At 68.7% G+C, this 55,302-nt stretch carries 56 protein-coding genes and 1 tRNA gene (1 of these 57 running past the window's edge); 31 read left to right on the plus strand and 26 right to left on the minus strand.

Annotated elements, in window-relative coordinates; all coding sequences use genetic code 11:
* Window positions 1–33 precede the first annotated feature (33 nt).
* The 7 genes from HF680_RS11960 to HF680_RS11990 all read left to right on the plus strand — a co-directional run bounded on the left by HF680_RS11960 (window position 34) and on the right by HF680_RS11990 (window position 4,453).
* A complete protein-coding gene (locus HF680_RS11960) occupies window positions 34–231 on the plus strand; it encodes a hypothetical protein (RefSeq protein WP_185225226.1) in 198 nt (65 codons plus the stop codon).
* Between the two features lie 263 nt (window positions 232–494).
* Entirely contained in the window at window positions 495–1,547 is a 1,053-nt protein-coding gene (locus tag HF680_RS11965; RefSeq protein ID WP_185225227.1) for an isoaspartyl peptidase/L-asparaginase family protein, read from the plus strand.
* 56 nt (window positions 1,548–1,603) lie between these two features.
* The gene (locus HF680_RS11970; RefSeq protein ID WP_017506239.1) at window positions 1,604–1,870 is read left to right on the plus strand and encodes a hypothetical protein; all 267 of its coding nucleotides are present in this window, start codon (window positions 1,604–1,606) and stop codon (window positions 1,868–1,870) included.
* Between the two features lie 43 nt (window positions 1,871–1,913).
* A complete protein-coding gene (locus HF680_RS11975) occupies window positions 1,914–2,933 on the plus strand; it encodes a fumarylacetoacetate hydrolase family protein (RefSeq protein WP_185225228.1) in 1,020 nt (339 codons plus the stop codon).
* Window positions 2,934–2,996: 63 nt separating this feature from the next.
* Window positions 2,997–3,533: a CcdC protein domain-containing protein gene (locus HF680_RS11980; RefSeq protein ID WP_185225229.1), complete on the plus strand. Its 537-nt coding sequence runs from the start codon at window positions 2,997–2,999 to the stop codon at window positions 3,531–3,533.
* Window positions 3,530–4,315 (plus strand): hypothetical protein, encoded by a 786-nt coding sequence (locus HF680_RS11985; protein ID WP_185225230.1) that lies wholly within the window; start codon window positions 3,530–3,532, stop codon window positions 4,313–4,315. The genes HF680_RS11980 and HF680_RS11985 overlap by 4 nt, the downstream gene beginning before the upstream one ends.
* A 53-nt stretch (window positions 4,316–4,368) precedes the next feature.
* Window positions 4,369–4,453 (plus strand) — tRNA-Leu (locus tag HF680_RS11990).
* A gap of 12 nt (window positions 4,454–4,465) precedes the next feature.
* Here the strand turns inward: HF680_RS11990 and HF680_RS11995 are convergent.
* Both HF680_RS11995 and HF680_RS12000 read right to left on the minus strand, forming a co-directional pair.
* Window positions 4,466–5,317 (minus strand): alpha/beta hydrolase, encoded by an 852-nt coding sequence (locus HF680_RS11995; RefSeq protein WP_045810603.1) that lies wholly within the window; start codon window positions 5,315–5,317, stop codon window positions 4,466–4,468.
* A gap of 61 nt (window positions 5,318–5,378) precedes the next feature.
* On the minus strand, window positions 5,379–7,349 hold the full coding sequence (locus HF680_RS12000) for an AsmA family protein (RefSeq protein WP_235968961.1): 1,971 nt from the start codon (window positions 7,347–7,349) through the stop codon (window positions 5,379–5,381).
* Between the two features lie 242 nt (window positions 7,350–7,591).
* Between HF680_RS12000 and HF680_RS12005 the strand changes: the two genes are divergently transcribed.
* Window positions 7,592–7,897, plus strand: a complete 306-nt coding sequence (locus tag HF680_RS12005) for a hypothetical protein (protein ID WP_185225232.1) — start codon at window positions 7,592–7,594, stop codon at window positions 7,895–7,897.
* Between the two features lie 77 nt (window positions 7,898–7,974).
* Here HF680_RS12005 and HF680_RS12010 read toward each other — a convergent pair whose 3' ends face one another.
* Both HF680_RS12010 and HF680_RS12015 read right to left on the minus strand, forming a co-directional pair.
* Window positions 7,975–10,086, minus strand: coding sequence for a S9 family peptidase (locus HF680_RS12010; protein ID WP_185225233.1), 2,112 nt, complete (start codon window positions 10,084–10,086; stop codon window positions 7,975–7,977).
* A gap of 69 nt (window positions 10,087–10,155) precedes the next feature.
* Window positions 10,156–12,240 carry a S9 family peptidase gene (locus tag HF680_RS12015; RefSeq protein WP_185225234.1) on the minus strand — a complete coding sequence of 695 codons (2,085 nt, stop codon included), beginning with the start codon at window positions 12,238–12,240 and terminating at the stop codon, window positions 10,156–10,158.
* A 115-nt stretch (window positions 12,241–12,355) separates the two neighbouring features.
* Here HF680_RS12015 and HF680_RS12020 point away from each other — a divergent pair, with 115 nt between their 5' ends.
* The 8 genes from HF680_RS12020 to HF680_RS12055 all read left to right on the plus strand — a co-directional run bounded on the left by HF680_RS12020 (window position 12,356) and on the right by HF680_RS12055 (window position 22,707).
* Window positions 12,356–13,210 (plus strand): GNAT family N-acetyltransferase, encoded by an 855-nt coding sequence (locus HF680_RS12020; protein WP_039246026.1) that lies wholly within the window; start codon window positions 12,356–12,358, stop codon window positions 13,208–13,210.
* Window positions 13,207–13,728, plus strand: coding sequence for a tRNA (adenosine(37)-N6)-threonylcarbamoyltransferase complex ATPase subunit type 1 TsaE (gene tsaE, locus HF680_RS12025; RefSeq protein ID WP_039246025.1), 522 nt, complete (start codon window positions 13,207–13,209; stop codon window positions 13,726–13,728). Before HF680_RS12020 ends, tsaE begins: the two co-directional genes overlap by 4 nt.
* A complete protein-coding gene (gene amgK, locus HF680_RS12030) occupies window positions 13,721–14,812 on the plus strand; it encodes an N-acetylmuramate/N-acetylglucosamine kinase AmgK (RefSeq protein ID WP_185225235.1) in 1,092 nt (363 codons plus the stop codon). Before tsaE ends, amgK begins: the two co-directional genes overlap by 8 nt.
* A gap of 29 nt (window positions 14,813–14,841) precedes the next feature.
* Window positions 14,842–15,537, plus strand: a complete 696-nt coding sequence (gene murU, locus HF680_RS12035) for an N-acetylmuramate alpha-1-phosphate uridylyltransferase MurU (RefSeq protein ID WP_185225300.1) — start codon at window positions 14,842–14,844, stop codon at window positions 15,535–15,537.
* Window positions 15,534–18,584, plus strand: coding sequence for a double-strand break repair protein AddB (gene addB, locus HF680_RS12040; RefSeq protein ID WP_185225236.1), 3,051 nt, complete (start codon window positions 15,534–15,536; stop codon window positions 18,582–18,584). The genes murU and addB overlap by 4 nt, the downstream gene beginning before the upstream one ends.
* A complete protein-coding gene (gene addA, locus HF680_RS12045; protein WP_185225237.1) occupies window positions 18,581–22,003 on the plus strand; it encodes a double-strand break repair helicase AddA in 3,423 nt (1,140 codons plus the stop codon). The genes addB and addA overlap by 4 nt, the downstream gene beginning before the upstream one ends.
* Window positions 22,004–22,119: 116 nt before the next feature.
* A complete protein-coding gene (gene trxA, locus HF680_RS12050) occupies window positions 22,120–22,449 on the plus strand; it encodes a thioredoxin (protein ID WP_045810610.1) in 330 nt (109 codons plus the stop codon).
* 72 nt (window positions 22,450–22,521) lie between these two features.
* Window positions 22,522–22,707: a hypothetical protein gene (locus tag HF680_RS12055; protein ID WP_185225238.1), complete on the plus strand. Its 186-nt coding sequence runs from the start codon at window positions 22,522–22,524 to the stop codon at window positions 22,705–22,707.
* On the opposite strand, the gene HF680_RS12060 is transcribed toward HF680_RS12055, so the two are convergent.
* Window positions 22,704–23,990 (minus strand): bifunctional folylpolyglutamate synthase/dihydrofolate synthase, encoded by a 1,287-nt coding sequence (locus HF680_RS12060; protein ID WP_185225239.1) that lies wholly within the window; start codon window positions 23,988–23,990, stop codon window positions 22,704–22,706. The genes HF680_RS12055 and HF680_RS12060 overlap by 4 nt on opposite strands.
* Window positions 23,991–24,026: 36 nt before the next feature.
* On the opposite strand from HF680_RS12060, the gene HF680_RS12065 reads away from it, so the two are divergent.
* Window positions 24,027–24,470 carry a DoxX family protein gene (locus HF680_RS12065; RefSeq protein WP_185225240.1) on the plus strand — a complete coding sequence of 148 codons (444 nt, stop codon included), beginning with the start codon at window positions 24,027–24,029 and terminating at the stop codon, window positions 24,468–24,470.
* On the opposite strand, the gene accD is transcribed toward HF680_RS12065, so the two are convergent.
* From accD to HF680_RS12105, 8 genes are all read right to left on the minus strand, one after another.
* Complete coding sequence (accD, locus tag HF680_RS12070; protein ID WP_185225241.1) at window positions 24,425–25,315, minus strand: acetyl-CoA carboxylase, carboxyltransferase subunit beta; 891 nt, start codon at window positions 25,313–25,315, stop codon at window positions 24,425–24,427. The genes HF680_RS12065 and accD overlap by 46 nt on opposite strands.
* Before the next feature lie 10 nt (window positions 25,316–25,325).
* On the minus strand, window positions 25,326–26,168 hold the full coding sequence (gene trpA / locus HF680_RS12075; protein WP_185225242.1) for a tryptophan synthase subunit alpha: 843 nt from the start codon (window positions 26,166–26,168) through the stop codon (window positions 25,326–25,328).
* Window positions 26,165–26,656, minus strand: coding sequence for a hypothetical protein (locus HF680_RS12080; RefSeq protein WP_185225243.1), 492 nt, complete (start codon window positions 26,654–26,656; stop codon window positions 26,165–26,167). Before HF680_RS12080 ends, trpA begins: the two co-directional genes overlap by 4 nt.
* Window positions 26,653–27,855 carry a tryptophan synthase subunit beta gene (trpB, locus tag HF680_RS12085; RefSeq protein ID WP_168189973.1) on the minus strand — a complete coding sequence of 401 codons (1,203 nt, stop codon included), beginning with the start codon at window positions 27,853–27,855 and terminating at the stop codon, window positions 26,653–26,655. The genes HF680_RS12080 and trpB overlap by 4 nt, the downstream gene beginning before the upstream one ends.
* A 77-nt stretch (window positions 27,856–27,932) precedes the next feature.
* Entirely contained in the window at window positions 27,933–28,574 is a 642-nt protein-coding gene (locus tag HF680_RS12090; RefSeq protein WP_185225244.1) for a phosphoribosylanthranilate isomerase, read from the minus strand.
* 40 nt (window positions 28,575–28,614) lie between these two features.
* Complete coding sequence (locus HF680_RS12095) at window positions 28,615–29,367, minus strand: pseudouridine synthase (RefSeq protein WP_185225245.1); 753 nt, start codon at window positions 29,365–29,367, stop codon at window positions 28,615–28,617.
* Window positions 29,368–29,399: 32 nt separating this feature from the next.
* Window positions 29,400–30,299, minus strand: coding sequence for a class I SAM-dependent methyltransferase (locus HF680_RS12100; RefSeq protein ID WP_185225246.1), 900 nt, complete (start codon window positions 30,297–30,299; stop codon window positions 29,400–29,402).
* Window positions 30,300–30,303: 4 nt separating this feature from the next.
* Window positions 30,304–31,104: an undecaprenyl-diphosphate phosphatase gene (locus HF680_RS12105; RefSeq protein ID WP_045810696.1), complete on the minus strand. Its 801-nt coding sequence runs from the start codon at window positions 31,102–31,104 to the stop codon at window positions 30,304–30,306.
* Window positions 31,105–31,242: 138 nt separating this feature from the next.
* Here HF680_RS12105 and HF680_RS12110 point away from each other — a divergent pair, with 138 nt between their 5' ends.
* The 4 genes from HF680_RS12110 (at window position 31,243) to queG (ending at window position 34,998) form a co-directional block, all read left to right on the plus strand.
* Window positions 31,243–32,235 (plus strand): cation diffusion facilitator family transporter, encoded by a 993-nt coding sequence (locus tag HF680_RS12110; protein WP_045810618.1) that lies wholly within the window; start codon window positions 31,243–31,245, stop codon window positions 32,233–32,235.
* A 61-nt stretch (window positions 32,236–32,296) separates the two neighbouring features.
* Entirely contained in the window at window positions 32,297–32,983 is a 687-nt protein-coding gene (gene fzlA, locus HF680_RS12115; protein ID WP_045810619.1) for an FtsZ-binding protein FzlA, read from the plus strand.
* Window positions 32,984–33,105: 122 nt separating this feature from the next.
* A complete protein-coding gene (locus tag HF680_RS12120; protein WP_045810620.1) occupies window positions 33,106–33,783 on the plus strand; it encodes a DUF6624 domain-containing protein in 678 nt (225 codons plus the stop codon).
* A gap of 105 nt (window positions 33,784–33,888) precedes the next feature.
* The gene (gene queG / locus HF680_RS12125) at window positions 33,889–34,998 is read left to right on the plus strand and encodes a tRNA epoxyqueuosine(34) reductase QueG (protein ID WP_045810621.1); all 1,110 of its coding nucleotides are present in this window, start codon (window positions 33,889–33,891) and stop codon (window positions 34,996–34,998) included.
* Between the two features lie 165 nt (window positions 34,999–35,163).
* Here queG and HF680_RS12130 read toward each other — a convergent pair whose 3' ends face one another.
* Both HF680_RS12130 and HF680_RS12135 read right to left on the minus strand, forming a co-directional pair.
* Complete coding sequence (locus HF680_RS12130) at window positions 35,164–35,679, minus strand: FKBP-type peptidyl-prolyl cis-trans isomerase (protein ID WP_045810622.1); 516 nt, start codon at window positions 35,677–35,679, stop codon at window positions 35,164–35,166.
* Window positions 35,660–36,862, minus strand: a complete 1,203-nt coding sequence (locus tag HF680_RS12135) for a threonine ammonia-lyase (RefSeq protein WP_045810623.1) — start codon at window positions 36,860–36,862, stop codon at window positions 35,660–35,662. The genes HF680_RS12130 and HF680_RS12135 overlap by 20 nt, the downstream gene beginning before the upstream one ends.
* A gap of 174 nt (window positions 36,863–37,036) precedes the next feature.
* Here HF680_RS12135 and HF680_RS12140 point away from each other — a divergent pair, with 174 nt between their 5' ends.
* Both HF680_RS12140 and HF680_RS12145 read left to right on the plus strand, forming a co-directional pair.
* Entirely contained in the window at window positions 37,037–37,552 is a 516-nt protein-coding gene (locus tag HF680_RS12140) for a hypothetical protein (protein WP_045810624.1), read from the plus strand.
* A 115-nt stretch (window positions 37,553–37,667) separates the two neighbouring features.
* A complete protein-coding gene (locus tag HF680_RS12145) occupies window positions 37,668–37,865 on the plus strand; it encodes a hypothetical protein (RefSeq protein ID WP_039244035.1) in 198 nt (65 codons plus the stop codon).
* Window positions 37,866–37,881: 16 nt separating this feature from the next.
* Here the strand turns inward: HF680_RS12145 and HF680_RS12150 are convergent, their stop codons facing one another.
* The 5 genes from HF680_RS12150 to HF680_RS12170 all read right to left on the minus strand — a co-directional run bounded on the left by HF680_RS12150 (window position 37,882) and on the right by HF680_RS12170 (window position 41,143).
* On the minus strand, window positions 37,882–38,415 hold the full coding sequence (locus tag HF680_RS12150; protein WP_045810625.1) for a GNAT family N-acetyltransferase: 534 nt from the start codon (window positions 38,413–38,415) through the stop codon (window positions 37,882–37,884).
* Window positions 38,416–38,582: 167 nt separating this feature from the next.
* Complete coding sequence (gene rpmA / locus HF680_RS12155) at window positions 38,583–38,870, minus strand: 50S ribosomal protein L27 (RefSeq protein ID WP_039244031.1); 288 nt, start codon at window positions 38,868–38,870, stop codon at window positions 38,583–38,585.
* Between the two features lie 96 nt (window positions 38,871–38,966).
* Complete coding sequence (rplU, locus tag HF680_RS12160) at window positions 38,967–39,521, minus strand: 50S ribosomal protein L21 (protein ID WP_045810626.1); 555 nt, start codon at window positions 39,519–39,521, stop codon at window positions 38,967–38,969.
* Window positions 39,522–39,681: 160 nt separating this feature from the next.
* Window positions 39,682–40,215, minus strand: a complete 534-nt coding sequence (locus HF680_RS12165; protein WP_055754434.1) for a phosphoribosyltransferase — start codon at window positions 40,213–40,215, stop codon at window positions 39,682–39,684.
* A complete protein-coding gene (locus HF680_RS12170; protein ID WP_185225247.1) occupies window positions 40,208–41,143 on the minus strand; it encodes an MJ0042-type zinc finger domain-containing protein in 936 nt (311 codons plus the stop codon). The genes HF680_RS12165 and HF680_RS12170 overlap by 8 nt, the downstream gene beginning before the upstream one ends.
* A gap of 71 nt (window positions 41,144–41,214) precedes the next feature.
* Between HF680_RS12170 and HF680_RS12175 the strand changes: the two genes are divergently transcribed.
* Genes HF680_RS12175 through HF680_RS12195 form a run of 5 tightly spaced genes read left to right on the plus strand, consistent with a single transcriptional unit; the run spans window position 41,215 to window position 44,946 of the window.
* Window positions 41,215–41,925: a cell division ATP-binding protein FtsE gene (locus HF680_RS12175; protein ID WP_185225248.1), complete on the plus strand. Its 711-nt coding sequence runs from the start codon at window positions 41,215–41,217 to the stop codon at window positions 41,923–41,925.
* The gene (locus tag HF680_RS12180) at window positions 41,922–42,836 is read left to right on the plus strand and encodes a cell division protein FtsX (protein WP_045810630.1); all 915 of its coding nucleotides are present in this window, start codon (window positions 41,922–41,924) and stop codon (window positions 42,834–42,836) included. Before HF680_RS12175 ends, HF680_RS12180 begins: the two co-directional genes overlap by 4 nt.
* Window positions 42,833–43,477: a YdcF family protein gene (locus HF680_RS12185; protein WP_039244024.1), complete on the plus strand. Its 645-nt coding sequence runs from the start codon at window positions 42,833–42,835 to the stop codon at window positions 43,475–43,477. Before HF680_RS12180 ends, HF680_RS12185 begins: the two co-directional genes overlap by 4 nt.
* Window positions 43,478–44,215 carry a lysophospholipid acyltransferase family protein gene (locus tag HF680_RS12190; RefSeq protein WP_185225249.1) on the plus strand — a complete coding sequence of 246 codons (738 nt, stop codon included), beginning with the start codon at window positions 43,478–43,480 and terminating at the stop codon, window positions 44,213–44,215.
* Window positions 44,216–44,250: 35 nt separating this feature from the next.
* The gene (locus HF680_RS12195) at window positions 44,251–44,946 is read left to right on the plus strand and encodes a MipA/OmpV family protein (protein WP_185225250.1); all 696 of its coding nucleotides are present in this window, start codon (window positions 44,251–44,253) and stop codon (window positions 44,944–44,946) included.
* Window positions 44,947–44,992: 46 nt separating this feature from the next.
* Here HF680_RS12195 and hisC read toward each other — a convergent pair whose 3' ends face one another.
* From hisC to HF680_RS12220, 5 genes are read right to left on the minus strand one after another with little or no spacing between them, the layout of a single operon-like run.
* Window positions 44,993–46,096, minus strand: a complete 1,104-nt coding sequence (gene hisC, locus HF680_RS12200; protein WP_045810633.1) for a histidinol-phosphate transaminase — start codon at window positions 46,094–46,096, stop codon at window positions 44,993–44,995.
* A 14-nt stretch (window positions 46,097–46,110) separates the two neighbouring features.
* Window positions 46,111–46,797, minus strand: a complete 687-nt coding sequence (locus HF680_RS12205) for a hypothetical protein (RefSeq protein ID WP_045810634.1) — start codon at window positions 46,795–46,797, stop codon at window positions 46,111–46,113.
* Window positions 46,797–47,855, minus strand: coding sequence for a DUF2125 domain-containing protein (locus HF680_RS12210; protein WP_185225251.1), 1,059 nt, complete (start codon window positions 47,853–47,855; stop codon window positions 46,797–46,799). The genes HF680_RS12205 and HF680_RS12210 overlap by 1 nt, the downstream gene beginning before the upstream one ends.
* A gap of 32 nt (window positions 47,856–47,887) precedes the next feature.
* On the minus strand, window positions 47,888–48,361 hold the full coding sequence (gene ybaK, locus HF680_RS12215; RefSeq protein ID WP_045810636.1) for a Cys-tRNA(Pro) deacylase: 474 nt from the start codon (window positions 48,359–48,361) through the stop codon (window positions 47,888–47,890).
* Window position 48,362: 1 nt separating this feature from the next.
* Entirely contained in the window at window positions 48,363–51,218 is a 2,856-nt protein-coding gene (locus HF680_RS12220; RefSeq protein WP_185225252.1) for an ATP-dependent DNA helicase, read from the minus strand.
* Window positions 51,219–51,276: 58 nt separating this feature from the next.
* On the opposite strand from HF680_RS12220, the gene HF680_RS12225 reads away from it, so the two are divergent.
* The 3 genes from HF680_RS12225 to HF680_RS12235 all read left to right on the plus strand — a co-directional run bounded on the left by HF680_RS12225 (window position 51,277) and on the right by HF680_RS12235 (window position 55,103).
* A complete protein-coding gene (locus HF680_RS12225; RefSeq protein ID WP_185225253.1) occupies window positions 51,277–53,787 on the plus strand; it encodes a ligase-associated DNA damage response DEXH box helicase in 2,511 nt (836 codons plus the stop codon).
* On the plus strand, window positions 53,784–54,548 hold the full coding sequence (gene pdeM / locus HF680_RS12230) for a ligase-associated DNA damage response endonuclease PdeM (RefSeq protein ID WP_185225254.1): 765 nt from the start codon (window positions 53,784–53,786) through the stop codon (window positions 54,546–54,548). The genes HF680_RS12225 and pdeM overlap by 4 nt, the downstream gene beginning before the upstream one ends.
* Before the next feature lie 93 nt (window positions 54,549–54,641).
* On the plus strand, window positions 54,642–55,103 hold the full coding sequence (locus HF680_RS12235; RefSeq protein WP_055807718.1) for a VanZ family protein: 462 nt from the start codon (window positions 54,642–54,644) through the stop codon (window positions 55,101–55,103).
* Here HF680_RS12235 and HF680_RS12240 read toward each other — a convergent pair.
* Window positions 55,100–55,302 carry the final stretch of an HNH endonuclease gene (locus HF680_RS12240; RefSeq protein ID WP_026108602.1) on the minus strand. Its footprint extends 358 nt past the window's final position, so 203 of the gene's 561 nt are visible here — the last part of the coding sequence; the start codon falls outside the window, past its right edge — the gene reads right to left on this strand; it ends in the stop codon at window positions 55,100–55,102. The two genes, HF680_RS12235 and HF680_RS12240, sit on opposite strands and share 4 nt — an antisense overlap.

Below are 55,302 nucleotides of genomic sequence, written 5' to 3' on the forward strand. Positions count from 1 at the left end.
TCAGACTTCAGGCGCAACCTTGGATAGCTTCAGATGACCCGCGATCCAGTCCTACTTGTCGCCTACGCCACCCTTTCGCTCTGGACGCTGGCGACAATCATCGTGGCCTTGCTCGTCCATTATGGGAATAGCGGCGAACAATATCAGCCTTGGATTTTGCCCATGTGCTTATTGACCTCTAGCGGAGCGATGCTTGTGGACCGCTTGAAAAAGACGCGCAGCCGCCGCTGAGTCCCTCGGCCGATGAGGCCCGAGCGTGGTTGATTAGCGCCTCATCCGTTTGTCCGTAAGCGGCCCTGCGGCACAGCAAGGCTCCGTCCCTCATATGCAAACATCCTATCGCCGCGAACCAACCCTCTGATCTTTCGGCATTTCCGATTTTCTTCGGCCAATCGACCTGACATGACCGAACGCGGCGTTACACTGCGACCGACCGGCGTCTCTGAGGAAAGTGCACCGATTGCACTGCGTTTTCGGCGCGGAGGAGGTTCACGATGCGCATCGCCTGTTCCGGATTGATTGCACTCTTTGCACTGTGTTTTTCCTCGGCCCACGCCCAGGACGTCGGGCCGCAGTGGTCGCTGGCGATCCACGGCGGGGCGGGCGTGATCGAGCGGTCCAGCCTGACGCCCGAGCAGGACGCGGCCTATCGCGCGGCGCTGCAAGGCGCGCTGGACGCCGGTTCCGCCGTGCTGGAAAGCGGCGGCTCGGCGCTGGATGCGGTCCAGGCCGCCGTTCAGCTCATGGAGGACGATCCCCTGTTCAACGCCGGGCGCGGAGCGGTCTTCACCGCAGCCGGTCGTAACGAGCTGGACGCCGCCGTCATGAACGGCTCGGACCTGACCGCCGGGTCGGTCGCCGGCCTGACCACCACGCGTCACCCCGTCGCCGCCGCCCGCGCGGTGATGGAGCGGTCGCCCCACGTCATGCTGATCGGCTCCGGCGCCGACGCCTTCGCCGCCTCGGTCGGGCTGGAGCAGGTCGATCCGGGATTCTTCTTCACCGAGCGCCGCTGGCAGGGTCTGGTCAAGGCCCTGACCGAGGCTGGACAGCCGATCCCCGAGCGTCCCGCTGGCGCGCCTCTACCGGGCGCGCAGGCCGAAGTCGCCCCACCCCTGAACGAGAAGAAGTTCGGCACGGTCGGCGCCGTGGCGCTGGACAACCAAGGGCGCCTCGCCGCCGCCACCTCCACCGGCGGCATGACCGCCAAACGCTGGGGACGGGTCGGGGACGTGCCGATCATCGGCGCCGGCACCTACGCCTCCAACGCCGACGGCTGCGCGGTGTCCGCCACCGGCGACGGCGAATATTTCATTCGCGCCACCGTCGCCCGCGACATCTGCGCGCGGATTGCGGGAGGCGCGGCGACGCAGGCCGCGGGTCAGGCGGAGATCGCCGACGCCGATCGTCTGGGCGGCAAGGGCGGCGTCATCGTCATGGGCCTGGATGGCCGCCCGGCCTTCGCCATGTCCACATCGGGCATGTATCGCGGCGCGGTCTCCTCGACCGACCCCGCCCGCGTCGCCATCTACGCCGACGAACCCTGAGCGCCCGTTCAGACCAATTAGACGAATTAGACTCTCTTTTTCCCAGACCGAGACCCATGCCTGCATCCGATGACGAACTGACCGTGATGGCCAACGAGGAGTTGGACGCCGCCTGCGCCATGCCCTTCGTCGAGGTCAGGAAGATCACCCCCTGGGGCGACAGCTATGAGGGTTTCGCCCCCTCCGGCCGCACGGTCGAGGTCGAGCGCCGCTATCTGTGGGCCGTCGAGCCCGAGGGCGGCGTCATCGTCGAGGTCGAGGTCCGCGACCGCGCCGCCCGCACTGGAGCGGAAGCCCGCGCCCTGCTGACGGCCGCCGACTGATTCCGCCGTTCCCAACATCGCAAATCCGGTCTAGGCCTTGATCATGAAACTCGCCTCGCTCAAGCACGGCCGCGACGGCCGCCTCGTTGTCGTCTCTCAGGACCTGAACTGGTTCACCGACGCCTTCCTGATCGCCCCGACGCTGCAGGCGGCGCTGGATGACTGGGACCGTTGCGGGCCCCGCCTCGAGGCCTTGTCCGAAAGCCTGGAGCATGAGGCCGTGCCGCGCGGGCGCTTCCACGAGCGCGACGCCGCGTCGCCCCTGCCCCGCGCCTATCAGTGGGCGGACGGCTCGGCCTATGTGAACCACGTCGAACTGGTGCGGAAGGCGCGCGGCGCCGAAATGCCCGAGAGCTTCTGGACCGACCCGCTGATGTATCAGGGCGGCTCCGACAGCTTCCTGTCGCCGCGCGATCCGATCCCGCTGGCCGACGAAGCCTGGGGCTGCGACCTGGAGGCCGAGATCGTCGTGGTCGTCGGCGACGTGCCGCAGGGCGCGACGCGCGAACAGGCGCTCGACGCCATTCGCCTGATCGGCCTGGTCAACGACGTGAGCCTGCGCAACCTGATCCCGGCCGAACTGGCCAAGGGGTTCGGTTTCGTCCAGTCCAAGCCCGCCAGCGCCCTGTCGCCCGTTCTGGTCACGCCCGCCGCGCTGGGCGACCGATGGAAGGACGGCAAGCTGCACGGCGCCCTTTCGGTGCAACTGAACGGCCGGGACTTCGGCAAGGCCGACGCCGGCGTCGACATGACCTTCGACTTCGGAACCCTGATCGCCCATCTGGCCAAGACCCGGGCGCTGGGCGCCGGGACCATCATCGGTTCGGGCACGGTGTCGAACAAGGACGCCGACGGCGGCCCCGGCAAGCCGGTCTCGGAAGGCGGCCTGGGCTATTCCTGCATCGCCGAGGTCCGCACCGTCGAGACGATCCTACGCGGCGCCGCCGAGACGCCCTTCCTGAAACACGGCGACACGGTGCGGATCGAAATGCTGGACGACCGTCATCATTCGATCTTCGGCGCCATCGAACAGACGGTCACGCCGCTATCCAGCGCGGATTGACGCCGCTAGGGTGCCGACAGCGGCCTCGGGGGAGGCCGCATCCTGTCTTTGGGGAGAGACGACGTGCCGCCTGAAAAACTGATCCCGCTGCTCACGATCCCGATCATGCTGGTGGTCGTGCTGCTGAAGAACCGCAGGAAGCGCGTGCTGAAGCCGCAGCTGCTATGGGTCATGCCGGCCATCGTCCTGCCGCTGATCAGCCTGGGCATCTGGGGGTCGGCGCAGAACCCGAACATGGCCCATGCGCCGTTCGGCCCCGACGCCTGGGCGGTGCTGGCCATCGGCGGCCTCCTGGGCGGCGTCGCCGGCTGGTATCGCGGCAAGACCGTCACCATCGAAAAAGAGCCGGACGGCTCCCTCATGGCCCAGGCCTCGCCGCTGGGGCTTATCCTGCTGGTCGTGCTGTTCGCCGGTCGGTCGCTGCTGCGCGACCTGATCGAAAGCCACGCCGCCGCCTGGCATCTGAACGCCCTGGCCGTCACCGACGCCTTCCTGGTCTTCGCCATGGGCCTGATCGTCATGCAGCGCGTCGAAATGTTTATCCGCGCCCGCCGCATCCAGTCCGGCGGCACGGACAGCCATATGGAGGTCGTCGCATGAAGAACGCCGTAGTCGCTCTCGCTGTCGCCTTGTCGGCCGGCTCAGCCGTCTCGCAGGATGTGCCGAACACCGGCGAAGACTGGGATCTGGTTAAGGACGCCCGAAAGAAGTCCACGATCGCATACGTCACGACCACACCGGGGCTGTCGATCGCGACCCGCTGCATGGACGGCGCCTATTCGGCGCTGCTGGTCGGATTGCCGGAAGTGACCCGGCGGACAAAAACGCGCCCGATCACGATCATTTTCCGCGACGAAGAGGCCAAGGAATGGCGCTGGAACGTCACGACAGACCGAACGGGCGCCGTCGCCGATTTCCCTGCGCCCTTTGCGCGCGAACTTCGCCAGGGCGGGCGTATTCAGATCATCGTGCCCGATGGCGGCGGGGCGGGCAGAAATCTCCGCTACGACCTGGAGCTGCCGGCGTCCGGTTCGGCGATCGATGAAACCCTGACGGCATGCGGCCGCCCGCTTGTTGACCCTCGCGACCAGGAACTCGACGCCATCTCCGAGGAAGGTCTGCAGGTTGGAATGCGATGGGCGCGCCAGATTCGTCCGCGCTATCCCTCCACCAACTATTCAGAAGGTTTCGCCGTCGCCACATGCGTCGCCCAGCCTGACGGCCGCCTGCGCGACTGCGTCATCGAAACCGAACATCCCGGCGACGGTCGTTTCGGCGAAGCGGTGCTCAAGGCGGCCCGCGACGCTACCGTCGCTTACGACGGCGACCAACCGACCGCGCCCCGCATGATGGCCTTCCGCGTCAACTTCATCATGCAGTGACACAAAGGCTGGACCCGCCTTATCCCTCTGTGGCATGAGGCGGTCCTTCCGCTGCGGGCGTGGTGGAATTGGTAGACGCGCTGGACTCAAAATCCAGTTCCGAAAGGAGTGCCGGTTCGACCCCGGCCGCCCGCACCATTCTTCTTCGGTTCAGCCCAGCTGCCGGTGGAAGAAGTCCGTCACATCGGCCAGCACCGTCGCCTTCTTGCGGAACAGGGGCGAGAAGGTCGCGATCAGGTCGGCGTGGTCCAGACCTGGATAAAGCTTGGCCTCCGAGCGCCCGCCAACCGCGCGCATCCGCTCGTCCAGAATGACCGTGTCCTCGTCGTGGACCACCGTGTCGGCCGTGCCGTGGCCCAGCCAGATCGGCGGGGCGTCACGGCGCACGAAGGTCACGGGCTGGGTCAGGGTCGGATCGGGCGCACGGCCGAAGGCGTTCTGCGACGCCGCCACGTCGAACGGCAGGAAGTCGTAGGGGCCCGCGAGACCCGCGGCCGCCTTGATCAGATCGGGCCGGCCGACGGCGGCCATATAGCGTCGGTCCAGAGCGATCATCATCGCCAGATGCGCGCCCGCCGAATGGCCCAGCACGCCAAGCCGCGCCGGATCGCCGCCATATTGACCGACCACCTCGGCCGCCTTGGCCGTGGCGGCGGCGGCGTCCTCGATGAAGGCCGGGAAGACGACCTGGGGAACGATGCGGTAGTCCGGCAGGGCGACCACGAACCCGCGCGCCGCCAAAGCTTGCGCCGCCCAGCCATACTGGCTGCGCGAGCCCGAATCCCAGCCGCCGCCATAGAAGAAGACCAGGGTCGGATAGGGGCCGGGCGCCGTCGGCGCATAGAGATCCATCTGCTGGCGCGGATCGTCGCCATAGGGGATGTCGCGCGCGACGCGGCGCACCCCGCCATCCCTCGGTCCCAGGGTGTTCAGCAGGCTCAGCGGCGAGCAAGCGGCGGCGAGAAGCCCAAGGGCAGGCGCGAACAGTCCACGGCGTGTCATGCGAAAGGCTCCATCACCCACAATACGCTCGGATCGCCGGATCGGTCGTCGTCATCAACGATCAGCGGGCGTTGGCGATCAGCCGGCCGCAGTCGGCGTCCTCGGCCAGCCCCGGATCGACGAAGGCGAACAGGGCCGTCACCGGCGCCACCACCGCGCCCAGCAGGCCCGCCAGACCGCCCTGCGACACGACCGAACCGACATCGACCCCAACCTTGGGTGCGGTCAGCGGGCCGGACACGGTGATCGGCGCCCACAGGCGCAACAGTCGCGGCTTCTTGGATTCCCCCTCGATCCGCAGGTTCATCGTTTCGGCGCCCAGGTTGATGCTGCCCTTGCCCTGGGCCAGCACCACATCGGTGTCGATGACGAAGGTGCGGGCGGTCGCCGTGCCGCCGCTGACGTTGAAATCGGCGACGGCGCAGCGGATCTGGCTTTCGGCCTGGTCGCCGCTCAACAGCTTCAGCAGGCCCGCGCTGGCGTTGATGCCCAGCAGTTCGGCGAAGGCCGCCCGCATCTTGCCGTTCGGCACCACCAGGCTGAGCGAGCCTTTCGACGCGGCGGCGAAATCATGAATCGAGGCGCCCGGTCCCTCCAGCTTGGCCCGGCCCAGCGCCCTTCCCGTGACGGGCGCCGAGCCGTTGCGGGCCGGGATGATGGACTCCAGCGGATAGCCCGCCAGACGCAGATCGACGGTGCTGTAGGGGGTGTCCTTGGTCGCATCGATCCGCGCCGTGCCGTTCAGCGCGCCGCGATTGAAGTCAAAGCTGATCGGGTCCAGCTTCAGGATGCCGTCCTTCAGGTCGGCGCCCAGGTTCACCTGACGCACGTCGAAGGCGTTCGCCTTCACCGATCCGGCCCGATAGGACAGGGTGCCGTCCATGGTCTGCAGCCGTTCGGTCTGCAGCTTGGCGTCCGGCAGCAGCTTGCCGCCGACCACGACCGGCGCCTCGGTGTCGGTGCCCGCCGCATTGGTCCGGGTCGGCGCGCCCAGGACAGCGGCCAGGTCGTCGATGTCCAGGCGACGCGAGGTTAGGTCGGCGTCCACGCGCAGCCGCTGGCCCGACTGGACCTTCACCTCGCCCGACAGATCGGACGCGCCGACGCGTCCGTCGAAATCCTTGAAGGTCCAGATCCGCCGATCACGATTCAGCGCGCCCGACAGCCGGTACGGCGGCGTATTGGGCAGGGCGACGCCGGTCAGCAGATAGAGGTCTGACATATTGCGGCCCTGGATCGTCATGGTCGCATCAAACCGCCCCAGATCGAACGGTCGAGTAATCGCCCCCTTGGCGACCAGGGACGAGTCCGCGCCGGTCACATCCGCCTCGAACCGATAGGGACGGACGCGCCGGATGTTGATGAAGGGACCGCCCTCGATCCTGACGGTCATGGGCGCGCCGCGGACATCGCCGCGCCCGTCCAGCACGAAACCGGCCTGGCCGCTGGACGCCTCGCGCGCATTGACCGCCGCCTCCAGCGTCAGTCCGCGCCGCTGTTCCTCAAAGGTCAGCTGGCCGTCCTTGATGACCAGTTGCTGGATGACCGGCAGGTTCAGCCCTTCGCCGTCATCGGGCTTGTTGGGATTCAACTGCCAGCTCTTGCGACCGTCCTTGGTGGAGATCAGCACGACCCGGGGCCGGGTGAAGCTCAGCAGGGGCATCTCCACCTGACCGGCCAGCAGCTTTCTCAGCCGAACCGAGGCCTGGACCTCATCGACGTCGGCCGTGTCGCGATCGCGCGCCCAGTCGGGGCCGCCGATTTTCAGCCCCCGCACCACGGCGGACGGCGTCCAGCTGAACAGATTGACGTCCAGATCGCCGGTCAAAGCGATTTCGCGATCGTATTTGACGGAGGCCCAGCGGCCGATGGGTCCGCGCAGCATGTTCCAGTCGAACAGGGCCAGGAAAAGAACCACGGCCGCCACGACGACCAAGACCACGCCCGCCGCCCATTTTTCCGCCGCCCCCGGCCGCCGGGCCGCCGCATAGACAGGATCGTTGTCGCGCACCCAGTCGCGCCAGGTGCGCAAACGCGCCCCGGCCGGCGCCCATGCCCGCTGATTCAGGTCGGCCCGAAAAGTGCGCCAATTCCGTGGGTTCGACAATCGCTCGTCTCCGTCAGCCAGAGGAAACGCACCAGCTTCGGTTTGGCGCCGCAGGGTCAGCTTGTCGTCGATTTGACGCGAAGTTGTCGCATAATCTTTACAAATCTCAGGATTGGCGCATAATTCGTCAGAGTCCTGATCTTAATGCAGGCCGTGGAGGACTGCCGATGACCCGTTTTCTGACCCCCGCCCTGATCGCCGCCGCTCTGGCGGCCGCAACGACGCCGGCGCTGGCGCAAAGTCCGCGCCCCGCCGAGCGCGCAGCCGTGCTGCAAACCGTCAGGGTATGCGGAACCGATGTGGCCTCGCGCACGGCCTACCAGCGCGACCACGGTGCGACGCCGACCTTCGTCACCGCGCAACAGGCCGTCGCCGCCTATCAGTCGGGCCAGCGCTGGGCCGCGCCGCGCTGCATGACCGCGCACCAGTATGACCGCCTGGCCGGGGCGCCGATGCAGCGCGCGGCGTTCTGATCCTGAACAAACGGGCATGAAGAAGGGGCGCGGTCGTCGGACCGCGCCCCTTTTTTTTGTCTCTGGACGGACGCCTGTTACTGCGCCGGCGTCAGATATTTGTTCAGCCAGCCGAACACCTCATTATGCCATTGCAGGCTGTTGGCCGGCTTCAGCACCCAGTGGTTTTCGTTGGGGAAGACGATCAGGCGGCTGTCGATGCCGCGCCGTTGCAGGGCGGTGAAGGTCGACAACCCTTGCGCGGTCGGGATGCGGAAGTCGCGGTCGCCCTGAACCACCAGCATCGGCGTCTTCCAGTTATCGACGTGGTTGGCCGGGTTGAACTTCTGATAGCCCTCAGGCTTGTCCCACGGCGTGCCGCCGTATTCCCACTCGGTGAACCACAGCTCTTCGGTGGAATAGCCCATGCCGAAGGTGTCGAAGACGCCGTCGTGGTTGACCAGGCATTTGAATTCGTTGGACCAGTTGCCGGCGATCCAGTTGATCATATAGCCGCCGTAGGAGGCGCCCAGCGCACAGGCGTTGTCGCCGTCCAGGAAGCTGTATTTCGCTTGAGCCGCCGCCCAGCCCTTCTGCAGGTCTTCCAGCGGGCGGTCGCCCCAGTGCTGGCTGATCGCGTCGGTGAAGGCCTGGCCGTAGCCGGTCGAGCCGTGGAAATCGATCATCACCACCGCATAGCCCGCGCCCGCATAGGTTTCGGGGTTCCAGCGATAGGACCAGCCGTCCCCGAACGAACCTTGCGGCCCGCCGTGGATCAGGAAGGCGACCGGATATTTGCGGCCCTCGACGTAGCCAGCCGGCTTGATGACATAGCCGTGGACCGTCTCGTTGTTCCAGCCGGCGAAGCTGAACTGCTCATACTCGCCGAACTGTTTGGCGGCGAAGGCGGGGTTGGACTGCGTCAGACGACGCGGCATTTCGCGACCCAGATAGGTCTTGAAATACAGGTCGCCCGGCTCGCGCAGGCTGTCCTGGGCGAAGACGAAGCCCGACGGCGTCTGCTGGAAGGCCGAGACGTGGCCCGCGCCCGTGATCGGCGTCACCACGCCGTTGCGCGTATCCACCGAAAACAGCTTGGTAGAGCCGACGTCGCCCGCCGTCGTGTACAGCGTCTGGCCGTCGCGCGACCATTGCAGCGTGTCGGCCGAGCGATCCCAGTTCGAAGCGATCTCGCGCTTCTGGCCCGTTTCGACGTCCATCAGCACGATCTGATAGCGATCGGCCTCGAAGCCTGGCCGCGCCATAGCGCGATAGGCCAGGGTCCGGCCGTCCGGCGAGAAGACCGGCCCGGTATCCCAGGCGTCGTTGCCGTCGGTCAGGTTGGTGAAGGTGCCGTCGCCCGACAGGCCGTTGGTCTTCCACAGGTCGAAGTTGGTGCTCCACGGCTCGGTCTGACCGGCGAGACGCGCCGAGAAGACCACGGCGTCGCCCGCCGGCGTGAAGACGAACTCGCTTTCGTCGCCGAAGGGTTTGGAGGGCGTGTCGCCGTCAAAGCCCTTGGTGATCCAGACCGGCGTGCCCGTGGCCTTGCCGTCGCGGCCGATCGACTGGACGAACAGATGGTTCTGGGTGTGGTCGTTCCAGGTGTCCCAGTGGCGCACGAACATGCGGTCATAGACCTGGCCCGTCGACTTCTGATCGGCGATCGCCTTGCCCATCTCGACCGAGGCGTTCAGGTCGGCCGCATTGGGATAGACGGCCAGCGACACCGCCACCTTGTCGCCCGACGGACTGATCCGATAGGCGTTCACGTCGGTCGGCAGGTTCGTCACCTGAACCGGCGCCGACGTGGGCGAGGCCACGCGCCAGACCTGGCTCGCGCCCGACTTGCTGGATAGGAAGTACAGATTGCCGTCCCCGCCCCAACGCGCGGTGTTGGCGCCCTGATCCGAGATGGCCAGGCGGCGCGGCGCGGCGTCCGGTGCGTTCAGGTCCAGGATCCACAGGCTGCCAGCGCGGCTGTTGGCCTGAACATCGGTGGTCGTGACCGAATAGACGACATAGCGGCCGTCCGGCGACACCTGCGGATCGCCCAGCCGGTTGGCCGAGATCATGTCCTGATAGGTGAAGGCGTCAGGCGTCGCGGGCGCGGCCGGAACCGGCGCGGGCGGCACCTGGGCCAGGGTCGGCGCGGCGCTCATCAGCGCAACAGCCGCGCAGGCGGCGGACAGAAGGGAACGGTGACGCATCAAGATCTTCCTCGCGAAGCTTTCTGGCCGCGAGGCGTAGCACCCTGCCAAGGCGCGTCAATGGGTCGCTCAGCCCGCCGGCGCCGTATAGCGGCCCACCCAATCCAGGATTTCCTGCTGCCAGTCGACCCAGGTGCGGGGCTTCAGCACCCAGTGGTTCTCGTCCGGCACATGGACGAAGCGGCTGGGCACGCCCTGACGCTGAAGCGCCGAGAAGGTCGCCAGCCCCTGCTCCATCGGCACGCGGAAGTCCTTGGAGCCATGCAGCACCAGCATCGGCTTGTTCCAGTCGCCGGCGTAGGTCTCAGGGTTGAAGGCGTCATAGACGGCCTTGCGCTCCCAGCTCGGTCCGCCGAACTCCCAGATGAAGTTGCCGATATCCATGGCGTTCATCAGCTGCGGAACGTCGAACACCCCGGCGTGGTTGACCAGGCAGCGCCACGGCCCGTTCCACTTGCCGGCGATCATATTGACCATATAGCCGCCGTAGGAGGCGCCCAGCGCACAGGCCCGGTCGCCGTCGATCCACGGATTGTTCGACAGCGCCGCCGCCCAGCCCTTCTGCAGATCCTCCAGCGGCCGGTCGCCCCAGTGATCGTTGATCGCGTCGGTGAAGGCCTGGCCGTAACCGGGCGAGCCGTGGAAGTTGACCATCACCACCGCATAGCCCGCCGCCGTATAGACCTGCGGGTTCCAGCGGTAGGACCAGTTCTCGGTCCAGGGCGATTTCGGGCCGCCGTGGATCAGATAGACCGCCGGATAGCGCCGCCCCTCGACCGCGCCCGCCGGCTTGAACACCCAGCCCTGCACCGGCTCATTGTTCCAACCGGCGAAGGTGAAGGCCTCGCCTTTCGGCAGGTCCAGCTGCGCCAGCACCTCGGCGTTCTGGCGGCTGATCTGGCGGGGTTCGCCGCGCGTCTGAACAAAGATCTGGGTCGGGGCGACGAAGCTTTCGTGGGCGTAGGCCAGGACCCCGGCCTTCTCCTCATAGGCGCCGACCGTGCCGTTGCCGGTCAGGGGCGTAATCCGGCCGGTGCGGGCGTCGACCGAGAACAGCCGGTTCTGGCCCTCGTCCGCCGCCGAGACCAGCAGCGACCGGCCGTCGGTGCGCCATTGCAGGCCGCCCGCGCCGCGATCCCAGTCGGTCAGCTTCCTCGCGCCGGAGCCGTCGGCGTCAGCCACCCAGACCGCCGCCTGATCCCCGCCGACGTTTTCGCGCGGCGCCGACAGCCAGGCCAGCTGGCGACCGTTCGAAGAGAAGACCGGATTGCCGTCCGATCCCTTGTTGCCTTCCGTCAGATTGACCGGCGCGCCGCCGTCGAGGCTGACGCGGAAGACGTCGCTGTTGCTGGTGAAGGCCTCGCCCGCCCCTTGCGTCTGGGTTCCGTAGACCAGGGTCCGGCCGTCCGGAGAAATGTCGAAGCTGGAATCGCCGGCCGAGACATCGGCATCCAGGCCCGCCATCAGATCGCGCGGTTCGCCGCCACTCAAACCCGACCCGTTCAGCGGCTGGACGAACAGATGGGTGCGGCGCGTATCGACCCAGTGGTCGAAGTCGCGCAGCGGCAGACGGTCATAGGTCTGGAGCGTCGACTTGCCTCGGGCGTCCAGCCGGGTCTTGGTGCAGGCCAGGGTGTCGCAATCGACGAAGACCGAGACGGCCAGGACCAACGACTTGCCGTCCGGCGCGATGCGGAAGCCCGACACGTCGAAAGGCAGGGTCGTCACCTGGGCCGCCGCCATGCCGGCCGCATCCGTGCGCCAGACCTGGTTCGATCCGCCCCGCGACGACAGGAAATAGATCGCACCGCCGTCCGGCGCCCAGCGCGCGCCCGAGGCGCCGCCTTCGGAAATCGCCAGCCGACGCGGCTCGCCGCCCGACACGTCCGCCAGCCACAGGCCGTTGACGCCCTTGTTGCCGTCCCAGTCGGTGGTGCGCACGGCGTAGAGGATTTGGCGGCCGTCCGGCGAGACGCGCGGCTCGCTGACCCGCTCCATCATCGCCAGATCTTTCAGCGACAGGCCGCGCGATGCGGGCGCTTGGGCGGCGGGGGCGGCGGCCGGCGCGGACGAGGCCTGCTGCGCCAGGCTGGGCGCCGCGGCCAGGATCAGGCTTCCAAAGGCGACCGCCGCCATCCAGCGTGAACGCGTCATGTCTTCATTCCCCACAGCTTTTCTCCAGTGATAGGGGCCGCCCGCCCGATCGCCAAGCGTCTAGGACGCCGCGCATCTTGCCCCCTCCGACCGAACCGGCGACAAGCGATCTTTCATGACCGCCGCCACCCTTCCTGCCCGCCGTCAGCCCCACATCGTCGATGTGCTGATCGCCGAACGCGCGCCGCGCCTGACCGCCTCGCCGTTGTGGCCGGTCGTGCGGCCGGCGCTTTACGGCGTGCTGGGCTATGGGGCGGCGGTGCGAATGGCCGACGCCATCCGCGACCTGTCGGGGACCGAGACCTTCGATTACGTCTCGGACCTGCTGAGGCTGAAGGTGACGACGACAAACCTGGACCGTCTGCCGGCGACCGGCCGCTGCGTCGTCGTCTGCAACCACCCCACCGGCATCGCCGACGGGGTCGCCGTGTTCGACGCGATCAAACAACGACGCACAGACATGATCTTTTTCGCCAACGCCGACGCCATCCGCGTCTCGCCCCGGCTGAACGAGACCATCATCCCCGTCGAATGGGTCCACGACAAACGCACCCGCGAGAAGACCCGCGCCACCCTGAACGCCGCCAAGGAAGCGTTCGAGGCCGAACGCTGCGTCGTCATGTTCCCCGCCGGCCGTCTGGCGCGCGAGAAGAACGGCGTCCTGACCGATCCCGAATGGGCCCCGACCGCCGCCTCGATGGCGCGCAAGTATGACGCGCCGGTCGTACCCATTCACGTCACCGGCCCGTACAGCCGGCTGTTTCACCTGTTCGACAAGGTCTCGCAGGAGCTGCGCGACGTGACCCTGTTCCACGAGTTGCTGAACAAGGAAGGCAAGCCGTTCGGCGTCGATGTCGGCTTGCCCATTCCGTCCGAGCGGCTGGACGTGGACGCGGCCAAGGCCACCGAGGCGCTGAAAACCTTCACCGAACGCACCCTGGCCGCCGATCGTGACGCGGTGTTCCCATGAAGATCGAACTGCCCGACGCCGAGGCCACCACCGCCCTGGGCCAGGCCATCGCCCCCCTGCTGGCGGCGGGCGACAGTCTGCTGCTCTACGGTCCGCTGGGCATGGGCAAGTCGACCCTGGCGCGCGGCCTGATCCGCGCCCTGACCACGCCGGACGAGGACGTGCCCAGCCCGACCTTCACCCTGGTTCAGTTCTACGAAAGCGACCCGCCCGTCGCCCATTTCGACCTCTATCGCCTGACCCGGCCGGAAGAGGCGTTCGAGATCGGCTTGGACGAGGCGCTGGACGAGGGATGCGCCGTCATCGAATGGCCCGAGCGTCTTGGCGACGATCCCGGCCGGTTTCTGGGGCCGGACCAGCTCATCATTCATCTGTCCGAGATCACGCTCGACGCGGCCTCGGAACGCCCTCAAGCAGACGGGCTCCGCGAGCCCGTCGATAGGGCTCTGCAAGGAAGGCTTGCGACCGTTTCCGGCGTAGGCCGATGGGAGACGGGGCTGAAGGATCTGCATGTCTGACCGCGAAACCCTCCGTCTCGACTTCCTGAAGGCCGCCGGCCTGGCCGACGCCGTGCGCGCCCCCCTGCCCGGCGACGCCTCGACGCGGCGGTATGAGCGGCTGACGCCGACGACCGGCCCAACCCTGATGCTGATGGATCAGGCGCCCGCCGCCGAAAGCCGGCCGTGCGATCCGCGCTGGACGCCCGAGCAGCGTCACGCCGCCGGCTGGAACGCCGTCGCCCGCCTGTCCGCCGGCCGGATCGAGGCCTTCGCCGCCGTCGCCGCCCATCTGAAGTCCCTTGGCCTGTCCGCCCCTGAGATCCCGGCCCTGGACGCCGCCAACGGCCTGGCCGTGCTTGAGGATTTCGGCGACGACCTGTTCGCCCGCGTGATCGCGGACGGCGCCGACGAGACGCCGCTTTATCTGGCCGCCATCGAGGCCCTGGCCGTTCTGCACGACGCCGGGACGCCGCCCGAGACCCTGCACGGCCCCGGCGGCGACTGGCCGCTGCTGACGTATGACGAGACGGCGCTTCAAGGCGGGGCCGATCTGTTCGTCGAATGGTTGCCGAAGCTCGACGATCGGGTCCGCTTCGACGCCGCCGCCATCGCCGACTGGCGCACCGCCTGGGCGCCGATCGTCGCCTCGGGCGCGGCCGGGGCGTCGGTCATGGCCCACCGCGACTATCACGCGGAAAACCTGATCTGGCTGCCCCAGCGCGACGGCGCCGCCCGCGTCGGCATGATCGACTTCCAGGACGCCGTGCGCGCCCACCCGAGCTGGGACCTGCACTCGCTGTTGCAAGATGCCCGCCGCGACGTCTCCCCCACGCTGGAAGCGCAAGCGCTGGATCATTATTTCGACCTGCGTCCCAGCGTGGATCGCGCGGCCTTCATGGCCGACTATGCGGGTCTGGCGGCGCTGAACGAGACGCGCATCATCGGCATCTTCGCCCGGTTGATCGCACGCGACGGCAAGCCCCGTTACCGCCAGTTCCTGCCGCGCATGTGGCGGCACCTGAACGCCAATCTGAACCAGCCGGCCCTGGCGCCCGTCGCCCGCTGGTTCGACCGCCACGTCCCTGCCGAGGTGCGCGCATGACCGCCCCCAAGACGGCTCCCAAGACCGCAATGGTGCTCGCCGCCGGCCTGGGCACCCGAATGCGCCCCCTGACCGACGACCGGCCCAAGGCCCTGGTCGAGGTGCAGGGCCGCGCCCTGATCGACCATGTGCTGGACCGGCTGGCCGAGGCCGGGGTCGAGAAGGCGGTGGTCAACGTCCACTGGTTCGCCGACCGGCTGGAAGGCCATCTGACCGCGCGCGGACGCCGGCCGCAGATCGTCATTTCCGACGAACGCGCCGAACTGCTGGAGACCGGCGGCGGGCTGAAGAAGGCCCGCGCCCTGCTGGGCGACGATCCCGTCTTCGTCGCCAATATCGACAGCGTCTGGATCGATCACGGCGATGCGCTTGCCGACATCGTCCGCCTGTGGAATCCCGAGACAATGGACGCCGCCCTGCTGCTGGCCCGCCGCGAAGGCTCCATCGGCTTTGAGGGCGACGGCGATTTCTTCATGGCCGACGACGGGACGCTGACGTTCCGTGGCGACGCCCCCTCCGCGCCGTTCGCCTATATGGGCGTCCACATCACCCGGCCCGGCTATGCCGATCACGGCCCCGACGGGCCCTTCTCCCTCAGCCCCCTTTGGCGCAAGTCCGCCGCCGAGGGCCGTCTGTTCGGCTGCGTCCTGGACGGCGACTGGATGCACGTCGGCGACCCGCAGGCGCGCGATGACGCCGAGGCGAAACTGGCGGGAGACGCGTGAGCGCCTTCGATCCCTTCTTTGGCGACACGCCGCGCTGGTACGCCATCCCTGCGCACCGGCCGTTCCTTGAGGACCTGTCCGCCGGGGTGCTGGCCTGGCTGGGCGATCTGCCGCCCGAAACCCTGTCGGACGCCACCATCCTGTTGCCCAACCGCAGGGCCGCGCGCGCGTTCACCGGCGCCCTGTCCAAGCTGTCGCAGGGTCGCCCCATCCTGCTGCCCCAGGTGCGGCCGCTGGGTGATCTGGAGGAAGACGAGCCGCCCTTCACGCCCGGAGCCCTGGGTCTGGACCTGCCGCCCGCCATCCCCGCCCTGACGCGCCGTTTCGAGATGGCGCGGATGATCGTCGAACAGTTCGATGCGTCCCTGAGCCCGATGCGCGCGCTGGATCTGGCCGATGCGCTGGGCGGCTTCCTCAATTCCTGTCAACTGGAAGAGATTCAGAACCCCGAGCGGATCGCGACCCTGGTCGACGGCGAAATGGCCGAACACTGGGAACAGTCGGCCGAGTTCCTGGGTCTGGCGGTCGAGGCCTGGCCGAAGCGTCTGGCCGAGCTGGGTCTGGTCGATCCGGCCTGGCGCCGCGCGACCCTGCTGCGCCGCCTCGCTGAGTTGTGGGACCGCGAGCCGCCGCGCCAGCCCGTCATCGCCGCCGGTTCGACCGGCACGGTTCCCGCCGCCGGCGACGTGCTGAAGGCCGTGGCGCGGGCGCCGCTGGGCTGCGTCGTCCTGCCCGGCCTCGACCTGGATCTGGACGCCGGCGTCTGGGACCGGCTGGACGAACAACATCCGCAAAGCGCGATGAAGCGGCTGCTGGACCGCTGCGAGATCGCGCGCGAGAGCGTCCGCCCCTGGTTCCGGCCCGCCGTCTCCCCGGCCGTCGAGGCGCGCGGACTGGCGCGCCAGCGGCTCGTCAACGAGGCCCTGCGCCCCGCCGAGGCCACCGATGACTGGCGCCGCGCCATCCGCGACATCCGCTCGGCGGCCGCCGCGCGCAGTGAGGCGCGCGACCCCATCGCCGAAGGGCTGCAGGGCCTGTCACTGCTGAGCGTGCGCGCCGAGGAAGAGGCCGCCGCCGCCATCGCCCTGATGATGCGCGAGACGCTGGAGACACCCGGCAAGACCTGCGCCCTGGTCACGCCGGATCAGGCCCTGGGTCGCCGCGTCGCCGCCCGGTTGGAACGCTGGGGCGTCATCTCAGATTCGTCCGCCGGCGCCCCCCTGTCGCGCCTGCCCGCCGGCGCCCTGGTCGATCTGTGTGCGCGCTGGATCGCCGATCCGGTCCAGCCGCATCTGCTGCTCGCTGTGGTCAAACATCCGCTGGTCCGGTTCGACCTGGGCGACGCCTCTCAAGCGGCAGCCGTCGCCGCGCTGGAAGAACACGCCCTGCGCGGCCCCCGCCCGCGCGACTTCGCCGCCATCCATCGCCGCCTGCTGGAGGCGGTTCAGCCCGACCGGCGCGGCAAGGCCCCGCCCGAGTGGAAACAGGCCCGGCTGTCGGCCGCGACCCGCCTGGTCGATCAGCTTCAGGCCGCCATCGAGACCGCGACTGCCGCCTTCACGCCCGGCGCGGATCTGAACGTCGCCGCCTCGGTCCTGACCCGGCTGATCGAAACCCTGGCCGGCCAGAACGCCTGGGCCGGTCCCGACGGCGAGGCCGCCGCCGCCCTGTTGTCCGGCCTGATCGAGGGCGGGGCGTCGCTCGGTCGTATCCGCCGCGCGGAACTGGCCGAACTGGTCACGTCCGTGGTTAAGGAAAACGTCGTGCGGACCGGCGGGGCGACCCATCCGTCGCTGCGCATTCTGGGGGCCATCGAGGCGCGCTTGGTCAGGGCGGACCGGATGATCCTGGCCGGGCTGGAGGAAGGCGTCTGGCCCCAGGCGGCGCCGACCGACCCCTTTCTGTCGCGCCCGATGCGAAAGGCGCTGGGTCTGCCGCCGCCCGAACGTCGCCTGGGCCAGACGGCGCAGGATTTCGTCCAGGCCGCATGCGCCGACGAGGTCATCCTGATCCACAGCGAGCGGCGCGGCGGCCAGCCCGCCGTCCGCTCGCGCTGGCTGTGGCGGCTGGAGATGCTGACGCGCGGGGCCGGCGTGGCCTTGCCGCGTCCCACGATCGTGCTGGACTGGGCCCGCGCCCTGGACGCGCCCCCGCCCGGCCCGCCCCGGTTCGCCAAACGACCGGAGCCGCGCCCGCCGGTGCATCGCCGTCCGCGCAGCCTGTATGTCACCCGCATCGAACGCTGGGTGCGCGATCCCTACGCCATCTACGCCCTGTGGGTGCTGGGGCTGGAGGCGATGAAGCGGCCCGGCGCGTCCGCCGAAGCGCTGGCTCGCGGCAACGCCGTCCACGCCGCCATCGAACGGCTGACGCTGGACTGGCCGAACGCCCTGCCTGACGACTGCGAGGCCATCCTGCACGACCATCTGCTGCGCGAACTGGGCGCGCGCGGGTTCGAGGACGCGGCCATGGCGCGCGAGGCGCCGCTGGCCCGCAACTGCGCCCGCTGGCTGACCGAGTTCGAGCGTCGACGTCGGGCGCGCGGCGTCGACATCCTGGTGGAACAGCAGGGGACGATGACCTTCGACGCCCCGGCCGGCCCCTTCACCGTCAAGGCCTTCGCCGACCGCATCGAACTGGCATCGGACGGCGCGGCGGTCCTGGACTTCAAGACCGGGGCGGCGCCGTCCGCCAAACAGGTCAAGTCCGGCTTCGCGCCGCAGCTGACCCTGACCGCCGCCATCCTGACCGACGGGGGGTTCAAGGACACCAACGGTCCGGTCACGCCCGACGAACTGACCTATGTCCGCGTGGTGGGGCGCAAGATGGCGGGCGAAGTCGTCACCCGCGCCTCGGGCCTCGAGGCCGCCGACCTGGCCCAGGCGGCGCTGGAAGGTCTGAAGCGCCGGGTCGCGCGTTTCGACGACGAGAACACGCCTTACGTTTCCTGGGCCGCGCCCCAGTTCATGGGCAATCAGGGCGGCAACTACGATCATCTGGCCCGCGTCTGGGAATGGTCGGTGATCGGCGACGGGGACGAAGAATGAGCATCGCCCCCCAGATCGTCGCCGCCGACCCGCGCCTGACCGTCTTCGTCACCGCCAACGCCGGTTCGGGCAAGACCACCACCCTGGTCAACCGGGTGGCGCGACTGCTGCTGGATCAGGTCGATCCCGGCGCCATCCTGTGCGTCACCTACACCAAGGCCGCCGCCGCCGAGATGCAGGCCCGGCTGTTCGACCAACTGGGCGGCTGGGCCGTGCTGGACGACGAAGAGCTGTCCAAAAAGGTCGCGAAACTGGACGACGGCGACCCAAAAACTCTCGACGGCCAAGCCCTTTCCCGCGCGCGCAAGCTGTTCGCCCGCGCGCTGGAAACGCCCGGCGGACTGAAGATTCAGACCATCCACGCCTTCTGCGAAAAACTGCTGCGCCGGTTCCCGCTGGAGGCTGGGGTCTCGCCCCGCTTCACCGTGCTGGAAGACCAGGCCGCGACCGCGCTCAGCCATGCCGCGCGCGAAGATCTGGCCCGCGCCGCCGTCGCCGATCCGGACGGCCCCATCGGCCAGGCCTACAGCCATTTCGCCGTCGAGCTGGACTGGCCGCGGTTCCAGGCCCTGCTGTCGATGATCGAGGCCAGACGCGCCGATCTGCTGGACTATATCGACCGGGCCGAGGCCGGGACTGCGCCCGATCCCTGGGCCCTAACCGGCGCCGAGCGTGACCGTAGCCCGGAGGATCTGGAGCGCGACTTCGTCGCCTTCATCGATCCCGGCGAGTGGAACCGCATGGCCGAGGCCATGGAAACCGGCTCGGCCAATGACAAGAAGATCGCCGACGCCATGAGCGTCGCCGCCCCGCCCTACGCCGGGTTCGCAGCCCTTGCCGGGGTCTTCTGCACCCAGGCGGGCGAACCGCGAAAGAGCATGGGCACAAAGTCGGGGCCGCAGGGGGCGGTCGGCTGGCTGCTGGACCTCCAGACCAAATTCCTCGCCACGCGCGAGGCCTTGCGCAAGGCCAAGGTCGCCGACGATACGGTCAAGGTCCTGACCCTGGCCCGCGCCCACGCCGCCTTTTACGAAGCGGCCAAGGCCCAGCGCGGGGCGCTGGACTTCCCCGACCTAGTCGCGCGCGCCGCCGCCCTGCTGACCCAAAGCGGCGCCGCCGCCTGGGTGCTGTACAAGCTGGACGGCGGGGTCGATCATGTTCTGATCGACGAGGCCCAGGATACCGCCCCCGAACAATGGGCCATCGTGCGCGCCCTGACCGGCGAGTTCTACTCCGGCGAAAAGTCCGGCCGCACCGTCTTCGCCGTCGGCGACGAGAAACAGTCGATCTATTCCTTCCAGGGCGCGCGACCCGAACGGCTGCGCCAGGAACGCGGCGCCTTCCTCGCTCTGGCCGAGGGCGCCGGCGAACCGTTCGCCGGGCCGGAACTGAACACCTCCTACCGTTCGACCGAAGAGGTGCTGGCCTTCGTCGACGCCGTCTTCGCCGACCCCGACCGCACTCGCGCCCTGACCGGCCCGCAGGGCGATATCGCTCGACACCTGCCCGCCCGCATCGGACAGCACGGCGCAATCGACCTGTGGCCCCTGTTCCTCGACGAGCCCGCGCCCGAAACCGACGCCTGGGACGATCCGGTCGATCAGGAAGGCGCCGGCAGCGCCAGGAAACGCCTGGCCCGCGACCTGGCCCGCGAGATCCGCCGCCAGGTCGAAAGCGGCGTCGCCGTCTTCGATCGCAGCACCCGCGACCTGCGCCCAGCCGGCTATGGCGACTACATCGTCCTGGTCCGCCGCCGCGACGCGACGTTCGAGGAGATCATCAGGGCGCTGAAGACCGAAGGGCTGCCCGTCGCCGGCGCGGACCGGCTGAAGCTGTCCAGCCATATCGTTTTCGACGACCTGATCTCGCTGGCACGTTTCGCCCTCTTCCCCGACGACGACCTGTCCCTGGCCGAGGTGCTGCGCAGCCCGCTGTGCGATGTGGACGAGGACGGCCTGTATGCGCTGGCCGGGCGCGAGAACCGCAAGGCCGGCCAGCTGTGGCGCGACCTGCGCGACCGGGCGCACGAACGCCCTGAATGGGCCCGCGCCCGTGATGCGTTGCAGGCCGCCATCGACGCGCGCGACGGCGATCCCTTCGCCTTCTTCTCTCAGGCCCTGAACCGGGTGGACGATACGGGGCGGTCGGGCCGCGCCCGCATCCTGGCCCGGCTGGGGCGCGAGGCCGAAGAAGCCATAGACGAGACCCTGAACCAGGCTCTGGCCGCTGAAAATCGTGGCGCGATCGATCTGGAAACCTGTCTGGCGCAGCTGGAGGCCGCCGACGTCGAGGTGAAGCGCGAACTGGAGGGCGCCCGCGGCGAGGTCCGCGTCATGACCGTCCACGGCGCCAAGGGTCTGGAGGCGCCCATCGTCATCCTGCCCGACACCACCATGAAGGCGAAGGCGCAAGGTCCGTCCCTGATGCCTGCGGTCACGCCGGAGGGCGAAGGGGAGGCCTGGCTGATGGCGCCCGGCTCGGCGAAGGACGACTGCCCGGCCTCGGCCGACGCCCGCGCCGCGCGCCAGGCCCGCACCGACGACGAGACCCTGCGCCTGCTCTATGTCGCCCTGACCCGCGCGCGCGACCGCGTCATCGTCATGGGCCGCGCCTCCAGCCGGGGCGCCGAGGCCGGCAGCTGGTGGTCGATCCTTGAGGAAACCTTCGACCGCCTGGGCGATCAGGTGCGCGAGGTCGAGAACGGCGTGCGTCGCTATGGCGTCGACCCCGAGCGTCGCCCGGTCGCCGCCGATGAAGTGCAGCCCGTCTCCGCCCTGCCCGCCTGGGCCGCCTCGCCGCCGCCGGCCGACGCCGCCGCCCGCTTCGCCTCGCCGTCGCGGATGGAGGGCCAGGTCCGCATACCCGCCCCCTCGCCCCTCGCCCGCAGCGCGGCCGGCGGCGCCGCGCTGGGCCGGTTCCGGCGCGGCGACCTGATCCACCGGCTGCTGGAACGCTTGCCCGAGATCGCGCCCGCCGACCGCCCCGACGCCGCCCGACGCCTGCTGGCCCGCGAGACCGATCTGGACGAGGCCCAGCGCGCCGAGATGATCGCCGCCGCCTTCTCCGTGCTGGACGACGCCCGCTTTGCCCCCGTCTTCGGTCCCGGCTCCCGCGCCGAAGTCGCCCTGACGGGGTCCGCGCCCGACCTGCCGCCCGGCGTCGCCATCAACGGCCGCATCGATCGGCTGGTGGTCACGCCGGAACGGGTTCTGGTCGTCGATTACAAGACCAACCGCCCTGCGCCAGACGCCGTCGAGGCGGTCGATCCCGCCTATGTGCTGCAGGCCGCCGTCTATGTCGCCGTGCTGAAGCGCCTCTATCCCGATCGCCCGGTCGAGGCCGCCCTGGTCTGGACCGACGGGCCCAAGCTGATGCCCATTCCCGAAACCCTGCTGGCGGCGGCGCTCGCGGGCAGTTGAATTGCCCGCGATTCGCTCCCACATCTGCGACCGAACCCGGACGCTCCGGCCAACATCAACCTGCGCTCAAGCAGCGAGGCGCCGCGCGCCGAGCGATAGCGCCCAAGGAGCCATTCATGGCGACAGTGAAAGTCACCGACGAAAGCTTTGACGCCGACGTCCTGAAATCCTCGACCCCGGTCCTGGTCGATTTCTGGGCCGAATGGTGCGGCCCCTGCAAACAGATCGGCCCGGCGTTGGAACAGATCGCCGACGAACTGGGCGGTCAGGTCACCGTGGCCAAGATCAACATCGACGACAGCCCCATTACCCCGTCCAAGCTGGGCGTGAAGGGCATTCCGACCCTGATGCTGTTCAAGGACGGCCAGATGGCTTCGATGAAGGTCGGCGCCATGCCCAAGGGCAAGATCGTCGAATGGCTGGCCGAGGCCGGCGTCAAGGCCTGAGCCTTTTCGACCCTGTCAGATCAAACGCCCGCCGGTCCGACCGGCGGGCGTTTTTCATGCTAGGATGGCGCCATGAGCGACGAAGACACCCCGAACCCGGCTGACGACATCCCCGGCGAGACCCCGGTCCAGAAGGCTCTGCGCCTGAAGACCGCCAAGCTGGATGCGCGCGCCAAGCTGCCGCGCGGCGGTCGCTTCCAGCGCGAACAGGCCGCCCGCATCGCCGCCGGCAAGTCCAAGCCCTGGATGACGCGCTAGATCGGCCAGGTCTCCTCGCTGGCGCCCAGGACCTCGCCGGCCAGATACAACGAGCCGCAGATGGCGACCCGGCCCGCTCCCAGGCGCAGCGCCAGGTCCAGCGCCTCGGAAACCGAACCCGCCGGGGTCGCCGCCAGCCCATGCCCGCGCGCCACGGCCGCCAGCGCCGTCGGCTCGGCTGCGGCCCCGTCGAAGCCGACGGTGAAGACGGTGGCGTGGCTGTCCTTCAGCGCGGCGAAGAACCCGCCCGCGTCCTTGTTTGACAGCATTCCGCAGATCAGCGCCAGGGGACGCGGCGCCCGCGCCTGACGCTCGGCCAGAAACGCCGCCAGCGCCCGCGCCGCATGGGGATTGTGCCCCCCGTCCAGCCATAGCTCCGCCTCCGCCGCCTTGGCCGCAGCGCCATAGGGGCCGCCCGAAATCCGTTGCAGCCGTGCGGGCCAGCGCACGCGTTTCAGCCCTTCGGCGATCGCGGCCTCGGGCAGGTCCAGTTCGACCGCCGCCGCCACGGCCAGGGCCGCATTGTCGATCTGGTGCGCGCCTGCCAGGGCCGGCGCCGGCAGGTCCATGAACAGTTCGGCCGTCTGGAACGCCAGACCGCCCCGCTCGGCCCAGGCGTCGAAGTCCACGCCCAGAACGGTCAGCCGCGCATGGACGTCCGTCGCCCGTCGTTCGATGGCGGCCATCGCTTCTTCCTTCTGGCGCGCGATCACGGCCGGCGCTCCAGCCTTCAGCACCCCTGCCTTTTCCGAGGCGATGGCGGCCAGATCCGTGCCCAGGAACTCCGCATGGTCGTAATCGACCGGCGCGATGACGCTGAGCAGCGGCCGTTCGATGACGTTTGTGGCGTCCAGCACCCCGCCCAGACCCACTTCGATGATGGCCAGATCGGCGGGCGTCTCGGACATGGCCAGGAAGGCGGCGGCGGTGGTGCTTTCGAACACCGTGGCCTCGCTGTCCGTCTCGGCCATGACCGCCTCGATCCGGTCCAGGATCGCGTTCAGATGGTCGTCCTCGATCAGCGTTCCGGCCAGCCGGATCCGTTCATTAAACCGCACCAGATGGGGCGAGGTGTAGGCGTGCACCTTCAACCCCGCCGCCTCGGCGATGGCGCGGATCAGCGCTACGGTCGATCCCTTGCCGTTGGTGCCCGCCACATGGATCACCGGCGGCAGCTTGTGCTGCGGATCGCCAAGGGCCGCGCACAGCACGCGCATTCTTTCCAACGAAAGGTCGATCCGCTGGGGGTGGCGCGCGCGTAATCGTTCGGAGACGGGATCCATCCGCCTCCTTTACCTCCTGATTTCGAGAACCGCGACATGACTTCCAGGCCGCAGATCAGAACCGCGGCGCGCCTCGTCCTCGCGGCCGTCTTCCTGGGCGCCGGCGTGCTGCATCTGATGGTCCCCGGCCCTTTCGTGCGGATCACGCCGGCGTGGGTTCCGCAGCCGGCCCTGGTCGTGGCCCTGACAGGGATCGCCGAACTGCTGGGCGCGGCGGGTCTGATGATCCCGCGCCTGCGCGTCGCCGCAGGCTGGGCGCTGGCCGCCTACGCCGTCTGCGTCTATCCGGCCAACATCCAGCATGCCGTGAACTTTATGACGTCGGGCGCAGGGCTAGATTGGGCCTATCACGGCCCGCGCCTGCTGTTTCAGCCGGTCATCGTCTGGTGGTGCCTGTGGGCCTCGACCGCGATCGACTGGCCCTTCAGACGGTCTCAGGCGGCGGCGCGCGTGCCGCCCATCAGCATGGACAGGATTTGACCCAAGGTGCGCGGCAGGTCGGCGCGGGTCACGACCCGGTCCACCATGCCCTTGTCCTGCAGATATTCGGCGCGCTGGAAGCCGGGCGGCAGTTTCTCGCGGATGGTCGCCTCGATCACGCGCGGTCCAGCGAAGCCGATCAGGGCGCCGGGCTCGGCCAGATGCACATCGCCCAGCATGGCGTAGGAGGCCGTCACCCCGCCCGTCGTCGGATCCGTCAGGACCACGGCGTAAGGCAGTCTGGCGTCCTTCAGCTCTTCGATGGCCAAGGTGGTGCGCGCCATCTGCATCAGCGACAGGGCGCCCTCCTGCATCCGCGCGCCGCCGGCGGCGGTGAAACAGACCAGCGGAACCTTGCGGCTCACCGCTTCGCGCGCCGCCTTGATGAAGGCTTCGCCCGCCGCCATGCCCAGCGACCCGCCCATGAAGGTGAAGTCCTGAACGATCACGACCGCGTCCTGACCGCCGACCGAACCATAGCCGATGGCCATGGTGTCCTTTCGGCCCGCGGCCTTGCGCGCGGCGTTCAGGCGATCCTTGTAGGATTTGCCGTCCGAGAATTTCAGAGGATCTTCCGGCACGTCCGGCGTGTCGATGGACTGGAAGACACCCCCGTCGAAGGTGGCCTTCAAGCGCGTCGGCGCGTCGATGCGCATATGCCGGCCCGACGGCGTCACCCAAAGGGCGGCCTCCAGGTCCGAGCGATACAGCATCTCGCCGCTGTCGGGATCCTTGACCCAGAGATTGTCCGGGGTGTCGCGCCGCGACACGATCTTGCGCACGCCGGGCGCAAAGCGGCTCAGCCAGCCGCCGCGCTTTTCCTGAGGCTTGGTCTTGTCGTTCATCCGCGCGCTCTTAGACGGTTTCCGCCACGGAAGCACTAGCGGCGACGGATCGAACCGCATCGCCCAGCGTCTTCACCCGAGCCAGAACGCGCGGCGCGACGGGTGCGTTCGCCTCCAGCGCCGCCGCCACCTCGTCCACCAGGGCCGAGCCCACGACCACCGCATCGGCGACGCGGGCGATCTCGGCGGCCCGTTCCGGCGTCTTGACCCCGAAGCCGACCGCGACCGGCAGGCCCGAGGCCTTGCGCACTCGCTCGACGGCCGGCGCCACCACGTCGGCGTTCGCTTCCTTGACGCCCGTCACACCCGCGACGGCGACGTAATAGACGAAGCCCGAGGTGCCCTGGACCACGATCTTCAGCCGCTCGTCGTCCGAGGTCGGCGTCGCCAGGCGGATCAGCGAGATCGAAACCTTGTCCAGCGCCTCGATCAGCGGCCCGGCCTCTTCCGGCGGGCAGTCCACCACGATCAGACCGTCGATGCCGCAGTCGGCGGCATAGGCGGCGAAGGCGTCATAGCCCAGGCTCTCGATCGGGTTCAGATAACCCATCAGCACGATGGGCGTGGCGTCGTCGCCCTGACGGAATTCCCTGGCCAGATCCATCGTCGAGCGAAGGCCGAAACCCGCCGCCATGCCCCGGATCGCCGCCCTCTGGATCGGCGGCCCCTCGGCCATCGGATCGCTGAACGGAAAGCCCAGTTCGATGATGTCGGCGCCCGCAGCCGGCAGGCCGTTCAGGATCGCCAACGCCTCTTCACGCGACGGATCGCCGCCCATCACATAGGGAATGAAGGCCGCACGGCCCTCGGCCTTCAGCGCCTTGAAGCGCGCATCGATACGGGCGGTGGTCATTGTTGCGGCGATCCGGCGGCGGCAGGCGGTGTCGCGGCCGCAGCAGCGGCGCACACGTCGCCCGGAATGGTGGCGAAGCCCAGATAGCCGGGCAGTTCGGCGACGGCGGTCTTGGTGGTGTCGTAGAAGGCGACCATCTGCATGCCGTCGCAGCCGCCGGCCTCGCGGCGCTTGATGAAGACGACGCGGTTGTCGTCGCCGCCGGCGGCCAGCCAGTTCTTGGTTTCCAGATCGGCGATATAGGCGTCGGCCAGGGCGCCGATCTGGCCCAGCTGTGCGGTCACGCACCAGGCCCGTCCCGTCAGATTGTTCAGTCCCCCGCAATCGGGTGACAACTCGGCGCCGGGCAGCAGCCCGACGTCGGCCGGACCGCCCTGCTGCGCCGACTGCGGCGCGACGGAGGCCGGCGTCCGGCTAGAAGTCTGGGCCTGCGCAACGGCGGCGGACAGGCTCAGGACGGCGGTCGCCGCAAGAAGGGTACGGATCACAGGTTCACTCCCAGATGTTTGGCGACCTGGAAGATGTCCTTGTCGCCGCGCCCCGACATCAGCAAAACGACGTCGCCGCCCTTGCCGACTTCGCGCGCCACTTCGCCCGTCCGCGCCAGGGCGTGGGCGGGCTCCAGCGCCGGAATGATGCCTTCCAGCTTCGAGCACAGCTGGAAGGCTTCCAGCGCCTCATTGTCCGTCGCCGAGCGATATTCGGCCCGGCCGATGTCGTGCAGCCAGGCGTGTTCCGGCCCGATGCCGGGATAGTCCAGCCCGGCCGAGATCGAGTGCCCCTCGACGATGTTGCCGTCCTCGTCCTGAAGCAAGTACGTCCGGTTGCCGTGCAGCACGCCAGATCGCCCGCCCTTCAGCGAGGCCGCGTGATCCGGCGTATCCAGACCATGGCCGGCGGCTTCTACGCCGATCAGCCGCACGCCCTCGTCCTCGATGAAGGGGTGGAAGGCGCCGATGGCGTTCGACCCGCCGCCGATGCAGGCGACCACCGCTTCGGGCAGCTTGCCCATCCGGGCCATCGACTGGCTCTTGATCTCCTTGCCGATCACCGACTGGAAATCGCGGACCATGGCTGGATAGGGGTGCGGACCCGCCGCCGTGCCGATGATGTAATAGGTGTCCGAGACATTGGTGACCCAGTCGCGCATCGCCTCATTCATCGCGTCCTTCAGCGTCGCGGCGCCGGCCGTGACCGAGAAGACTTCCGAACCCAGCAGACGCATGCGGAACACGTTCGGCTGCTGCCGCTCCACGTCCACCGCGCCCATATAGACGGTGCAGGGCAGGCCGAACCGCGCCGACACGGTCGCCGAGGCCACGCCGTGCTGCCCCGCGCCGGTCTCGGCGATGATGCGCGTCTTGCCCATGCGACGGGCCAGCAGGATCTGGCCCATGCAGTTGTTGATCTTGTGCGCGCCCGTATGGTTCAGGTCCTCGCGCTTCAGCCAGATGTTCGCCCCGCCGAAATGTTCGGTCAAGCGTTCGGCGAAATACAGCGGGCTCTCGCGACCGACGTAATGCTCCAGATAACCGTCCAGCTCGGCCTGGAAACTGGGGTCCGCCTTGGCCGCCTTGTAGGCCGCGTCGAGCTCATGGATCAGCGGCATCAGGGTCTCGGCCACAAACTGACCGCCATACGGACCGAAGCGACCCTGCGCGTCCGGCCAGGCATAGGCGTTCGACAGCGGCTGGGTGGAATCGGCGGCTTGAATGGAGGTTTGGGCGTTCACGGTTTCGACTTTCACGCGGAGAGGCGTCGCAATTACGACCGGCGCGCGTTTTGGATGAAGGCCGCGATCCGGTCGGCGTCCTTAACACCCGGCGCGCTTTCCACGCCAGAGGACACATCGACCATGGGCGCGCCCGTGATCCTCAGCGCCTCGGCCACATTATCCGGGTTCAGCCCCCCCGCCAGGAACCACGGATGGCGAAAGGCGCGGCCGGACAGCAGGGTCCAGTCGAAACTGTGCCCCACCCCGCCGGGCAGCGCCGACCCCTCCGGCGGCTTGGCGTCGAACATCAGATGATCGGCATGATCATCCCACGCATCGGCGGCCGCGAAGTCGTCCGCCTGGCGGATGGGCAAGGCTTTGATCACCCCCGCCCCCGTAAGCGCCCGCACCTGTTCTGCCCGCTGCGCCGTCTCAGACCCGTGCAACTGGATGAAGTCGGGCCTCAGCGTCCGGGCGATCTGTTGGAGCAGGGCGTGGTCGGGATCGACCGTCACCGCCACGATCTTGGCCCGCCCCCGCGCCCGCTCGAACAAAGCGGCGGCGGTTTGGGGATCCAGATGGCGCGGGCTTTTGGGGAACACCACCGCCCCAACGAAATCCGTCCCGCCCTCCAGGGCGACGTCCAGCGTGTCGGGCGTGGTCACTCCGCAGATCTTGATCTTGGTGGTCATCCCTCGACCTGCGCGTCCGATCCCGCAGGCGTCAAGAGCCTCAACCCACGCTCTCGGGCGCCGTGAAGATCGAGGCGACCTCGTCCGCCGTCGCGAGGCGCCACTGACCGGGCGCCAGATCGGCGGGTAGGACCAGCCCGCCCAGCCGTTCGCGATGCAGGGTCTCGACATGGTTGCCGGCTGCGGCGAACATCCGGCGCACCTGATGATAGCGGCCTTCCGTCACCGTCAGCAGGGCCTCGGTCGGCGACACCACGTCCAGCACCGCCGGCGCCAACGGCTTGTCCTCGCCCTCCAGCACCAGCTCGCCCGAAGCGAACAGCGCGCCTTCGGTTCCGGTCAACGGCCGCGCCAGACCCGCCCGATAAACCTTTGTCACATGGCGCTTGGGACTGATCACCCGGTGCAGAAGATCGCCGTCGTCGGTCAGCAGCAGCAGACCCGTCGTCTGCTTGTCCAGCCGTCCGATGGTCGAGATGGCGGGATCGCGCGCCCGCCAGCGCCCCGGCAGGATGTCATAGACCAGCGCCCCTTCTTCCTTGTGCGAACAGGTCATGCCCAGCGGCTTGTTCAGCAGGATCACCAACCCCTGCACCGGATCCAGCGGCTCGCCGTCGATCTCCATTCGGGTGGGCAGATCGGGCGTCACGGCGATGCGTTTGGACACGTCCGTCAGGTCCGCCCCGTCCAGCACGATGCCGCCCGCCTTGGCCATCCGCGCCATTTCGGCGCGTGATCCATAGCCCATCGAGCCCAGCAGACGATCGACCCTCGACGTCGGGACTTTCTTCATGCGTTACCGCCCTTCGAACTGCTTGAGCGCGGTCACTTCACCGCCTCGAACAGCTTGTAGCCGCCCGCCTCGGCGACCAGCCGCACCCGCTTGAACGCCGCGTTCAGCTCGGCCTCATACGGCAGGTGCCGGTTGGCCACGACCCAGGCGACGCCGCCCTTTTTCAGAAGCTCCGCCGCCTTGCGGATGAAGGCCTGACCCAGCCGCCGGTCCTCGGCGCCGCCGTCGTGGAAGGGCGGATTGCTGACGACGAAATCCTTGTCGCCTTGGGCCTCCAGGATGCGGGCGTCCGACCACCACACCTTGGCGCGGTCGTCGTCGATATTGCGGCGAGCGGCCTGGATGGCGCGGCGATCCAGATCGACCATCTTCAGCTTGGTCACGGCGGTCGAGCGCAGCACCACGATCGACAGCGCGCCATAGCCGCAGCCCAGATCGACCCCCTCGCCCTTCATTGCCGGCAGATGTTCGGCCAGCAGCGCCGAGCCCGGATCGATCCGGTCCCAGGCGAATACGCCGGGCTGGGACCAGGCTTCCAGTCCCGGCACGATCTGCGGCCCGCCCGCGGCGATGGCCTCGTCCAGCCCCTCGACCGTTTCGGGCCGAATGACGATGCAGCGGCGATGGTGCGCCTTGGCGGTCTCGGCGACCTCCAGGCCGAACGTCTTCAGCTCCTTGCCCAGGCGCGATCCGCCCTTGTCCTTGGGCGCCATGACATCCAGCCGTCCGCCGACCTTCAGCGCCTTCAGCGCCAGGGCCAGCACATAGCGCCGCTCCAGCACGCCGGGCGGGGCGTAGATCGTGACGCTGTCGGCCGAGCCAGGGTCCTGCGCCTCCAGCGCAGCCGAGTCCGGAATCAGGGGCGAGGTTTGGATTGCGTCGCCGGGCGGATCGAAAACGACCGGCGGACGGCCATACAATAGCGTGGTCATGATCTCAGAACCCCGCCTGCAACAGCGCCAACCCAACGACGCCGACCACGATCCGCCACCAGGCGAAGACGCCGAAGCCCCGCTTGGATACGAAATCCAGCAGGAACCGCACCACCGCCAGGGCCGAGATGAAGGCCACGACGAAACCCACGGCGATCAGGCCGATGTCGCTGAAATCCAGCGTCTTGTGGTTCTTCAGCAGGTCATAGGCCACCGCTGCCCCCATGGTGGGCAGGGCCAGAAAGAAGCTGAACTCGGCCGCCGACCGCTTGTCTGTTTTCAGCAGCAAGCCGCCGGCGATGGTGGCGCCGGACCGCGACACGCCGGGGATCATGGCCAGGCACTGGAACAGGCCGATCAGGAAATAGATGCGCATCGGATAGGCCTCGGCGTCCAGCCACCTGGGCTTCTTGTCCATCCGATCCAGCAGCAGCAGGATCACCCCGCCGACGATCAGGGCGATGCACACCACCTGGGGCGTCTCGAACAGCACCGTCTTGATGAAGTCATAGGCCAGGAATCCGATCACGACGGCCGGCGCGAAGGCGACCAGCAGCCCGATCAGGAATCGGCGCGCCTCGGCGTCGAAGGGCCAGCGCGTCGCCAAGGTCCACAGCTTCTTGAAATAGACGCTGACGATGGCCAGCAGAGCGCCCAGCTGGATCACGATCTCGAACGTCTTGCCCGCGCTCTCGAAGCCCATGAAGTGGCCCAAGAGCAGCATATGGCCGGTGGACGAGACGGGAATGAACTCGGTCAGCCCCTCGACCAGACCCAGAATGATGGCGGCAAGCCAGTCCGACATGAGACCCTCGAAAACCAATGCGCCCGGAACGCGCCGCGCCCGGATGCCTTCCCCCTAGAGCATGATCGTTTCGGACGGAACGACCCGTTTGGGCCAGCGGTTGGCTTTCAGCCACGATTGCGCGAGAAGAAGCCGACAATGACGACCCCCGCCCCCGCCCCCGCCTCGCTTGACGACGCCCATCTGGCCACGCGCCGCATCACCCGCCTGTCGGTCGGGGTCGCGGTGGCGCTGATAGCGATGAAGGCCTTTGCGCTCGGCGCTTCAGGCTCGGTCTCCATCCTGGCGACCCTGGCGGATTCGGTGCTGGATCTGGCGGCGTCCCTGACCACCTTCTTCGCCGTGCGCTGGGCCGCCGCCCCGGCCGACGAAAACCATCGCTATGGCCATGGCAAGGGCGAGGCCCTGTCCGCCCTGGTCCAGGCCGGACTGGTCTTCGCCTCGGCCCTCTTCATCGCGTGGGAGGGTGTGCAGCGCATCTTCGATCCCCGTCCCGTCACCGCCGGCCTTTGGGCCACGGGGGTCATGGTCGCGGCCATCGCCATCACCGCCTGGCTGGTGTGGATGCAGACCCAGACGCTGAAGAAGACCGGCTCCCTCGCCGTCGCCGGCGACCGCGCCCACTATGCGGCGGACCTCGCCGCCAACGTCGTGGTGCTGATCGGCGTGATTTCGGGCGCCTTCCTGGGCGCGCCGGGACTGGATGCGGCCGCCGGCATCGTCGTCGCCGTCTGGCTGTTCTGGGGCGCGACGGGGATGTTGAAGGCCGCCGCCGATCACCTGCTGGATCGCGCCGTGCCCGAGGCCGACCGCGCCGCCATCACCAAGGCCGTCCTGGCCGACCCCCAGGTCTTTGGCGTGCACCAGCTGCGCACCCGCATGTCCGGTCAGGTGATGATGATCCAGATGCATGTCGACCTGGACGCGCACCAGACGCTGGACGCCGCCCACGCCATCGTCGTCGCCGCCGAAAACCGGGTGCTGGCCCAGTATCCCGCCGCCGACATCCTGATCCACGCCGACCCGCGCGGCCACGCCCGTCCGCAGCCCGCGCTCCCGGCCGCCGCTCCAGCCGAGCCGCAAGCCGCCCCCGCCTCGACCGGCCCCGCGCCCAAGGGGCCGTGGTCCTGACCTTGCGTCCAATTTCAATGCAGTAAACGCGCATTAACGGGTCCGGGCGCATCAACCCCTGATGGCCGACCCTTGCGTTCTCTTCCACTTCGCCTTCCAGCCCGCCTCGCGCGCCGCGCGACTGGCGCTGGGAGAGGCGCGGATCGAATGGACGGATGCGCCGGTCCGTCCGTGGGAAGACGATTGCCCGGTCAATGACTTCAACCCGTCCGGTCTGCCGCCGGTGATCCAGACGATGGATCGCGGCCGTCCGTTGGTGCTGTGCGAACTGCCCGCCATCCTGGGCTGGATAGAGGATCAGCAGAAGGGCCCTCTGCTGCTGCCCGCCGACCTCGCCGAACGGGCCGAGGCGCGCCGACTGACCGGCTGGTTCGAGCGCCGCTTCATGGACGAGGTCGACGCCGTCCTGCTGCACGAGCGGATGGAAAAACCCCTGCTCAAGCTGGGCCCGCCCGAAGCCCGCGCCCTGCGTGACGGCCGCGACGCCCTGAAATCCCACCTCGCCATGCTGGAGGACCTGGTCGCCGCGCGCGACTGGCTGGCCGGCCGCCGCCTGTCCCAGGCCGATCTGATCGCCGCCGCCCACCTGTCGGTGCTGGACTATTTCGGCGAGATCCAGTGGAAGACCTGGCCCGGCCTGAAGACCTGGTACTCCAAGGTCAAATCCCGCCCCTGCTTCCGCCCCCTGCTCGCCGACCGCTTCGTCGGCGTGCCGCCGTCGGCGTGGTATGCGGACCTGGATTTCTAGACTCAAAGCCGACGTGCTTGATGACCGCTTAGGGTGGGAAGCGGACATTACCAAACGCAGTTTTACAATCCTTGACTGCTCATCCTAAGCACCATCTGATTGGGTGTTCTAAGGAGGGCGTCATGATCCATAATCTTGCAGCGCTTACGCTTGTGGTCGCGCAGGCGACGGCGCCCGATCCCCTAACTGAAGCGGCCCTGAACGCGCTACGCGCCAGCATCGCGGAGGCAAAAGAAGCACAGAGCGCATTGCCTCCGCCACAGACGGATCAAGAACGCCTGGAGCGCATGGGGGCTATCGACCAGGCCGCTCGACAAGGTCTTTGGAAGGCTCTGGCGAACGTGCCGCCGCCCGAACGCGCGCGAGTTCGACGCGCGCTTTGGCCCGAGGTACGGGCGGTCGATGTCGAAAACCAGCAGCAGTTGTTGGCGATGGTGCCCGAGGACGGCTGGTTCAGAAAAAGTCGCTACGGCGACAACGCAGCCGCGTCGGCGTTCCTCGTTGTGCAGCATGGCGATGAGACGCTGTGGGAGCGCTTTCTGCCTATTCTCGCCGACCTTGTGCCTAGCGGGGAAGTCGCAGGTTCGGAGTACGCCATGATGTATGACCGGCTGCAGATGACGAGGGATCAACCTCAGAGATACGGGACACAGATGACCTGCCCTTACGGCACCGGTCAGTGGACGCTTTGGCGGCTTGAGGATGCGGAGCGCGTCGACGAATTTCGAGCTTTGGTCGGTCTCGGGCCGGTTGCAGAATATGTCGACAGCTTCAAAACGCGGGCTCCTCCGACCTGCTGATAAGCTCGCCGACGAAGGTCCTCTAAGGGTCGAAGGCAGACTCGAGCACAGTCTTCAAGTCGCTCCTCTCAAGACGCGTCCGCGCTCTCATGCTATCCCCGCCCCGTGTCCGACCGCCTGAAAACCTTCATCCGCCAGCGCGCGACCGAGCTGGGCTTCGATGTCTGCCGGTTCGCCTCGGCGGCCGACGCCTGGCCGGCGGGCGAGCGGCTGCGGCGTTTCGTGGACGAAGGCCGGCATGGCGACATGGAATGGATGGAGACGACGCTGGCTCGCCGCCAGCATCCGACCGCCATGTGGGACGAGGCCCGGACCGCCATCGTCCTGGGCATGAACTACGGCCCGGAGCAGAACCCGCTGGATCAGCTGGCTGACCGTTCGGCCGGCTACATCTCGGTCTATGCGCGCGGCGACGACTATCACGAGGTCATCAAGGGCCGGCTGAAACAATTGGCGGGCCAGATCGCGGCCCGCAACGGCGCGGACATCAAGGTCTTCGTCGACACCGCCCCCCTGATGGAAAAGCCCTTGGCCCAGCGCGCCGGCCTGGGCTGGCAGGGCAAGCACACCAATCTGCTCAGCCGCACCCACGGCAACTGGCTGTTCCTCGGGACCATACTGACCGCCGCCGAGATCGCGCCCGACGCGGCCGAGACCGAACATTGCGGCCGCTGCACCGCCTGTCTCGACGCCTGTCCGACCAAGGCCTTTCCCGCCCCGTTCCAGCTCGACGCCCGGCGCTGCCTGTCCTACCTGACCATCGAGTTCGCCGGTCCCTGGCCGGTCGAGTTCCGCACCCTGACCGGATCGCGCCTCTATGGCTGCGACGATTGCCTGGCGGTCTGCCCGTGGAACAAGTTCGCACAGGAAGCGCGCGAGATCCGGCTGGCGCCCCGCCCGGCCTTTGAAAGCCCGCGTCTGCACGACCTGCTGGCGCTGGACGACGCCGCCTTCCGCGCCCTGTTCACCAAGAGCCCCGTCAAGCGGATCGGCCGCGACCGCTTCCTGCGGAATGTCCTCTACGCCGTCGGCAACTCGGGCGACGCGACCCTCGTCGCCCCGACGAAAGCCCTGCTGGACGACCCCTCAGCCCTTGTGCGCGGCGCCGCCGTCTGGGCCTTGTCGCAGTTGATGCCGGCTGGCGCGTTCGCGGCCCTGGCCGAGGCGACGACCGAGACCGACTCCCGGGTTCTGGTGGAGTGGCGGCGCGCTTAAGGTCTCCTCCCTGCGAAGCGGAGAGGGGGACCGCGCGTAGCGTGGTGGAGGGGCTCTTGAAGTCCCACAGGCGCCTGTGATGCGGCACAGAACCCCTCCGTCACGGCGCTGAAGACGCGCCGCGCCACCTCCCCACAAAGTGGGGAGGAGACGGATCACGCGGCCTCACCCCATCGCCGTGCCGACGCCCGATCCGCCGCCGGGCACCTTGGCGACGTCCAGCAGTTTCAGGCGGAAGATCAGTACGGAGTTGGCGGGGATCTTGGGATTGCCCTGCTCGCCATAGCCCAGCTCGGGCGGGACATAGAGCAGCCATTCGTCGCCGACGCGCATCATCTGCAAGGCTTCGGTCCAACCCTTGACCACTTCCTCGGGCGTGAACACCGCCGGCGCGCCGCGCGCGAAGGAGCTGTCGAACACGCTGTTGTCGACCAGCTTGCCCTCGTAGTCGACCTTGACCAGGTCGTTGCGGTCGGGGCTGACGCCGTCGGCCGGTCCCGCCTGCACCACCTTGTATTGCAGGCCGCTGGGCAGGGTCTGAACGCCCGCTTCCTTGGCGTTCTTGGCCATGAAGGCGGCCGCCTCGACCTTGCCCGCGTTCGGATCGACCGGCGCGGCCTGGCCGCAGCCCGCCAGCAAGAAGGTCGCGACGATTGCCGCCTTACCCCATCCGAAGTTCATAGCCGCGTTCCTTCAAGGCTTCGCCGATCTCGTCGGCGTGGGCGCTATCGCGCGTTTCGACCATGATGTCGAACTCGGCGCCCTTGGCCGGCACGTCCAGCGCCAGACGGTTGTGGACCACGTCGATGATATTGCCGCCCAGGCCGCCGATCACCGCCGCCATGGCCGACAACATGCCCGGCCGATCGTCGCCCAGGATGCGATAGACGATCAATCTGCGCTCACGGACCATCTCGCGGTTCAAGACGACCGCCAGCATCCGCGCATCGATGTTTCCGCCGCACAGCTCCAGCCCGACCTTCATCCCCTTGAACCGGTCGGGATAGGCCAGAAGCGCGGCCAGCCCCCCCGCGCCCGCGCCCTCGGACACGGTCTTCTCATAGGTGACATAGGTGGCGACGGCCCGTTCGAAGTCGGCTTCCTGGCAGACGAAGACCTCGTCCACCAGCGGATCGGCCAGGGCGAAGGGGATGTCGCCCACCGCCTTGATGGCGATACCCTCGGCGATGGTTTGTCCGGTGCAGACCGGCGGCTTGCCCGCCCGTTTGGCGGTGAACGAGGGATAGCGCGCGGCCTCGACGCCGAAGACTTTGATGTCCGGCTTCATCGCCTTTGCAGCTATCGCGCAGCCGGCGATCAGCCCGCCGCCGCCGATGGGGATGATCAGGGCCTCGACCTCGGGCGCATCCTCCAGAAGCTCGATCGCGCAGACGCCCTGGCCCGCCACGATGCCTTCGTCATCGAAGGCCGAGACGAAGACGTAGCCCTTCTCGGCCTCCAGCCGCTTGGCCGCCTCGGTCGAGCCGGTGAAATCCAGCCCCTCGATCACCACGGTCGCCCCGTGCGAGCGGGTGCCGTTGATCTTGGCGAAGGGCGTGCCTTCGGGCATCACGATGGTCACCGGCACGCCCAGCCGTCCGCCGTGATAGGCCAGGGCCTGGGCGTGGTTGCCGGCGCTGGCGGCCACCACGCCGCGCTTCATCTCCTCGGGACTCAGCATCAGCAGCCGGTTCAAGGCGCCGCGCTCCTTGAAGCTGCCGGTGAATTGCAGATTGTCGAACTTCACCCAGACCTCGGCGCCCGTCAGCTGCGACAGCTTTCTGGAATAGCGGGTCGGGGTGCGGTCGACCGCGCCGGCGATCCGGGTGCGCGCGGCTTGAATATCGGCGAAGGTGACGGTCATGCAGGGCGTTTCCGAGCTGTCGCGCCTCGACGACTGGGCGCGTTGTCGGGCCTGTTTCGCGCGTTGTGGGGTCCGGGTCCAGAGGGGGAATCTTGAGCGTGGAAGTCGCCCGGCCTGTCGTGCGATAGTGGGGAACGTCGTCCCCCACGACCCCGAAATCCCGGAGGAAGCCCCATGTCGATCCGTTCGTTCGCCGCCCCTGGCCTGGCTCTCGCCCTGACCGCCGCAGCCCTCTCCGCCTGTGCGCCCACCGCCGGCGGCGGCCTGCCGTACGGGGGACCGGCCGCCTTCAACGAGGCGGATTTCGGCTGGTCCCAAATGCCCGGCCGCAACAGCATTCAGGGCCAGATCGCCTTCGCCCGGGACGGCAAGGCCTTCGACTGCGTCGCCAGCGTCGGCCTGACGCCGGACACCCCCTATACGCGCGCGCGCATTCGCACCCTGTACGGCTCGACCCAGCGCGCGGCCGTGCCCGCCGCGGTCGTTCGCGCCCGGACCGTCGCCGACGCCAACGCCGACTATCGCAACTATGTCCGCTCCGAGCGGTGCGAGAACGGCCGTTTCCGCTTCGACGGTCTGCCCGACGGCGGCTGGTTCCTGATCGTGCCGGTCACCTCGGGCGATGCACCCCTGGTGCTGATGCAGTCGGTGCAGACGCGCGGCGGCCGGGTCGTCTCCGTCACCCTGTGACCCGCACGCCCCGTCTCACGAAGATGCGACCCCGGTAACGCGGATCGCCATCTTCTGACCACGAGCGCCCCGGACTGATCGCGGCTTCTGTGCGAGAGTTCGGGGAGCTTTTTTCTTGTCCCAACACAACATCATAGGATCCGAGGCCTTTACGCGAGGGCCGTCGGTCATCATCCGTAAGTACAAGGCGGGCGGCATGCGGCGTCGCCGGTCCAAGACCATCGCCACCTTCATCGCCGGCGCGGGCGCCATGCTGGTGGTGGGCGCCGTCGCCGTCGCGGCCGTCTATGGCCCCGCCCTGGCGGGCGGCTGACCCTGCGGGCTGGCCGTCAGGCCAGCCACACCATCATGCGGGTATCGGCCTCGGCACGACGCGCCCGGCTCCACGCCCGGCGCGTCTCGCCGGTGTAGAGGAAGCCCGCCTTTTCCAGCACGCGGCCAGAGGCCGGATTGTCGGCGAAATGCCCGGCGACCAGAGCCCGGCGCTTCCACTTGCGGCTGGCCCAGACCAGGGCGGCGTCCAGCGCCTCGGTGGCGAAGCCCCGACCCCAGTATTCACGCCCGATCCAATAGCCGGTTTCCGGCACCCGATCCTCGCCCTCGAACAGGCCGATGACGCCGATGGGCCCCACGTCCTCATGGTCGATGACGAAGGTGTTGGCTCGTCTTGGGTCCTGCGAGGCGACCTGCAACACGAAGTCGTCGGCGTCGCGCATCTGGAACGGATGCGGCATCCGCTTGGTCATGCGCGCGATGTCCAGGTCGTTGGCCAGGGCGGCGATGCGCGGCGCATCCTGGGGCGCGGGCGCGCGCAGGATCAGGCGCCGGGTCTCGACGACAGGAGAGGTTTCGATGACGCACATGGGCGTTGCCTCGGATTGTCGACCATCTCCTTGAAGGGCTCGGACGGTCTTCGAGGCGGGGAAACGCAAACGGGGAGCCTGGTGATCCAGACTCCCCGCGGATTATAATCCCTGGTCCGGATCGGCTGCTGGCAGGAGCAACGCGATCCGGGAAGGTCCAGACTGCGTTACTCGGCGGCCATCGCCTGAGCGGCGTCGTCGTTGGCCGCGAGGATCGACACATAACAACGGCCACCACGTTTGGTGGTGAATTTCACAGCGCCGTTCGTCAGAGCGAACAGGGTGTGGTCGCGGCCCATGCCCATGTTCTCACCGGCGTGGAAGGTGGTGCCGCGTTGGCGCACGATGATGTTGCCGGCCAGCACGCGCTCGCCGCCATACTTCTTCACGCCAAGGCGCTTCGACTCGGAGTCGCGACCGTTACGCGACGAACCACCGGATTTCTTGTGAGCCATCTTGCCGCTCCGTACTTTCTTGGTGCGCTACCGGCCTTTCGGCCTATTTGAGCGCGTCCGTAACTCAGGTCTGGCGCCGAGGCGCCGGTGAATGTCTTAGGCTTCGTCGCCGGCGGCTTCAGCCTTGGGCGCAGCCTTCTTCTTGGCCGGGGCCTTCTTGGCGGGAGCCGAGCTCTCGACCACGACGCCCTTGACCTCGGCGCCGTCCACGTCGGTCACGACCGTCTCGGTCGAACCCAGCGAGGACGCAGCGTCACGAGCGGCCAGGTTGCGAGCGCGCAGATTGATCTCGGCCTTGGTGGTCAGATCGACCTTGCCTTCCCACTTGGCGGTCTCGCCGGCGCCTTCGATGCCGGTGATGCGCAGGACCGATTCCATCTGGCGATGGCCGTTCGTGCGGCGATAGCCCTGGCGACGGGTCTTCTTGAAGATCTTGATCTTCTCACCCTTGCGGGTCTCGACCAGGGTCGCGCCGACGAAGGCGCCGTCGATCAGGGGGGCGCCCAGGGTCACGCCCTTGTCGCCGCCCAGCATCAGGACGCTGTCGAACTTCAGCTCAGCGCCGGCGTCGCCGTCGAGCTTTTCGACGACGATGGTGTCGCCCGGTTGGACCCGGTACTGCTTGCCGCCGGTCTTGATCACCGCGTACATGTTGAAGCCTCAGCGCAAACGCAAAAAAAGATACGCCCCCGGAGAGGGCCCCGGCGGCGAAGAGCGGCGACATATACGGAAGGGTGTCGGAGAGTCAACGCCGAACCGGGCGGAAATTCAGCCCCGGACGGATTATCCCCGCTGTCGCCGCGCCTTGAACTCAGTCCAGGGCGCAGATGTCCGGCAGGCCCCTCAGCGTGCCGGCGTGGTCCAGGCCATAGCCGACCAGGAAGCGGTTCGGCGCCTCCCAGCCGACGAAGTCCGGCTCGGGCGCGCGGGGCTTGGGCCAGGGCTTCCTGGCGAAGACGCAGGTCAGGACTTCGGACGCACCGGCGTCCTTGGCGATGCGCACGGCCTCGGCCAGCGACAGCCCGGTGTCGAACACGTCGTCCAGGATCAGGACGCGGCGTCCCGCGATCGGGCGCTGGAACGGCGCATAGACGTCGATCCGGCCCCGGCTGGTCTGCTCGTCGCCATAGGAGGCCAGCCACAGGGCGTCGAAACGGACGTTGCGGCCGACGCGCGACAGGGCGCGGGTCAGGTCGGCGGCGAACCACAGGCCGCCGGTCAGCAGCACGGCGGCGACCGTGTCGTCGTCGATGACGGGCGCGATGCGCTGGGCCAGGTCGGCGACGATGCGCGCCACCTCGGCCTCGGACAGAAGAACGGTCGGCGTCGGGGAGGGATCAGCCATGATGCGAGGCCGATACCGCCTCACCATGCCCCTTGTCCACAGCCCCGACCGGCCGCGCGTCGATCGGCGCGGCCGTGTTCGGCGCCTCGGCGCCGGGCGCCGTCGCCGAGCGCAGTCCTTGAGAGGTTTCGGCGGCGGGCTGCGTCGCGTGCGCGGGCGCGGCCTTCGCATCATGTCCGCCGTGTTCGGCTGGGGGTTTGGCCGGCGAAGGGCTGGCCGGCGCGAAGTCGACGCCGATCCCGGCCCCGTGGCCGCCCGGATCGGGGATCAGGGCGGCGAAGCCTTGGACCTTGCCCGGCAGGACAGGCGCCGCGTCGATCTTTACGATCTTGAACCCGACCTCGGCGCCGGCGGCGTCCAGCAGGGCCACGCGAATCGGCGGCGAGACGATCTCGACGTCGCGCACATTGCGGATGGCGCCGGACACCACGACCATGCCGGGATGGTTCGGCGCGGCCTTGGCCGTCAGGGCCTCGAAGTCCAGCCCGACCGGATTGACCGGCGCGCCGAAGAATTTGTAGGCCGAGGCCGCCCGAGGGAAGGCCTGGACGATCTCGACGCGGAACAGGAAGGCCGAAACGATCAGGCCGATAAATACGCTGGCCAGACCCGCCCAGATCACCCCCTGGGTGGCGGCGCGGCGCAGCTTCTTCTGGCGATCGGCGCGGGCGCGGAAGGCGCGAGGCAGCTCCGGCGCCGGCGTTTCAGCCAGGCTGGCCGCCGTCGGCGCGGGATCGGGTTCGGGCGGCGCTGCGGGCGCGACGGCGGCGACCGCCGGCTCGGGCGTCAGGGTCAGCTCCAGCGGCTCGTCAGGGGTCGCGCGCCAGACTTCGCCGCACGATTGGCAGCGCACCTTGCGACCTTCGGGGCCTATGGCTTCGTCACGGATGAAATAGCTGGTGGCGCAGGCGGGGCAGGTCAGTATCATGTGGCTGACTGCGAGGCTGTCGCCCCCTCCCGTAAGGCGCGACGCCGCGCCCTGTTCCTGAAACACATACCATGCCGTCCTCGCCCGCCGAACCCGCCGCTATGACCGAGACCGTTCGCCTGTCTGGCGTCGGCTTCGGCTATGTCGGCGCGCCCGACGTGCTGCGGGACGTTAACCTCATTTTGCCGCGCGGCTCTTTCCACTTTCTTACCGGGCCGTCGGGGGCCGGAAAGTCCTCGTTGCTGCGTCTGCTGACGCTGGCGGACCAACCCCGGACGGGAACCCTCCGCCTGTTCGGATCGGATGTCACGCGCATCGATCGGCGCGACATCCCGGCCTTTCGGCGGCGGATGGGGGTAGTGTTCCAGGATTTCCGCCTGCTGGATCATCTGTCGGCCTTCGACAATGTCGCCCTGCCGCTGCGCCTCACGGGCTTATCCGAGGCCGAGTACGCCGACGACGTGCGCGAGATGCTGAAGTGGGTCGGCCTGGGTCGCCGGATGGAGACCCGTCCCCCCGCCCTGTCCGGTGGCGAGAAGCAGCGGCTGGCCATCGCCCGCGCCGTCATCACCCGCCCCGGCCTGATCGTGGCCGACGAACCGACCGGCAGCGTGGACGCCGTCATGGCCGACAAGCTGCTGCGGCTGTTCCAGTCGCTGAACAAACTGGGCGCCACCGTCCTGATCGCCAGCCATGACAAGGCTCTGGCCCAGCGATCCGGCGCGCGCGTCTTGAGGCTGGAGGCTGGACGGCTCAGCGAACCCTCGCGGGCCGCCGCATGATCCGTCTGTCAGACTTCAGCCTCTCCAGCCGCCGGCCCGGCCTGCTGCCGCCCGCCGCGGCCGGCGAGCCCTGGCTGATGACGGTCATCGCGGTCCTGTGCTTTCTGGCCTGCCTCGCCGCCGTCGCCGCCTCGGCCGCCGACCGCGCCGCGCACGGCTGGGCCCGACAGCTGGGCGCCGAGGCCACCGTGCAGGTCCGTCCCCGCGTCGGCGAAACCGGCGACACCGCCGCCGCCCGCGCGGCCGAGACCCTGTCCGGCGTGGATGGCGTGGAGGAGGCCGCCGCCCTGAGCCGCAAGGCGGCGGAGGATCTGCTGCGCCCCTGGCTGGGCGACGCGGTCCTGCCCGACCTGCCCCTGCCCCATCTGGTAACGGTGCGGCTGAACGCCCAGGCGCCGGCCAGCGCCGTGACCCTGAGCCGCGCCCTGGCCGAGGCTGGGCTGGACGCCACGGTGGACGATCACAGCCTGTGGCGCGGCGAGGTCGAGCGGTCCGCCGGCATGATCACGGTCCTGGCCGGCGCCGCCTTCCTGGCCGTCGCCTTCGCTGCAGCCGCCGCCATCGCCTATGCGACCCGCGCGGGGTTGGCGGCCGGTCAAGGCGTGATCGAAACCCTGAGCCTGAACGGCGCGACCGACGGGGCCATCGCCTGGCTGTTCCAGCGGCGGTTCGGCCTGATGGCGGCCGGCGCCGGCGCGATCGGCGCCGGGCTGGCGGCGGTCCTTCTGATCCTCCTGCGGTTCATCGGCGGATCGGGCGGCCTCACGGCGGCCCTGCCCATCAGCTGGAGCGACCTGGCGTTGCTCTCGCCTTGCCCGCTGCTCGCGGCTACGGTTGCCTTTCTCGCGGCGAGATTCGCCGCCATGCGAATGCTGGCTTCAGGACGGCCGACACAGGGAGGGGGCGCATGAGACTGTTGAGCGTCATCTTCATCGCCGGTCTGATCTGGCTGGTCGGCCTGTTCGCCTTCGCCCACCGGGTGCGCGAGCTGACGCCGGCCGACGATCCCGCGCGCGCCGACGCCATCGTGGCCCTGACCGGTCCGTCGTCCGAGCGGGTCAACACCGCCATCCGCCTGTTGGAACAGGGCAAGGGCGAGCGGGTGCTGATCTCCGGCGTCAATCGCGAGGTGCGCCGTCAGGAGCTGCGCGAGCTGACGCCCGGCTCCAGCCGTCTGTTCAACTGCTGCGTCGACCTGGGCTTCGAGGCCGAGGACACTGTCGGAAACGCCCAGGAGATCGCCGCCTGGACCCGCGCCAAGGGCTATCGCAGCCTGATCGTCGTCACCTCCGACTATCATATGCCGCGATCGCTGGTGGAAATCCGGGGCCAGCTGCCGGGCGTGAAACTGACGCCCTACGCCATCTCCACCCCGTCGCTGGACAATGCGCGCTGGTGGCGGGCCGCGGTGACCGCGCGGCGGATGACGCTGGAATATATGAAATACCTCGCCGTCCTGGGCCGTGAGGGCGTGCGTCGCATCACCCGCGACCGGCCCGCCGCCGTCACGGCCGAGACCGAAACCGCCCCTGACGAAAAGGCCGCGTCCTAAGTGAACACCCTGCGTTCCCTGATCTTCACCGCCTGGCTCTATCTGTCTATGCCGATCATCGCCATCGGCCTGTCGCCGGTCCTGCTGCTGCCGCATCGCTATGTTCAGGGCGTGTGCAAGCTGTGGGCGAAGATCGTCCTGTTCGGCCTGCGCTGGATCGCGGGGGTCAAGGTCGAGGTGCGCGGGCTGGAGCACGCCCCGTCCGGCGCCGCCCTGATCGCGTCCAAACACCAGGGGATGCTGGACATCGTGGCCCTGCTGGCCGTCCTGCCCGACGCCTGTTTCGTGATGAAGAAGGAGCTGATGCCCCTGCCCTTCTTCGGCTGGTTCGCCTGGAAGTCGAAGATGATCGCCGTGGATCGCGCGGGCCACGCCAAGGCGCTGAAGGACATGACGCGACAGGCGCGCGACCGCCTGTCCGAAGGCCGCCAGATCGTCATCTTCCCCGAGGGCACGCGCAACGATCCGGGGGTGCCCGGCGACTACAAGCCCGGCGTCGCCGCCATCTATCGCGACTTGGAAGGCCCCTGCTGGCCCGTCGCCACGAACTCCGGCGTCCACTGGCCGGCCCACGGCTTCCGCCGCTATCCCGGGACGGTCGTGTTCGAATTCCTTGAGCCGATCCCGGCCCAGCTGAAGCGCGGCGCGATGATGGCGTTGCTGGAAAGTCGCATAGAGACGGCGTCGTTGGCGCTGCTGGAGCCAAAGGCCCAGCTTGAGCATTCTGGACCGGCCTGACCTCCCCGCTCGGGCGCCATTCATGGAAACGCCCGATGCTTCGTCCCCTTCTGCTCTCCGTCGCCTTCGCCGCCGTCGCCGGCTCCGCCCTGGCCCAGTCGCAACCCTATGAGCAGATCAGACCCGCCCCCCAGAATTGGACCGTCGATCTCGGCGCGGGCGTTCTCTATCGCAACGATTCCAACGGCGACACGGGCTCCAAGACGACAATAGCCCCGTGGGTGTCGGCCAATTATCGCGACCTAGTCTACCTGAACCCGATCGAAGGCCTGACGCTGGATCGTCCGGGCTTCGGCGCGGACCTGGCCGCCTACGCCTACAAGCGTCTGCCCGGCAATGTGGTGGTCGGCGGCCGGATCAGCCGCGACGTGTCCGACGTCAGTGAGGGCACGGAATACTACGCCTCGATCGGCCATCAGCGCGTGACGTCCGTCGGCCTGCTGAACGCCTCGGCCTATGTGCGTGGCGGCGATTCCAAACTGGCCGACGCCTACTATGGCGTCAGCACCGCCGAGGCGGCCGCCAACGGCATCGGCGCCTATTCCCCCGGCGGCGGGCTTCAGGGCGCGGGCGCCAGCCTGGTCCTGCTGGTCCCGGTCGGCGACAAATGGGGCGCCGGGGCCTTGCTCAACTACGAACGCCGCTTGGGCGACGTGGCCGACAGCCCCCTGTCGCAGAGCGACGACGCGGTCCGCACCGGCGTCTTCATCGCCCGTCGCTTCGGCGGCTGATAGCAAGGCGGCGGCTGCTGATGCGGCCGCCGCTTTTTCCCTTCAATCAGGTTGCCGCGAACTCGCTCAGCGCGTCGATGACGGCGCGGTTCTGGTCTTCGGTGCCGATGGTGATGCGCAGAGCCTGGGGCAGGCCGTAGCCGCCGACCGGGCGGACGATGATGCCCTTGCTGTTCAGATAATCGTTGGCGGCGGCGGCGCGCTCGGCGCCGTCGAACAGCACCAGCACGAAGTTGCCGGCGCTGGGCAGGACGTTCAGCCCAAAGCCGCGCAGGGCCTGGGTCAGGCGCGGCTTCCAGTTAGAGATCAGATCGCGCGACGCCGTCTGGTGCGCCTCGTCCGACAGGGCGGCCGTTGCGGCTTCCAGCCCCGGCACCGAGACGTTGAAGGGCAGGCGAATGCGGTCGATGGCCTCGGCGACCTTCAGCGGCGCATAGCCGAAGCCGATGCGCAGGCCGCCCAGGCCGTGGATCTTCGAGAAGGTGCGGGTGACGACGATATTCTCGGCATCCTTGGCCAGCGGGAAGGCGGTCTCCCAGTCGGCCTCGGTCACATATTCCGCATAGGCCTCGTCCACGACCAGGATGATGTGGGCCGGCAGAGCGGCGTGAAGGCGGCGCATTTCCTCGCCCGTGTTGTAGCTGCCGGTGGGGTTGGACGGATTGGAGACATAGACGATCCTGGTGCGGTCATCGACCTGGGCCAGTAGGGCGTCGACCTCGGCCTTGAAGTTCGGCTCGGGCGCCAGCTTGACTTGGGCCTCGCAACCCAGGGCGCTGATGCGGTAGGCGAGGAAACCGTACTGGCCGCAGACGATGTTGTCGCCCGCCGTCAGATAGGTCTGGTTCAACAGGGCGAACACCTCGTCCGAGCCGTTGCCGAAGATCAGCCGCTCAGGCTCCAACCCGTGCAGTTCCGACACCGCATTCCGCAACTTGGTCGCCCGGCCGTCGGGATAGATGTGAATGTTCTTGATCGCCGCCTCATAGGCCGCACGCGCCTTTTCGCCCGCGCCCAGCATGTTCTCGTTGGAGGACAGCTTCATCGGCTCCGCGACGCCGGCGATGGACGACTTGCCGCCGACATAGGGGGCGATGTCGAGGATGCCGGGCTTGGGGGCAGGGCCGTGTGGCGCGGTCGCGTCGGTCATGGAAAGCCTTGATCTCAGAAGATGGGGGCGGCGCCGATCACGCCGCTCATTCGGCCGGGCGCGCTCTTCAGCCGCCCGTCGTCGATCTGCACATAGCCCGTCAGCATAAACAGCTTCAACCCGCCCGCCGCCGCCAGCGGATCGGCGATCAGTCCCGCGTCGCCCAAGGCGTCCACGATCTTGGTCTCGGACCAGCCGCTGTCGGTGACCCAGAAGCTGCGGTCGTCGCCCGTAGGGCCGGATGTCTCTTTGGACACGACGAAGGCCTGGGGCCGTCCGCGCCGGTTGTCCGGCAGGGCGGCGACGATCTTCAGTTCGGGCCGCGCCAGCAGGCGGCCCCACCACGGCCGGTCGGGCGACAGGTCGATCACGGCGCGCGAGCCCGCCTCAGCCGCCTTCAGCGCTTCGTCGGCAAACAAGGGTCGCGACCGCAGGCCGTAGCGGTCCGTGGCCAGGGCTTGGGCCACGCCGCCACAGACGACCAGCGCGGGTCCGGTTGCCGCCTCGATCCGGCCCCACACCGCCTTGACCGTCGCAGCCTCATCCGCCGAGGCGCCGTCTAGCAGTTGACGCAGGGCGATGGCCGAGGCGTCGGCTCGGTCGCACGGACCGGCGGCGACCCGCGCCCGCACCGCCTCGGCCAGGGCGCGATCCAGCGCCAGCAGGGCGTCGTCGGCTTCGGGTTCGTTCAGCAGCGCCATCAGAACAGCTTGGGCGCCGGGGCCAGCGGGAAGGGGCCGAGCCAGGTGCGGCCGTCGCGGAAGACCAGCGTCAGGGGCAGTTGCTCCTGTCCCGTCGCCTCGGCCGCGCCCGCTGCTGCGGCGGCCCCGGCCGCGCCGATGCGGTTCACCGGCCCCTGTCGGGTCGCCATCAAACCAGCAAGGGCGGGCAAAGGCTTTTGCGCCTGAAGTTGCACCTGGCCGGTCAGCCGGCCGTTCGCATCGGCTCGCAAGACATCGCTGGAGAGGGTCGCACGGCTGTCGCCCGCCTGCAGATCGCCGCGCACATTGCGGAACGTCCCGCCCGCCTTTGTCCAGGCGGAGAAGACACCCGCCGCATCGCCGCCGGTCTTCAGTAGGCTGGCGTGGCCGATCTCGGCCTCCAGCTGGGTCGTCAGGCGGCCGTCCTGGGCGAAGCCCTCGACGGGGCCGTCCGCCCGCCCCTGCCCATCCACCAGACGGAACATGACATCGACGTCGTCGGTCGGCGCGGTCGAGCCCTCCAGATGCGGCCGAGCATAGAATTCGATCCGCGCGGCCCGGGCGATGGGGAAGGGTTCGGCGCCGGTCTGGGCCGTGAAGACCGGATTGACCATCTCCAGCGCCAGATTGGGCCAACGCTGATCGATGCCGCTGGCGCTCATGCGGATGGCGTCGCCCTTGACCGCGACCTCGCCCTTGCCTGCGCGGGTCAGCATCAGGCCTTGCGGGGCCACCACCACCCATTTGGTCGGCTGATAGGCGTTGGCCTCTGCGGTCAGATCGGACGCCTTGATCGCATGGCCCGACGGCGCCTGAACGATCAGGTTCGTCAAGGCCACACGGGTGCGAAACGGCCAGCCATTTATAGATTTGTCGGCGAAGCGGATGTCCCAGCGGTCCTGACGCAGGGTCTGGACCTGAGCCTCAAGCCGCGTGTCGATCTGGCGCGTCAGGAAGATCCACCATCCCGTCCAGGCCGCCAGCGCGATCAGCACCAGGATGAAGGGCGCATACAGGCCCTTGCGGCTGTGTCGCTTGGTCGTCGAGACTTCGGTCATGCCGGACCTATAGCGCGCCGCACCCCGACCTTCTAGGCGGTCAGGTCGGCCAGCACCGCCTTCGCCGCCCGCCGCGCATCGTCCGGCGCCAGGCCCAGCAGAAGCCCCCGCTGACCGCCGTTGATCAGGACCTGATCGAACAGGATGGCGGTTTCGTCGATCGCAGTAGGCACGGCCTTTCGCTGGCCGAACGGGCTGACCCCGCCGACCTTGTAGCCGGTCAGACGTTCGGCGTCGGCCGGCTTCATCATCTGGGCCGACTTAGCCCCCAGCACCGCCGCCAGCTTCTTCATGCTGACCTCGCAGTCGGACGGCACGATGACGCAAGCCGGAGCGCCGTCGATCAGGACCATGAGGGTCTTGAACACCTGCTCTGGCGCCACGCCCAACGCCTCGGCGGCCTGCAATCCCACGCGCGGCGCGTCGGGATCATAGTCGTAGGGAAACAGATCGAAGGCGACGCCGGCCTTGGTCAGGGCGACGGTGGCAGGCGTGGTCTTGGACATCCTACGTCGTCTCGGGGTTCAGGAAAGTGCGGGTCAGTTCGACCGCATCGGCCAGGCCCATGCGCTGGACCTCGGTCCCGGGCGGCAGGCTGGCGAACAGGCGGATGGGGGTGGCGGCGTCCAGCATCAGAAAGACACCCTTGTCGTCGCCGCGCCGGATCAGCCGGCCGAACGCCTGGGCGATGCGGGCGCGGGCCAGGGCATCGTCATAGCCCTTGCCGCCCAACCGTTCGCGCCGCGCCTTGTGCAGCAAATCCGGGCGCGGCCACGGCACACGGTCGAAGGCGAGCACCCGCAGCGACCGTCCCGGCACGTCAACCCCGTCGCGCACGGCGTCGGTGCCCAAAAGGCAGGAATTCTCCTCGACCCGGAACATGTCCACCAGCGCCCCGACCTCCAGCGGATCGACGTGCTGGGCATACAGAGGCACGCCCGACTTCGCCAGATCCGGCCCCAGCCGCTCATAGACCGCCTTCAATCGGCGAATGGCGGTGAACAGGCCCAGCCCCCCGCCGCCCGCCGCCAGGAACAGTTCGCGCATCGCCGCCGCCGTCTGGCGCGGATCGTCCTTGACCAGATCGTTGACGACGATGACCCGGCTGTTGGCCGCATAGTCGAACGGGCTCTCGACCTTCAGGGTGCGAGGCGGCTCGATCAAACGCGCCGAGCCGGTCCGCATCCGCGCCAGATCGAACGGGTCTTCCTGCAAGGGATCGGAGAGGGTGGCCGACGTCACCAGCACCCCGTGCGACGGCACGATCACGGCGGCCTCCAGCGGAACCGTCGGGTCGATCCAGTGGCGACGCAGCGCCACGTCGTGGATACGGCCGAACGCCGTCTCGGCCGACAGCCAATCGACGAAATCAGGATCGGGCTGATCGCCCCCGTCCTCCAGCGCCGCCAGCATCGACCGCCACCCCGGCAGGGTCATGCGCGCGCGCCGATCCAGTCCGCGCAGCGCCCCTTCGATGCGCGACCGTTGCGACCCGTCCAGCTCTGCCGCCTCGTCGTCAAGGATGTCTTCCAGATGTCGCGACAGCGCCAGCAGCGGCGCCTCGATGGCGGCCAGGGCCTGGGCCGCCGCGCGCGCCGTCTCGGCGACCGGATCGGTCACCGGCTTCAGCGCGCACTCCATGCCGAACTCGGGGCCGCCGTACGTATTGGTCTCCGCCGTGCGGGCGCGCAGCTGATCCAGCGCGGCGGCCAGGAAGGCCTCGATCGGTCCGATCGGATTGACCTCGCCTGAGGCGGGGGCGACGCGGCCCGACACGCCTTCGCCCGGCAGGGCGGCGGAGGCGCGGATGGCGTCCTGAAGCGATTTCAGCGCCGCGTCATTGTCGCCGACCATGTCGCCCAGCCGCTGCTGAAGCCCGCGCCCGCGACGCCCCCGCCCTTCCGGCCCACGAATCCAGCGACGCAGCTCGGCCGCCTCCTGGCCCGACAGACAGGCGGAAAAGGCGCTGTCGGCGGCGTCGAACAGGTGGTGGCCCTCGTCGAAAACGATCCGCTTCAGCGCCGCCGTCTCACCGTCCGACTTCTGGCCCCGCGCCGAGCGCGCGCCGTCGAATGCCGCCTGGGTCAGGACCAGGGCGTGATTGGCGATCACCAGATCCGCGCGGCGGCTGGCGCGGATCGTCTTTTCCACGAAACAGGTGCGGTAGTGCGGACAGGCGGCGTGGACGCACTCGCCGCGCCGGTCCACCAGATTGGCCGCTCCCGCCGCATGAGCCGCCGGCATGGCGAACAGGCCGGGCAGCCAGCCGGGAAAGTCCCCGCCCGTCATGTCGCCGTCGCGCGTATGCAGCGCCCATCGCCCGGCCAGCGCCAGGCCGATCAGGTCGCCATTCCCCAGCTGGGCCGCCTGGACCATGTCCTGCAGGTTCAGGACGCACAGATAGTTCTCGCGCCCCTTGCGGATCACCGCCTTCTTCTTGCGCTCGGCCGGATCGGGCCACAGCGAATGGCTTTCGCGGTCGATCTGCCGTTGCAGCGCGCGGGTATAGGTCGAGATCCACGCCGCTCCCTGGTTCCGTTCGGCCCAAAGCGAGGCGGGCGCCAGATAGCCCAGGGTCTTGCCGGTGCCGGTTCCCGCCTCGGCCAGCAGCATGCGGGGCCGCCCCTCCTCATTCCTCGGCGAAAAGGCGAAGGCGGCTTCGGCGGCGTAGTCCGATTGCGTCGGCCGCGTCTCGTCCAGGCCCGAGGCCTGAAGCAGTTTCTCCAGCCGGATGCGGGCGCTCTCGCTGTCGACCGGGGCCGATCCCGCCTCGCCGCGCGGCGCCTCGTCCTCCCATTCGGTCAGGCGCGACCAGACATCCAGCCCCGACCCGCGATGCTGGCGCGCCCTTACGCCGCCGGCCTCCAGCGCCTGAACCACCCGCTCGCCCCAGGCCCAGCCCGCCCGCTGCATTGTCAGCGCCAGGACATAGGCCGCCTCGCGCTCCCGGTAGGCCGGATCGGCCAGTTCGCGCAGCAGCAGCCCCGCCGCCTCACGCAGGCCCGCCGCCTGTTCCTCCGCCGACTTCGGCTGGGCCAGACCCAGCGACAGCGCCAAGCCCGTCGGTGACGGCGCACAAAAGCGCGCCGGTCGCACGAAGGCGTAAAGCTCCAGCACATCCATCAGATCAGTCGATCGCGGCGGCGGCGTCAGCCCCAGCCGGCGCGCCGTCAGCGAGGCATGGGCGACCAGCACCGGCCCGGTGCTGAAGAACCCCTCGGCCGCCCCGCGCCCGATCTTCCGGGTCCCCGCCTCGTCGCACACCGCCCCTGCGCCCGGCGGCGTGGCGAGCGCCGGCGGCAAGTCCGCCCACGGCTGGGCGCCGGCCAGGCGGATTTCGGAAATGACGGATTCGTCGGACACGTCCGATAGATAGCGAGCCTGGGGCTGAAACGGAACGGGAACATGCTATATCCCGTCCGTGACGACCGCCGCCGCTCCCGCAACGCTTCCGCCCCTGTTCGCCGACTGGTTCGCGTCGCGCGGCTGGGCGCCCCGGCGGCATCAGCTGGAGATGGTGGCGGCGGGGGAGGCCGGCCGCCACGCTTTGCTGGTCGCGCCGACCGGCGGGGGCAAGACGCTGGCGGGGTTTCTGCCCAGCCTGATCGACCTGGCCGAGCGCGGACCGAAGCCGGCGACCGGGCCGGGGTCGGGCGTGCATACGCTTTATCTGTCGCCGCTGAAGGCCCTGACGACGGACGTCGAGCGCAATCTGATGACCCCGATCCGCGAGATCGGGCTGAACATCCACGTCGAGACGCGCAACGGCGACACCAAACAGTCCAAACGCCAGCGACAGCGCGACTTTCCGCCCGACATCCTGCTGACCACGCCCGAGCAGCTGGCCCTGTTCTGCGCCTGGGAAGGCGCCCGGTCCTATTTCGCCGATCTGAAATGCGTCGTGCTGGACGAGGTCCATGCGATCTGGAGCGGCAAGCGCGGGGACCTATTGTCTCTAGGTCTGGGTCGATTGCAGAGTTTCGCCCCCGACATGCGCCGGGTGGGTCTGAGCGCGACCATCGAGGATCCCGATCTGATCCGGGGGTGGTTGGCTCCGGGCGGAGGGGCTCTTGATGTGGTGACTCTGGTCAAGGGCGACCCCGGCGCGCCCGCCGTCATCGACGTGCTGATCTCCGAGGGCAAGGTGCCGTGGGCGGGCCACACGGGCCAGCACGCGATCCCGGAGGTCTATGCCGCCATCCAGCGTTCGACCCTGGCCCTGATCTTCGTCAACACCCGCTGGCAGTCGGAGTTCGTGTTCCAGCAGCTCTGGGCCATAAACGACGAGAACCTGCCCATCGGCCTGCACCACGGCTCGCTGGCGGCCGAGCAGCGGCGCAAGATCGAGGCCGCCATGGCGCGCGGCGACCTCAGGGCCGTGGTCTGCACCTCGACGCTGGATCTGGGCATCGACTGGGGCGACGTGGATCTGGTCATCCAGATGGCGGCGCCCAAGGGCTCCAGCCGCCTGGTCCAGCGGATCGGCCGCGCCAACCACCGGCTGGACGAGCCGTCGCGCGCGCTTCTGGTGCCCGCCAGCCGGTTCGAGATGCTGGAGTGTCAGGCGGCGCGCGAGGCCGTCGCGGACAACGCCTTCGACTGGGAGCCAGTCCATATCGGCACGCTCGACACCCTGGCCCAGCACGTCATGGGCGTCGCCTGTTCCGAGCCGTTCGACATGCAGGTCCTGTATGACGAGATCATCGGCTGCGGCCCCTATCGCGCCCTGACGTGGGAGCAGTTCGAGGAGGTGGTCGATTTCGTCGCCACCGGCGGCTATGCGCTGCGCACCTACGACCGGTTCGCCCGGATCGTGCGCACGCCGAATGGCCGCTGGAAGGTCCGCAACCAGCACATCGCCCAGCGGCACCGCATGAACGTCGGCGCCATCGTCTCAGCCGGCACGCTGAACGTCCGCGTCGCCAGCCGTCGCGGCGGCGCCTCGCGCCAGCTGATCGGCGGCCGCAAGGTCGGCGAGGCCGAGGAGTGGTATTTCGAACAGCTGACGCCCGGCGACACCTTCCAGTTCGCCGGCCAGACCTGGGCGTTCCAGGGCATCACCGGCACCGACGCCCTGGTCACCCACGCCAATGACAGCGACCCCAAGATTCCGTCGTGGGGCGGATCGAAGTTCCCGCTGTCCACGTCGCTGGCCGACCGGGTGCGCACCATGATCCATGATCGCGATCACTGGCGCGTCCTGCCGCCCGACGTGCAGGAATGGCTGGAGTTGCAGGAAAACCGCTCGGTCATTCCCGACGCCGAATCCATGCTGGTCGAAACCTTCCCGCGCGGCAGCCGGCATTTCCTGGTGGCCTATCCGTTCGAGGGCAATCTGGCCCACACCACTCTGTGCATGCTGCTGACGCGGCGGCTGGACCGGATGGGCGTCGGGCCGCTGGGGTTTGTCGTGACCGACTATTCGCTGGCGATCTGGTCGATCAAGCCGATGGACACGATCGATCTGGACGCCCTGTTCCAGCCGGACATGCTGGGTGACGATCTGGAAGCCTGGCTGGAGGAAAGCTTCATGATGAAGCGGTCCTTCCGCAATTGCGCCCTGATCTCGGGCTTGATCGAACGCCGCCAGCCCGGCGCCGAAAAGACCGGCCGGCAGGTGACCTTCTCCACCGACCTGATCTACGACGTGCTGCGCCGCCACCAACCTGACCATCTGCTGCTGAAGACCGCCCGCGCCGACGCCGCCTCGGGCCTGCTGGACGTGGCGCGCCTGGGCCAGATGCTGGCGCGCATCGAGGGGCGCATCCGCCACCAACCCCTGAACCGCGCCTCGCCCTTCTGCGTGCCCGTGCTGGTCCAGATCGGACGCGAACGGGTCAGCGGAGACGCCGCCGAAATGATCTTGGACGAAAGCGCCGACCTGCTGATCGCCGAAGTCATGGACGACGCCGAGCCAGAAGCCGCCGCATGAACGCCGCCCTGCGCCAGACCCTGTCCCCGGCCCGCAAGGTCTGCGGTTCGCTGAGCGTGCGGATCGCGGGCGAGGCCTGCGTATTGCGCTGTTCCGGCGCGATGTGGGTTCCGGCCCACGGCGCCCTGATCGTCGCGGATCTGCATCTGGAAAAGGGGTCAGCCTTCGCCGTGCGTGGTCAGTTGCTGCCGCCCTATGACAGCCGCGCCACGCTGGACAAACTGGAAGCCGAGATCGTCGAACTGAACCCGGCCGTGGTCGTGCTGCTGGGCGACAGCTTCCATGATGGCAAGGCCATTCCCCGTATGGCGGCCGACGACCGGGCGCGGCTGGACCGGCTGGCGGCGGGGCGCGACTGGCTGTGGCTGGAAGGCAATCACGACCGCGAGGCCCTGAACCGCAGCCTGGCGCGCGATGCGGAGGCGACCGCCCGCCTGCCCGGCCGGATCGTCGGCGACATGACCCTCGGCGCGTTGCGCCTGACCCACGAGCCGGAGGCGCTGACGGCCGACGACGACCGGCGCGGCGAGGTCGCGGGCCACCTGCACCCCGCCGCCAAGATCGCCGCCTACGGACGCGGCGTGCGCCGTCCTTGCTTCGTCACCGACGGATCGCGCATCGTCCTGCCGGCCTTCGGCGCCTTCACCGGCGGGCTAAACGTGCGCGATCCCGCCATCGCCGACCTGTTCGCAGCCCCGCCGTTGGCCGCCGCCCTGGGACGAGACCGTGTCCACGCCCTGGATTGGGCGATCCTGCGATAGTCTGTTCGTAAAGCGTTCAGCACGTCGCTTCACCGCATCTTGGCGGACGGCGATGCAGGATGACGGCGGATTAAGGTCACGGACACCCGCCTCATGCTCACGCCCCGCCGCATCGTCATGGCCGCCCGCCTCGGCTTCGCCCTTGCGGCGCTGGGCATGGCCGTCCTGATGCTGGGACCATTCCAGGGTCTGGAACAGGTTTTCGGTCTGAACGACAAGGCCGCCCACGTCATCGCCTTCTATGGCGTGGCCAGCGGCCTGTTCCTGATCGCGCCGAACCAGCGCCGCGACGACCTGGCCCTCTATGTCATCGCCGCCGCCTTCGGCGCCGAACTGCTTCAGGCCCTGACCGGCCGCAGCGTCTCGGTCATCGATTTCCTGGCGGGCGCGGCCGGCGTCGCCGCCGCCTGGGCGCCCGGACGGATCGAACAGTTGCGCCAGGCCTTCCGCCGCCATCCGGACATGACCCTGGCCGAGATCGATCGTCTGGATCGCCGACTGCGCCGTCGCCGCGTCGAAACCAGCCGCCCGGGCGTCGCCGTCCTGCGCCCCTAGGGCTCCAGCTCGATGTCCCAATAAAGATAGTCCAGCCAGCTCTGATGCAGATAGTGCGGCGGGAAGCGCCGGCCGGCGTCCTGAAGCTGCCAGGCGTTGGGGCGATAGGGTTCGCGGCGGATCGGCATCATCGCCTGGCGCGGCGTTCGCCCGCCCTTGGCCAGATTGCAGGGGCTGCAGGCCGCGACGATATTGTCCC

The sequence above is a fragment of the Brevundimonas huaxiensis genome (assembly GCF_014218725.1).
In the GTDB taxonomy this organism is placed as follows: domain Bacteria; phylum Pseudomonadota; class Alphaproteobacteria; order Caulobacterales; family Caulobacteraceae; genus Brevundimonas; species Brevundimonas huaxiensis.

Bases quoted from the DNA above. Each gene is read 5' to 3' on its own strand.
- HF680_RS11995 (WP_045810603.1), bottom strand. From the start codon at position 5,317: ATGACACGCCGTGGACTGTTCGCGCCTGCCCTTGGGCTTCTCGCCGCC.
- HF680_RS12055 (WP_185225238.1), top strand. From the start codon at position 22,522: ATGAGCGACGAAGACACCCCGAACCCGGCTGACGACATCCCCGGCGAG.
- accD (WP_185225241.1), bottom strand. From the start codon at position 25,315: ATGAACGACAAGACCAAGCCTCAGGAAAAGCGCGGCGGCTGGCTGAGC.
- HF680_RS12105 (WP_045810696.1), bottom strand. From the start codon at position 31,104: ATGTCGGACTGGCTTGCCGCCATCATTCTGGGTCTGGTCGAGGGGCTG.
- rpmA (WP_039244031.1), bottom strand. From the start codon at position 38,870: ATGGCTCACAAGAAATCCGGTGGTTCGTCGCGTAACGGTCGCGACTCC.
- HF680_RS12120 (WP_045810620.1), top strand. From the start codon at position 33,106: ATGATCCATAATCTTGCAGCGCTTACGCTTGTGGTCGCGCAGGCGACG.
- HF680_RS12170 (WP_185225247.1), bottom strand. From the start codon at position 41,143: ATGATACTGACCTGCCCCGCCTGCGCCACCAGCTATTTCATCCGTGAC.
- HF680_RS12210 (WP_185225251.1), bottom strand. From the start codon at position 47,855: ATGACCGAAGTCTCGACGACCAAGCGACACAGCCGCAAGGGCCTGTAT.
- pdeM (WP_185225254.1), top strand. From the start codon at position 53,784: ATGAACGCCGCCCTGCGCCAGACCCTGTCCCCGGCCCGCAAGGTCTGC.
- HF680_RS12185 (WP_039244024.1), top strand. From the start codon at position 42,833: ATGAGACTGTTGAGCGTCATCTTCATCGCCGGTCTGATCTGGCTGGTC.
- HF680_RS12095 (WP_185225245.1), bottom strand. From the start codon at position 29,367: ATGAAGAAAGTCCCGACGTCGAGGGTCGATCGTCTGCTGGGCTCGATG.
- HF680_RS12110 (WP_045810618.1), top strand. From the start codon at position 31,243: ATGACGACCCCCGCCCCCGCCCCCGCCTCGCTTGACGACGCCCATCTG.
- HF680_RS11985 (WP_185225230.1), top strand. From the start codon at position 3,530: ATGAAGAACGCCGTAGTCGCTCTCGCTGTCGCCTTGTCGGCCGGCTCA.
- HF680_RS12150 (WP_045810625.1), bottom strand. From the start codon at position 38,415: ATGTGCGTCATCGAAACCTCTCCTGTCGTCGAGACCCGGCGCCTGATC.
- HF680_RS12065 (WP_185225240.1), top strand. From the start codon at position 24,027: ATGACTTCCAGGCCGCAGATCAGAACCGCGGCGCGCCTCGTCCTCGCG.
- rplU (WP_045810626.1), bottom strand. From the start codon at position 39,521: ATGTACGCGGTGATCAAGACCGGCGGCAAGCAGTACCGGGTCCAACCG.
- addA (WP_185225237.1), top strand. From the start codon at position 18,581: ATGAGCATCGCCCCCCAGATCGTCGCCGCCGACCCGCGCCTGACCGTC.
- trpA (WP_185225242.1), bottom strand. From the start codon at position 26,168: ATGACCACCGCCCGTATCGATGCGCGCTTCAAGGCGCTGAAGGCCGAG.
- fzlA (WP_045810619.1), top strand. From the start codon at position 32,297: ATGGCCGACCCTTGCGTTCTCTTCCACTTCGCCTTCCAGCCCGCCTCG.
- HF680_RS12165 (WP_055754434.1), bottom strand. From the start codon at position 40,215: ATGGCTGATCCCTCCCCGACGCCGACCGTTCTTCTGTCCGAGGCCGAG.
- HF680_RS12235 (WP_055807718.1), top strand. From the start codon at position 54,642: ATGCTCACGCCCCGCCGCATCGTCATGGCCGCCCGCCTCGGCTTCGCC.
- hisC (WP_045810633.1), bottom strand. From the start codon at position 46,096: ATGACCGACGCGACCGCGCCACACGGCCCTGCCCCCAAGCCCGGCATC.
- HF680_RS12130 (WP_045810622.1), bottom strand. From the start codon at position 35,679: ATGAACTTCGGATGGGGTAAGGCGGCAATCGTCGCGACCTTCTTGCTG.
- HF680_RS12005 (WP_185225232.1), top strand. From the start codon at position 7,592: ATGACCCGTTTTCTGACCCCCGCCCTGATCGCCGCCGCTCTGGCGGCC.
- HF680_RS12015 (WP_185225234.1), bottom strand. From the start codon at position 12,240: ATGACGCGTTCACGCTGGATGGCGGCGGTCGCCTTTGGAAGCCTGATC.
- HF680_RS12010 (WP_185225233.1), bottom strand. From the start codon at position 10,086: ATGCGTCACCGTTCCCTTCTGTCCGCCGCCTGCGCGGCTGTTGCGCTG.
- murU (WP_185225300.1), top strand. From the start codon at position 14,842: ATGGTGCTCGCCGCCGGCCTGGGCACCCGAATGCGCCCCCTGACCGAC.
- HF680_RS11970 (WP_017506239.1), top strand. From the start codon at position 1,604: ATGCCTGCATCCGATGACGAACTGACCGTGATGGCCAACGAGGAGTTG.
- trxA (WP_045810610.1), top strand. From the start codon at position 22,120: ATGGCGACAGTGAAAGTCACCGACGAAAGCTTTGACGCCGACGTCCTG.
- HF680_RS12205 (WP_045810634.1), bottom strand. From the start codon at position 46,797: ATGGCGCTGCTGAACGAACCCGAAGCCGACGACGCCCTGCTGGCGCTG.
- HF680_RS11965 (WP_185225227.1), top strand. From the start codon at position 495: ATGCGCATCGCCTGTTCCGGATTGATTGCACTCTTTGCACTGTGTTTT.
- HF680_RS12100 (WP_185225246.1), bottom strand. From the start codon at position 30,299: ATGACCACGCTATTGTATGGCCGTCCGCCGGTCGTTTTCGATCCGCCC.
- HF680_RS11975 (WP_185225228.1), top strand. From the start codon at position 1,914: ATGAAACTCGCCTCGCTCAAGCACGGCCGCGACGGCCGCCTCGTTGTC.
- HF680_RS12090 (WP_185225244.1), bottom strand. From the start codon at position 28,574: ATGACCACCAAGATCAAGATCTGCGGAGTGACCACGCCCGACACGCTG.
- HF680_RS12060 (WP_185225239.1), bottom strand. From the start codon at position 23,990: ATGGATCCCGTCTCCGAACGATTACGCGCGCGCCACCCCCAGCGGATC.
- HF680_RS12140 (WP_045810624.1), top strand. From the start codon at position 37,037: ATGTCGATCCGTTCGTTCGCCGCCCCTGGCCTGGCTCTCGCCCTGACC.
- HF680_RS12135 (WP_045810623.1), bottom strand. From the start codon at position 36,862: ATGACCGTCACCTTCGCCGATATTCAAGCCGCGCGCACCCGGATCGCC.
- amgK (WP_185225235.1), top strand. From the start codon at position 13,721: ATGTCTGACCGCGAAACCCTCCGTCTCGACTTCCTGAAGGCCGCCGGC.
- tsaE (WP_039246025.1), top strand. From the start codon at position 13,207: ATGAAGATCGAACTGCCCGACGCCGAGGCCACCACCGCCCTGGGCCAG.
- HF680_RS12020 (WP_039246026.1), top strand. From the start codon at position 12,356: ATGACCGCCGCCACCCTTCCTGCCCGCCGTCAGCCCCACATCGTCGAT.
- ybaK (WP_045810636.1), bottom strand. From the start codon at position 48,361: ATGTCCAAGACCACGCCTGCCACCGTCGCCCTGACCAAGGCCGGCGTC.
- HF680_RS12175 (WP_185225248.1), top strand. From the start codon at position 41,215: ATGCCGTCCTCGCCCGCCGAACCCGCCGCTATGACCGAGACCGTTCGC.
- HF680_RS11960 (WP_185225226.1), top strand. From the start codon at position 34: ATGACCCGCGATCCAGTCCTACTTGTCGCCTACGCCACCCTTTCGCTC.
- HF680_RS12195 (WP_185225250.1), top strand. From the start codon at position 44,251: ATGCTTCGTCCCCTTCTGCTCTCCGTCGCCTTCGCCGCCGTCGCCGGC.
- HF680_RS12180 (WP_045810630.1), top strand. From the start codon at position 41,922: ATGATCCGTCTGTCAGACTTCAGCCTCTCCAGCCGCCGGCCCGGCCTG.